The following is a 43,757-nucleotide window of genomic DNA, read 5'->3' on the forward strand; positions in this document are numbered from 1 at the left end:
CGTGATTGATGGCGAGCTGGCCAGCGGTGCAGGGCGTGGTAGCTGTACCCTGCTGCGCGACGAGGTTCACGGCTGGCGCTTGCTGAGTGAGCATCTGGGCCCGTTGGCAGCATGAATTTGCGGTGCAGCGCTACAACAACATCACCAGCTTCAATTCGGGCGCGTGCGCCAGCCGTAGCGTCAGCTGCTGGTAGCTGAGTCGCCCTTGGCGCGCGTGGTTGAACACCCGCTCGCCGCCTTCTCTTCCCAATACATCCTGCTGCCGCCACAGTTCGTCGAAGGCGGCGCTGCTTTCCCGCAGCCCGGCAATCAGCGCGTTCGCCGCCTCGTGTTGCAGCACGCTGGTGTCGGCACGGAACTCGGCCACCATGCGTCGCGCCCGCGTCGGCCAGTCGTCTACCAGCTGCGCGGCCAACGGGTGGCAGAACATGAACTGCAGCAGGTTCTTGTCGCCAGGCTGGTCCAGCCAGCCGGCAAACAGTTCGCCGGCTTCGGCGTTCCACGCCGGTATCTGCCATAGCGCGTCCAGCACGTAAGCGGGCCGGCTGATGTGGGCGGTAGCGGCGGCCAGCATCTGTTCGGCTTCGGGGTTGGCCGCAGCGCTGCTGTGCTGCGGGTTTTTCTGCCCCGCCAGGTTGAACAGGTACTCGGTTTCGGCGCGCGACAGCTGCAGCGTGCTGGCCAGCGCCGCCAGCGTGACAGCCGATACCGACTGCGTGCGGCCTTGCTCTATCCACGTCAGCCAGGTAGGGCTGATGCCGCACAGCGCGGCCACCTCTTCGCGGCGCAGGCCTTTGGCGCGGCGGCGGCTGCCGGCGGGCAGGCCGGCTTGCTCCGGTTGCAGCCGCTCGCGGTGGCTGCGGATGAAGTCGCCCAGCGGGCTGGGCTGGCTGCTGCTGCGCATGGCAAGGTCTCGTGGCTGTTAGTGGTAGTACTAGTATAAATGCTTATCTTGTACTAGGAAAAAGCCTGCGTCATGATGGTGGCTAACGCAGGATTTGCGCCGGGGCAAAGCCGGGTGGCGCCGCAGGGCGCACGCTGGCCGGCAGGCAAATCCCTTGTTTCATCCTTACCTGAAGGCGCGACCATGACCGCACAAACCCTGTACGACAAGCTGTGGCACAGCCACGTGGTGCACGAAGAAGCCGACGGCACCGTTTTGCTCTACATCGACCGCCACCTGGTGCACGAAGTGACCAGTCCGCAGGCGTTTGAAGGCCTGAAGCTGGCCGGTCGCCCGCTGTGGCGCGTGGATTCGGTGGTGTCGACTGCCGACCACAACACCCCCACCAACGATTGGGACAAGGGCATCCAGGACCCGATTTCGCGCCAGCAGGTAGAAACGCTGGACGCCAACATCAAGGCCTTTGGCGCGCTGGCTTACTTCCCGTTCAAGGACAAAGGCCAGGGCATTGTGCACGTGATGGGGCCGGAACAGGGCGCAACCCTGCCGGGTATGACCGTGGTCTGTGGTGATAGCCATACCTCCACCCACGGCGCTTTTGGCGCGCTGGCGCACGGTATCGGCACCTCGGAAGTAGAACACGTGATGGCCACCCAGACGCTGGTGGCGAAGAAATCCAAAAACATGCTGGTGCGTGTGGACGGCAAGCTGCCGGCCGGCATTACCGGTAAAGACGTGGCGCTGGCGATTATCGGCAAGATCGGCACCGCCGGCGGTACCGGCTACGCCATCGAGTTTGGCGGCGAAGCCATTCGCGAGCTGTCGATGGAAGGCCGCATGAGCCTGTGCAATATGGCCATCGAAGCCGGCGCCCGTTCCGGTCTGGTGGCGGTGGACCAGAAAACCATCGATTACGTCAAAGGCCGCCCGTTTGCGCCGAAAGGCGAACAGTGGGACGCCGCTGTGGCGTACTGGAACACGCTGCATTCCGACGATGGCGCGCACTTCGACCAGATCGTCGTGCTGGACGCCGCCGACATCCAGCCGCAAGTAACCTGGGGTACCTCGCCGGAAATGGTGACCGACATCAACGGCCGCGTGCCGGACCCGGCGCAAGAAGCCGATCCGGTGAAGAAGGGTTCCATCGAGCGTGCACTGGCCTATATGGGCCTGCAAGCCGGCACCCCGATGAGCGAGATTCCGGTAGACATCGTGTTCATCGGCTCCTGTACCAACAGCCGTATCGAAGACTTGCGTGACGCTGCTGCCGTGGCGCGTGGCCGCCAGAAAGCGGCCAACGTCAAGCAGGTGCTGGTGGTGCCGGGTTCCGGCCTGGTGAAAGCACAGGCGGAACAAGAAGGCCTGGACAAAGTCTTTATCGAAGCAGGCTTTGAATGGCGCGAACCGGGCTGCTCGATGTGTCTGGCGATGAACGCCGACCGTCTGCAACCGGGTGAGCGTTGTGCCTCCACCTCCAACCGCAACTTTGAAGGTCGTCAGGGCCAGGGTGGCCGTACCCACCTGGTGAGCCCGGCCATGGCCGCGGCGGCTGCCGTCGCCGGCCGTTTTGTCGACTTCCGCGCACTGTAAGCAAAGGCAAACAATCATGACTATCCGACTTCTGGCACTGCTTTCCGTGGTATTGGTCATCACCGGCTGCAACACGGTTTCCGGTATCGGCAAGGACATCAAGAAGGCGGGTAGCGCCATTGAAAGGGCTGCACAATGAAAGCATTCACCACACTCAACGGCCTGGTCTGCCCGCTGGACCGCGCCAACGTCGACACCGACGCCATCATCCCCAAGCAATTCCTGAAATCGATCAAGCGTTCCGGCTTCGGCCCTAACCTGTTCGACGAATGGCGTTACCTGGACCACGGCGAGCCGGGTATGGACAACAGCCAGCGCCCGCTGAACCCGGACTTTGTACTGAACTTCCCGCGCTACGCCGGCGCCCAGGTGCTGCTGGCGCGCGAGAACTTCGGCTGTGGTTCCAGCCGCGAACACGCGCCGTGGGCGCTGGAAGACCAAGGCTTCCGCGTGATCATTGCGCCGAGCTTTGCCGATATTTTCTTCAATAACTGCTTCAAGAACGGCCTGCTGCCCATCGTGCAACCGGCCGAGGTGGTAGACCAGCTGTTCCGCGAATGCGAAGCTGCAGAAGGCTACACGCTGAATGTGGACCTGCCTTCGCAGACCATTACTACGCCGTCGGGCCTGACCTTTGCCTTTGACATCACCGAACACCGCAAGCACTGCCTGCTGGGCGGCCTGGATGAAATCGGCTTGACTTTGCAGCACGCTGACAAGATCAAGGCCTACGAAGCGCAACGCCGCCAATCGCAGCCTTGGCTGTTTGCCTGATACTCCCAAGGTTGGCCGCCTGCGGCCAACCTTCTGCCCCATAGCACAGGATAAAGATCATGAAAATTGCAGTTCTGCCGGGTGACGGCATCGGTCCGGAAATCATTGCCCAAGCCAAACGCGTACTGGACGTATTGCGCAGCGACGGCCTGCCGATCGAAATGGAAGAGGCACCGCTGGGCGGCGCCGGTTACGACGCCTACGGCGTACCGTACCCGGAATTCACCCAGAAGCTGTGCCGCGAGGCCGATGCCGTGCTGCTGGGCGCCGTTGGCGGCCCGCAGTACGACACCCTGGAGCGCCCACTGCGCCCGGAGCGTGGCCTGTTGGCCATCCGTAAAGACCTGAACCTGTTCGCCAACCTGCGTCCGGCCATCCTGTACCCGGAGCTGGCCAATGCCTCCACGCTGAAGCCGGAAGTGGTATCGGGCCTGGACATCATGATCGTGCGCGAGCTGACCGGTGATATCTACTTCGGCCAGCCGCGCGGCATCGCCGTCAACGAACTGGGCGAGCGCGAGGCGTACAACACCATGCGCTACAGCGAAGGCGAAATCCGCCGTATCGCCCACGTGGCGTTCGGTATTGCGATGAAGCGCAACAAGAAGCTGTGTTCGGTTGACAAGGCCAACGTGCTGGAAACCACCGAGTTCTGGAAAGAGATCATGATCGACGTGGCGCGCGAGTACCCGCAGGTGGAGCTGAGCCACATGTACGTGGACAACGCCGCCATGCAGCTGGTCCGCAACCCCAAGCAGTTCGACGTGATGGTGACCGGCAATATCTTTGGCGACATCCTGTCCGACGAAGCCTCCATGCTCACCGGCTCCATCGGCATGCTGCCGTCGGCGTCGCTGGATCAGAACAACAAGGGCCTGTACGAGCCGAGCCACGGTTCCGCGCCGGATATCGCCGGCAAGAATCTAGCCAACCCGCTGGCGACCATCCTGTCGGCGGCCATGATGCTGCGTTATACCTTCGGCCAGGAAGCCGCCGCCCAGCGCGTAGAAAATGCCGTGAAAACCGTGCTGGCCAAGGGCTACCGTACTGCTGACATCTTTGAAGCCGGCTGCGAGAAAGTCAGCTGCAGCGGCATGGGTGATGCCGTGGTTGCCGCCATGTAAATGACCGTTTTAATGCTGTTCAAATAAAAAAACGACACCCCATTGTGCGCGCTGCTGTTGCCCTGCACAATGGGGTCGATCACTAGATAAGCCTGCCTTCAAGCAGGGCGGGCAAACGGTTTCAAACACCCGACGACATTCAGGAGAAATTATCGTGCGAGTAGGTTTTGTAGGCTGGCGCGGCATGGTGGGTTCCGTGCTGATGCAGCGCATGCTGGAAGAGAACGATTTTGCCGTTATCAACGAGCCGGTGTTCTTCACCACCTCCAATGTGGGTGGTGCTGCGCCCAACGTTGGCCGCGAGGTGCCGCCGCTGAAAGACGCGCGCAATATCGACGAACTGAAAGCGATGGACGCCATCGTTACTTGCCAGGGTGGTGATTACACCGCCGAGGTATACGGCAAACTGCGCGCGGCCGGCTGGACCGGTTACTGGATTGACGCGGCTTCCAGTCTGCGCATGGAAGACAACGCCGTGATCGTGCTGGACCCGGTCAACCGCAACGTGATCGACGCGGCGCTGGCCAAGGGCGTAAAAGATTACATCGGCGGCAACTGTACCAACTCCATCATGCTGATGGGCATGGGTGGTTTGTTCCGTGAAGGTCTGGTGGAGTGGGTATCGTCGATGACGTACCAGGCGGCATCCGGTGGCGGTGCCAACCACATGCGCGAGCTGCTGAAGGGTATGGGCGTGGTGCACGCAGCCGTGGCCGACGAGCTGGCTACCCCGTCGTCCGCCATTCTGGACATCGACCGCAAAGTGGCAGCCTCCATCCGCGAAGACGTGCCGACCGAGTTCTTCGGTGCGCCGCTGGCTGGCGGTCTGATCCCGTGGATCGACAAGCAGCTGGATAATGGCCAGTCCAAGGAAGAGTGGAAAGGCCAGGCCGAAGTGAACAAGATTCTGGGTACCGACGCCACCATTCCGGTAGATGGCCTGTGCGTGCGCATCGGCGCCATGCGCTGTCACAGCCTGGCACTGACCGTGAAGCTGAAAAAAGACCTGCCGCTGGAAGAAATCGAAGCCATCATCAAGTCGGGCAACGACTGGGTGAAATGGGTACCGAACGACCGCGAAATCAGCGTAAAAGAGCTGACGCCGGCGGCCATTACCGGTGGCCTGCAAATCGGCGTTGGCCGTGTACGCAAGCTGAATATGGGTGGTGAGTACCTGTCCGCCTTCGTGATTGGCGACCAGCTGCTGTGGGGCGCTGCCGAGCCGCTGCGCCGCATGCTGCGCATCCTGATCGAGCGCTAAGCAAATTTGGCAGGGTTTCCTGCAACGAAAAGCACAGCCTGTCACTACGGTGGCAGGCTTTTTAATTTGTGCACGGCTTTATTTGTCAGGCCAGTGCGCTAAAATGACGTCAATTCTATTATCAAGGCAATCTTATATTGCCTGTGTCCGTTTGTTATCAAGGTATTTACATGTCTGAAACCATTCGTCTTGCTGTTGTCGGTGCTACCAATCTGATCGGGGAGGCCGTGCTGGATTTGCTGGCCGAGCGTCAATTGCCGATCGGCCGTGTATTTGCGCTGGATATTGCCGATAAGGAAGGCGAGACCGTTTCTTTTGGCAATCTGGAACTGGAAGTCGGCGCGGTAGGTGAATTCGATTTTGCCAATGTGTCGCTGGCCATTTTTGTCGGTGGTGCCGACATGACGCGCCAGTATGTGCCGGAAGCGCGCCAGGCCGGTTGCGCCATCATCGATTTCAGCAGTACCTACCGTCTGTCCGATGATGTGCCGCTGTTCGTGCCCGGTGTAAACGAGGCGGTGCTGGACGATTTGGGTGAAGGCCTGCTGGTGGCGGTGCCCAATTGCACCGTCAGCCCGCTGGCGCAAGCATTGGCCGCACTGAAGGCCAGTGGCCTGCAGCGTGTCAGCGTGGCGACGTATCAGTCGGTGTCTGGTTCGGGCCGTGCCGCACTGGAAGAACTGGCCAACCAGACCACTGCCTTGTTCGGTGCCCGTGATGTGGAGCTGGAAGTTTACCCGAAGCGTATTTCTTTCAACGTGCTGCCGCTGGTCGGTGCGGTTGATGAAGACGGTGTCAGCGAAGAAGAGCGTTCCATCGAGCACGAACTGCGCAAGGTGTTGGCACTGCCGGCGCTGGAAGTGGAAGCCAGCTGCGTGCGCGTGCCGGTTTTCTTCGGTCACGGCTGGGCGGTCAGCGTGAAGACCGGAGATGAACTGACCCCGGCCAAGGCGCGCGAGCTGTTCCAGGCCGCCGGCTTGCAGGTGGTGGACGATCCGGCGGGCGACATGCCGTACGTCACGCCGCTGGAATCGTCCGGTAATGAAGCGGTTTGGGTGAGCCGTGTGCGTCGCCAGGGACAGGTGCTGTCGTTCTGGCTGGCTGCCGACAACGCACGCACCGGTGCGGCCTTGCCTTGTGTGGCGGCGACGGTTGCGCTGATGAAGCGGGGCTATTTTGCCTGAGTCGATAAGTGCTAGTAGTATTGCTTACCGATAGAGCTATGTAGTTTGATTGATAACCCCGGGTTGGTCATGTCGAGACACTGAGGTGGTGCCACGACAGGCACGGGCGGCGGCCGGGACAAGAATATTTCACCGAAAGGTAGCGCGTTACGATGCGAGCCAAGAAAAAGATGAGCGCCTTGCTGGTGGCGTTGCTGTTTTCCACTGCGGCCTGGGGTGGCCTGGGCGGGATTGCCGTGCGTTCCAACCTGGGCGAGGTGCTGCGGGCGGATATCGATCTGACCGGTAGCGGCGAGGAAGAGTATGTGCGGGTCGGCCTGGCGCCGATGGATACCTTCCGTGACCTGCAAGTGGATTACAGCCCGGCGCTGACCAGCCTGCGCTTTGCCTTGGCCTATCGCTCTAACGGCAAGCCTTACATCCGGGTGCTGTCGGTACAGCCGGTAAGCGAGCCCTATCTGCGGTTTGTGGTAGAGGCACGTACGGCCAGTGGTCGTTCAATCCGCGAGTACACCATTCTGCTCGACCCGCTGGAGTACCCGAACAAAGCCGAAGCAATCGAGCGTTCGGCCAAAGCCAGTGCGGCGGTAGAACCGCCCCGGCTGAAACCGGCCACGCCGTCTTCGGTTCGTATGCCGCTGCCGGCCCCTGCCGAGCCGGTAACGCCTGACAGTATCGTGGTGAAGCGGGGGCAGACGCTGGCACAGGTTGGCCGCATTGTTCGTCCGGAAGGTGCCACCTTGCGGCAGGCCATGGCCGCTTTGGTGCTGGCCAATCCGGGCGCTTTCATCAATGGCGATCCGTCTACCTTGCGGGCGGGTACCCGCCTGAAGGTGCCTTCGGCCGCTGCCGCCAAGGCGCTGAAGCCCGCTCGAGTGGCACAGATTCTGGATGGCACAGCCCCGCCGTCTGCGCGCCCGGTGTCTCCCCCCCCGGCGCCAAGCGTTGCACCGATGCCGGCAGCGAAGCCTGCCCAGCCGGTATTGAAACTGGAACAGCCAGATCCCGCAGCCAATCTGGCCGCGCAAGATGCCCAATTGAAGGCTGCGCAACAAAAGATCGAAGAGCTGGAGCAGAAGCTGAAAGCGCTGCAAGCAGCGAAGCCGGCGGCCCCGGCAGCGGTGCCAGCCAGCGAACCTGCCGTTGCTGCATCTGAGCCGGTGCCGCTAGCACCAGCGTCGGCGCCGGTGGTGGCTTCTCATCCGGTGGTGACTGCTTCTGCACCGGTGCCCAAACCCTTGGTGGTGGCCAGCGAGCCGGTAGATGAGGGGCAGGGTCTGCTGGATCAGGTTATGGCTTATCTGCCCCTGATCGCAGGCGGGGTATCTGCAGTACTGCTGGGTGCGGCTGCCATTCTGTTCTTGCGCCGTCGTAAACGCGGCACCAAGGCCGCTACCGAAGCAGCGGGTGCCTCCATTCTCGGTGCCAGCACCATCGGTCGTGTGGCCGGAGTAGACGAGGCAGCCGGTAATACCTTCCTGGCGGACTTTACCCGCACCGGCATGAACGGTATGGATTCCGGTGAAGTAGACCCGGTGGCTGAAGCCGAAGTGTATCTGGCTTATGGTCGCGACCAGCAAGCCGAAGAAATCCTCAAGGATGCGTTGGCCAAGGATCCTACGCGCCACGAAGTACGGATGAAGCTGCTGGAAATCTACGCATCGCGCCAGGATAAAGCCGCTTTTGAAGGCCAGGCCCGTGAAATGCACGCTGCTTTTGACGGCAAGGGCACCATGTGGTCGCGTACGGCAGCGCTGGGCCTGTCGATCGACCCGGAGAATCCCTTGTACGCGGGGCAGGGTGAGGCCGCTCGTCCGGCCGCTGCTGCGGCCTCGGTGGCGGCAGCCGTGGCGATTGACCTTGATTCCGAGTTGATGGGGGATGTGGGTGAGCCATCGTCGCAGCCGGCCCCGATCGAGCCGGAAGTGCTGGATATCGGCGATGACGACCCGCTGCGTGCAGCCCTGTTCGGTGAAGAGGCGGCGGTAGCTGCCGAGCCAGACAATAGCCTGGATCTTGATAGCTTGCTGGCAGAGCCAGCCCCGGTGGCAGAGCCGGAGCCGGAGCAAGACGACAAGCACATGCTGGACTTCGACTTCAATCTGGATGCGCCAGCGCCGGCCGCCGCCGTTGAAGCCGCAGCACCGGCTGCTGTGGATGATGGTTTCGATTTTGACTTGTCATCGCTGGAAGAGCCTGCTGCAGCGCCTGCTGCTGAAACCGCGCCATCGCTGGATGGCATGAGTCTGTCTGATGACCCGCTATCTACCAAGCTGGATCTGGCACGGGTATATCTGGATATGGGTGACAAGGAAGGCGCGCGTGAAGTGCTGGAAGAGCTGTTGACCGAGGCGCAAGGGGCGCTGAAATCCGAGGCGGAGTCGTTGCTGGCATCGCTGTAACACTTGATGCAGATCGATTGCAATAGTTGATGTGCTTTCTTATTGCTGTTGCTTGCGCTTACTATGCCTGACTATCCGAAAAAACAGAAAAAAGGATCCGGGGTGACAATGCGGCCATTGGTGGCAAGTCTGGCGTTAGCCTTTGCGGTAGCGGCGCCGGCTGTGCATGCAGGTTTGGGGGGGATACGCCTGTTGGCGGGGCCGGGGGAGCCGTTTTATGCCGAAGTCGCGCTGGATTCGGAGCCTGGTCTGGAAAACCCGTTTGTGGCGCTGGCCTCGCGCGAGCGCTACGCGTCGCTGACACCGTACTCCGACAAAGCGGGTCAGCTGCAGATCCGTACTGTCGAAATTTCGCCGCAACAATACATGGTGCGCATTACCGGCCCGGCACTGGCTGCTGGTGAAGTGCTGAACTTTGCCTTGGAGCTGTCGTGGCCGTCCGGCAAGGCAGTGCGCGAGTATCGCATCAACGGTGGGTCGTCTGCGCCGGCGACCCCGGTCCCTAAGGATGATGCCAGTGCCGTGTTGTCCGAGCGTCATCCGCTGATTGACGAGCCGGGTGGGCTGGCCTTTGGCGAGGCACGTTTGTTGTCGGCCCTGGGTCTGCCACTGCGTGCGGAGATCGAGCTGCTGGGGGATTGGCCGGCCAATCTGGCGGCAGACAGTTTTCACTTGCTGAATACCAACGACGCGGCGCTGAAAGATGCGCAGATTCAGGTCCATCACCGCAAGGGCCGTCACTGGCTGAGCCTGCGCAGCGAGCGCGCGGTGGCGGAAAGCCGATTGCAATTTACGCTGTCTTCTTCGTTGAAGGGTGATGCGCTGCAGCGCGACTTTACCCTTCATGCCGCCAAGCGCGGCAGTTACCTGCCTCGTCCTGCTGCGCAGCCTGTGTTCAAGGGCAGTTATCAAGTGCAGCCGGGGGATACCTTGTCCGGCCTGGCCTACCGTTTTGCCGAGGGCAAGCCGGTGGCCAAGGTGGCTGGCGAAATTTACGCGGCCAACCCGCAGGCCTTTGCGCAAGGTGACCCTAACAAGCTGTTCGCCGGCGCTACATTGAAGGTGCCGGATCTTGCCGGCTCTGCGTCAGTCTCGCCTGCCAAGGCGGAGAGCAAACCCGTTGCGGCGGCTGACGTTGCCAAGCCTGTTGCGAAACCGGAAACCAAGCCGGAAACCAAACCCGCCGTTCAGCATGCCGCTTCCGAAGCGCAGGCGGCGGCGCCGCAAGCAGACGCTTCGGCCGCGCAGGCGGCTGCTGCAGAGCAAGAGAAGCTGGCGCAACTGAAAGCCGCCCAGCAGCGTCTGGCCTGGCTGGAGTCGGAAATCAACCGTTTGTCGGCTCAGGCTGCCAGCCAGCCACGCCTCAGCATTCCCCACCGTCCTGATGTGCCCGCGTCCGAAGCGCAGGACGAAGCTTTCCTGGACGAAAATCTCACCCAGTGGGTGTTGTACGGCGTAGGGGGCTTGTCGGTGGCCAGCTTGCTGGCCTGGTTGCTGGTGCGTCGCCGCGCTGCCAAAGCGAAGGTGCCGGCACCGTCGCAAAGCCGTTCCGGGATGGGGCCGGTCACCATCAGTGCCTCACTGGGGCCGGACGAGCAGCCGCTGGTGCAGCCGATTGTCGACGACATCAATTTGCAGTCCATTGACGTGCTGGCAGAGGCAGATGTGCTGATGGCGTACGGCCGCTTCGATGCCGCCGAGCAGCTGCTGCGCGAAAGCCTCAGCAACGAACCCGAGCGCGAAGATCTGCGCATGAAACTGCTGGACCTGATTGCGCGCAAAGGCAATAAGCAGGAGTTCGAGTCGGTAGCGTTGGACCTGCTGGCCGTATTCGGCCCGGAGAGCGCCCTGTGGAAGCGCGTGCTGCAGCTGGGCGGCAATCTCGATCCGGATAACCCGCTGTACCGGCCCAGCCCCGATCAGCCAGAGCGTTTTGCCATGGCCAGCCCGCCAGCAGTAGACCTGGGCGTGTTCTCGCCGGATGAGGCCGACAAGGTGCCGCTGGCGCAGCAGGTGGATAATGCCGAAGCAGCGCAGGATCTGGCCCGCTTGTACCGCGAAATGGGCGATACCGAAACGGCCGATGCCTTGTTGCGCGAGGCAGGCGTCAAGCAGTGAGTGCGCCGCGTTTTCACCCAGCAGCCAGCCTTGTGGTCTGGCTGTTTTTCATTGTGGCGCTGGCTATGCTGCCGTTGCCTGCCTTGCTGTGCCTAATGTTGGCCGCAGCGGGTTGGCCGCGCTTGCTGTGGCAGGCGGTGCAACGCATGCGCTGGCTGTTGCTGGCCATGGCCTTGCTGGCCGGCTGGTATGTGCCCGGCTTGCCATTGTGGCCGGCGCAAGCCTGGTCACCTAGCTGGCAGGGTTTGCAACTAGGTGCTGCCCAGGCGCTACGCCTGCTGTTGATGGCGCTAAGCCTGCGCCTGCTATGGCGGCATTACGGTAGCGGTGCCATGCTGGCCGCCGTGCTGCACCTGCTGCAGCCCTGGCGCGCTGCCGGCGTGCCGGTGCAGCGTGTTGCCGTGCGTCTGGTGTTGACGCTGCAGTACGCCGAAGCACTGCTGGCGACGCGGCCCAAGCCTTCGCTGGCCTGGCTGCAGCAGCAGTTGCTGGCGCAACAGGGGTCACAAACGCAGCCGGATCAGGTAGAGTTGGGTTTTTACCCTTGGCATAGCCGGGACAGTTGGCTGCTGCTTGTGGCAGCACTGGTTCTGGCCATCATCATGAAAGCAGTTCAATGAGAATCGCGCTCGGCCTGGAATACGACGGGCGCGCCTTTGCCGGCTGGCAGACCCAGCCGCATGGCAATACGGTACAGGACAAGCTCAACGCCGCGCTGAGCCAGATTGCGGGCCATCCGGTTGTGACGTTGGCCGCAGGGCGCACCGACGCCGGCGTGCACGCACTGATGCAGGTGGTGCATTTCGAGACGCAGGCGCAGCGCCAGCTTGGCGCTTGGGTGCGCGGCGTCAACGCCTTGTTGCCGGCGTCGGTGGCGGTGGTGTGGGCGCAAGAAGTCGGCGACGATTTCCATGCCCGTTTCTCGGCATTCTCCCGCTCCTATCGCTACTTTTTGCTGACCCATCCGGTGCGCCCGGCGCTCACCGCAGGGCGCGTGGGCTGGTACCACCAGCCGCTGGACGTGGCTGCCATGCGCGCAGCGGCGCAGGTATTGCTGGGGCAACATGATTTTTCCAGCTTCCGCGCGTCCGAATGCCAGGCCAAGTCGCCGCTGAAGCACCTGCAGCAGCTGGATATCGTGGAAGAACGTGGCTTGATCCGTTTCGATCTGACCGCTGACGCATTTCTGCACCATATGGTGCGCAATATCGTGGGTACCCTGCTGTACGTCGGCAAGGGCAGTCTGGACGTGGCCGGGGTGCAGGCACTGTTGGCCGCACGCGACCGCAGCAAGGCGCCGCCCACCTTCATGCCGGACGGCCTGTACCTGACCGGGGTGGGCTACCCGGCGCAGTTTGGTCTGCCAAGCGAGGCGCAGCCCGAGCGGCTGACGCTGTGGAGCTGACATGACGACACGAATCAAGGTATGCGGCTTTACCCGCCCCGACGACGCCGCTGCGGCGGCGGCGCTGGGGGTGGACGCCATCGGGCTGGTGTTTTATGCCCCCAGCCCGCGTTGCGTGACCATCGCCCAGGCGCAAGCCATCATCGCCGCGTTGCCGCCGTTCGTGACGGTGGTGGCGCTGTTCGTCAACCCGAGCGAGCAAGAAGTACAGCAAGTGCTGGCTGCCTGCGCCATCGACGTGCTGCAGTTTCATGGCGAAGAGTCGCCGGCGTTCTGCCGCAGTTTCCAGCGCCCGTACCTGAAAGCGGTGCGGGTACGTCCCGGCATGGACTTGTGCGCCTACGCGGCCAACTACCACGATGCCCGCGGCTTGCTGACCGATGCGTTTGTGGAAGGCGCGCACGGTGGTACCGGCGCGGTGTTCGACTGGACGCTGATTCCGCCGGTGCTGCCTTTGCCGCTGATACTGTCCGGGGGGCTGGATGCGGCCAACGTGGTCGACGCTGTGGCGCGGGTACGCCCGCCGGCGGTGGATGTATCCAGCGGCGTGGAAGCCGGCAAGGGCATCAAAGACCCGGCGCGGGTGGCGAGCTTTGTCGCTGCCGTGCGTCAGGGTGAGATTTCGATAGTGCAGGGCGCGGACCCTGCGCTTTAAAACAAAACCATCAGGAGCATGCCATGAGCAGTTATGACTTCCCCGATGCACGCGGCCGGTTTGGCGCGTATGGCGGTGTCTACGTAGCAGAAACATTGATGGCAGCATTGGACGAGCTGAATGCCGAGTACGCCCGCGCCAAGGCTGACCCGGCGTTCTGGCAAGAGTATCACCATGAGCTGAAGCACTTCGTGGGCCGCCCCAGCCCCATCTATCACGCCAAGCGCTGGTCGGAGCAACTGGGCGGTGCGCAGATCTACTTCAAGCGCGAAGACCTCAACCACACCGGTGCCCACAAGGTAAATAACACCATTGGCCAGGCGCTGCTGGCCCGCCGCATGGGCAAGAAACGCGTGATCGCCGAAACCGGTGCCGGTCAGCACGGCGTGGCATCGGCCACCGTGGCCGCCCGCTACGGTATGGAATGTGTGGTGTACATGGGCGCCGAAGACGTGAAGCGCCAGGCGCCGAACGTATTCCGTATGAAGCTGCTGGGTGCCACCGTGGTGCCGGTTGAAAGCGGTTCCAAAACCCTGAAAGACGCGCTGAACGAGGCAATGCGCGACTGGGTGACCAATATCGACAGCACTTTCTACATTCTGGGTACCGCCGCCGGCCCGCATCCGTACCCAATGTTGGTACGTGACTTCCAGCGCATCATCGGCATCGAGGCCAAAGAGCAGATGCAAGAGATGGTTGGCCGCCAGCCGGACATGGTGGTGGCGTGCGTAGGGGGTGGCTCCAACGCGATTGGTATTTTCCACCCCTACGTCGACGTGGACGGCGTGCGCCTGGTGGGCGTGGAAGCAGGGGGCGACGGTGTGGAAACCGGTCGCCACGCCGCGCCGCTGTCGGCCGGCAAGCCGGGCGTGCTGCACGGCTTCCGCAGCTACCTGATGCAGGATGAAGATGGCCAGATCATCGAGACCCATTCGGTGTCGGCCGGTCTGGACTATCCGGGTGTGGGCCCGGAGCACAGCCTGCTGAAAGACATCGGCCGCGCCGAATACGTTGCCATCAACGACGACGAAGCGCTGCGCGCCTTTGAAGACTGCTGTCACCTGGAAGGCATCATTCCGGCGCTGGAATCCAGCCACGCGCTGGCGCACGCGGCCAAGGTGGCACCCACCATGGGCAAGGACCAGATCATCCTGGTCAACCTGTCCGGCCGTGGCGACAAGGACATCAATACCGTTGCCGGCCTGATGGGCATCACGCTGTGATCGCGGCGCCGGTACTGGAAGCAGCCTATCTGCAAGTGAAGGCCGGGGCGGAAGCCGCGTTCGAGCAGGCGTTTGCCGCCGCTTCGCCGCTGATTGCCGCCATCGACGGTTATGCCGGCCATACCTTGCAGCGCTGCCTGGAAGTACCGGGGCGTTACCTGTTGCTGGTGCAGTGGCAAACGCTGGAAGCCCATACCGTGGGTTTCCGGCAGTCGCCGCAGTATCAGCAATGGCGCGCATTGCTGCACCATTTCTATGATCCGTTCCCGGTGGTGGAACACTTCACCACCGTGCTGAACTACCCATGCAAGGACCACACCGCATGAGCCGCGTAGCAGAAACCTTTGCCCGCCTGCAGGCTGCAGGCGAGAAAGCCCTGATTCCCTTCATTACCGCTGGCGACCCGAACCCGGCGCTGACGGTTGACCTGATGCACGGTCTGGTTGATGGTGGTGCCGACATCATCGAACTGGGCATTCCGTTTTCCGACCCGATGGCCGACGGCCCGGTGATTCAGCGTGCCAGCGAGCGCGCCCTGGCGCACAAGGTTGGCCTGCGCCACGTGCTGGCGATGGTGAAAACCTTCCGCCAACAGAACCAGCACACCCCGGTGGTGCTGATGGGTTACCTGAACCCGGTACACGTACTGGGCTACCAGGCCTTTGCCCAGGCCGCGGCTGAGGCCGGCGTCGACGGCGTGCTGACGGTAGATTGCCCGCCGGAAGAGGCGGAAGAGCTGACCGCCGCCCTGACCGCCGCCGGGCTGGACCCGGTATTCCTGGTGGCACCCACCACGCCGATCGATCGGGTACGTGAAATTGCCCGTCTGGCACGGGGTTACGTCTACTATGTGTCATTAAAAGGGGTGACCGGCGCAGGAAATCTGGACATTGACGACGTAGCGCGTAAAATTGCCGCCCTTAGAGAACACATTACTGTGCCGATCGGCGTCGGTTTCGGTATCCGCGACGCGGAAACCGCCCGCGCCATCTCCGTGGCAGCCGATGCCGTGGTGGTGGGTAGCCGTCTGGTGCAGGAAATCGAGGCGGCTACACCCGAAACTGCCAAAGAGCAGTTGACCCGTCTGGTGGCTACATTGAAAGCCGCTATCCGTTAGAACAACGCTGGACGACCCGTGCCAGCCAGCCTGCGGCCAACCTTGGGTGGCCGCAGCTTTTAGATTCAAGGAGTCAGCATGAGCTGGTTGAACAAACTCCTGCCGCCGAAAATCAAGCGCGATACGCGTGCGAGCAAATCGTCGGCGGTGCCGGAGGGGCTGTGGAGCAAGTGCCCGGCCTGCGAGGCGGTGCTGTACCACACCGACCTCCAAAGCAACCTGCAGGTCTGCCCGAAGTGTGATCATCATCACCCGATCAATGCGCGTGAACGTCTGGACATGTTGCTGGACGCCGAAGGCCGTCGTGAGATCGGTGCAGAAGTGAAGCCGGTAGACATCCTGAAATTCAAGGACAGCAAACGCTATCCGGATCGTCTGGACGCCGCGCAGTCCTCCACCGGCGAAGACGACGCCCTGGTGGTGATGCAAGGCAGCATCAATAACCAGCCTGCCGTAGTGGCCGCTTTCGAGTTCCGCTTTATCGGCGGTTCGATGGGCTCGGTGGTGGGCGAACGCTTCGTGCGCGGGGTGCAGGCGGCCGTTGAGGCGCGAGCACCGTTCATCTGTGTGGCGGCGTCTGGTGGCGCCCGCATGCAGGAAGGCCTGAACTCGCTGATGCAGATGGCCAAGACCTCGGCTGCGCTGCAGTTGTTGTCTGATCACCAGCTGCCGTTCATCTCTATACTCACCGACCCCACCATGGGCGGCGTGTCCGCTTCGTTCGCCTTCCTGGGCGACGTGGTGATCGGCGAGCCTGGTGCGCTGATCGGTTTTGCCGGCCCGCGCGTGATCGAGCAGACCGTACGCGAAACGCTGCCGGAGGGTTTCCAGCGCTCCGAGTTCCTGATGGAAAAAGGCGCCATCGACATGATTGTTGATCGTCGCGAGCTGAAGGAGCGGGTCGCAACCTTGCTGGCCATGCTGCAAAAGCTACCTGGCGCGGCAGCCTGAACTGGCTGATGTGGCACCATCCGACCCCTTTTGCCTAGCAGAAGGGGTTTTGTTTTTGGCGCCGGTGCCTTGCGATGCGCCGGTTTCGCCTTATGCTGGGTAATGGGCGCCACAGCCTGCGGTATGGGCAAATTTTATATAAATTTAATTTATAGAAAAACCAAGTGTATATTGGGTATTTGCTTGCATATTCATATCGAATGAGAACGGGGTGGCAATTTCATGGATAATGCATGCTTATGGCGTGTCCGCTTGTGCAGCGCTGTGCTGGCGAGCAGTGCACTGCTATCGCTGCCGGCATTCTCGGGCGACGTCAACCTGTTGGTGCAGGATGAGCAGGGGGCGCCGGTGCCCGACGCAGCTGTCTATTGGCTGCCGCAAACCGGCAAGGCGCCGCGAGGTGCCCCCGTTGGCAGCATTGCCCAGCAAGGCAAGGCCTTCATCCCCTATGTCAGCGTGTTGCAAGTGGGGACCGCCGTGTCCTTCCCCAATCGTGATACGGTTCGTCACCATGTGTACAGTTTCTCGCCAGCCAAAGTCTTTGACCTCAAACTGTACTCCGGTACGCCGGCGCAGCCGGTGGTGTTCGACAAGCCGGGGCTGGTGGTGTTGGGCTGCAATATCCACGACTGGATGCTGGCCTATGTGCTGATAGTGGATACGCCATGGTTTGATGTCAGTAATGAAAGTGGTGCCGCCCAGGTGAAAGGCCTACCCTCTGGTGACTACCGGCTGGTGGTGTGGCATCCGCGTATGAAAGAAGAAAGCATGCAGCAAATCAAGGTCGGCAGCGCGCCGGTGTCACAGCGTATCCGTATCCAGTTGAGCAAGCCCGACTTGCGCAAGCAGGGGGGTTAAGGTGCGTTTGCCGCAAACCCTACGCTTTCGCGTCACTATCCTGTTTACCAGTCTGCTGGCCGTGGTGCTGGCGGTGTCGTTTTTCATGGTCAGTGTGGCCAACCTCGACATTTTTGAAGAGCAGGCCGAGCAGGAGCTGGAAACCGGGCAGCGTGTTTTCAACCGGCTGCTGGAGCAGAACAGCAAGCTGCTGATCCAGGCTACGCAGGTGCTGGTGGGCGACTTTGCCTTCCGTGAAGCGTTGGCCACGGCCGATGGGCCTACCATGCTGTCGGCGTTGCAGAATCACGCCAACCGGCTGGGGGCAGAGTTGGTGTTACTCAGTGACCTGCAGGGGGCGGTGCCGGCCGATAACCTGGGGGTGGCGCGTGACGGGGTGTACCCGTTCCCCGATCTGATGGAGGCGGCTCGCAAAGACGGTGTCGCCAGTGCGATCAAGGTGGTGAAAGGCCAAGCTTACGAGCTGGTGGTGGTGCCGGTCAAGGCGCCGGTGGTGATTGGCTGGATTACGCTTGGGGTAAAGCTAACCGAAAAGGTGGCGCGAGATCTCAAGGAAATGTCAGATCTGGAAGTCACCTTCATGACCAAAGACCGTGCCGGTCGTTGGCGTAGTTTTGCCTCTACCTTGCCGCCTGAGCAGTTGAAGGACCTGCTGGCGCAGTCGCGGCATGAGAAGCGTCTGGAGCTGGCAGGCGCGCCGCACCAAACCCGTATGTTGTCGATTGCCAGCGGCAGTGGCCGGGACGACAAGGTGTATGCCGTGCTGCAGCGGCCATTGCAGGAAATTCTGGCGCCATTTTATGCCTTGCAGAACGCCTTGCTGGGTTTGGCGTTGGCTAGTTTGCTGCTTTGCGTGCTGGCTGGCTTCAAGGTGGCGGGTGTGGTCACCAAACCCTTGCAACGGCTGGTGTCGGTGGCCAAGAAGATTCGCGATGGCAGTTACGCCGAAATCGTCGAGCGGCCCGATACCAGCGAGTTGGCCGAGTTGGCCGATAGCCTGGATCATATGCAGGCCGCCATTGGCGAGCGCGAGCAGGAAATCCTGGCACTGGCTTATCGCGACACGCTGACCGGCCTGCTAAACCGCGCCGGTTTCCTCAGCGAGCTCGGGCGGCGCCTGGAGCAGTCGCAGCAAAGCCAGACCGTGATGCTGCTGGATCTGGATCGTTTCCAGCAACTCAACGATACCTTGGGTCACGCAGCGGGCGACCGTGTCATCATGCGCATCGGTTTCTGGCTGCATGCTGAAATCAGCCGTTTTGGTGGCGTGCTGGCACGGCTGGGGGGCGACGAGTTTGCTTTTGTGATAGACGGTACCGATTACCAGGAAGTGCTGCAGGCGGTGTTGCAGGGCTTCGAGCGCCAACTGGCGGTTGACGAGAAGAAGCTGGACGTGCGTGCCAGCATCGGCATTGCCTGCTACCCCGAACACGCCACCACGGCGCAGGATCTGTTGCGCGGGGCGGACGAGGCGATGTACGTCTCCAAACGCAAGAAGTGCACGGTATCGGTATACGACGCGGCAAAACGCCAGTTCCGCGAGGAGCACCTGTCGCTATTGGGTGATCTGAAAGAAGCGCTGAACCAAGAACAGCTGATGTTGTATTACCAGCCCAAAGTGGCGCTGGACGGTAGCGGCCACTGCGAGGCCGAGGCGCTGGTCCGCTGGGAACATCCGGTGCGCGGTTTTGTGCCGCCATTCGAGTTCATCCCGTTTGCCGAGCAAACCGGCTACATCCGCGAGATTACCCACTGGGTGATTGCCCGCGGTTGCATCGATGCGGCCGATCTGCTGGCGCAAGGCATGCCGGTACGCATCTCGGTCAACTTGTCCACGCGCGATCTGCTGGACCCGGCGCTGCCCGAGTTTGTCGATAACTGTCTCAAGATGGCTGGCTTGCCCAAGCAATACCTGTGTCTGGAGATTACCGAGAGCGGGGTGATGGAAGACCCCGACAAGGCGCTGGAAACGCTGCATGCCTTGCGTAATATGGGGATGGCGCTGGCGATTGACGACTATGGTACCGGCTACTCGTCGTTGGCTTACGTCAAGCAGTTGCCGGTATCCGAACTCAAGATCGACCGCGCCTTCGTCAAGGGCGTGGTCGAAAGCGAATCCGACGCGATGATCGTGCGCTCTACCACCGAGCTGGCGCACTCGCTGGGCTTCAAGGTGGTGGCGGAAGGCGTGGAGACGCTGGCCATCAGCGACAAGCTGCGTGAACTGGGCTGTGATTATGGCCAGGGTTATTACTACGCCAAGCCGCTGCCTTTGGCAGCATTCCAGCAGTGGCTGCGCAATTACCAGCAGGCGCCAGCATGAGGCCTTACTGAGTCGGGGGGTGCCTGAAAAATATGCGGCAGGGCCAAGTGGCTGATGCCGCATATTTTTTTTTGTCTTCTCACAGCTTTTCCACAGCTTTTTCCCGATTTGCTGTGGATATCTGTGTTTCAGGCGCCGCTGTCGAGGCTGGCGGGCGCGATCACGATGCCAGCGCGCAGGCCGATACTGACCTTGGGGTTGGGGAACAGGATGCGCTCCTGGCCGCCACGGGCGATGTAGCGGCTGTCGCCGTCTTCGGCGATCACCATGCCGTCCGGCAAGGCGGTGAAGTTCTCTACGTCATCGGCCAGGTGCAGGACGAACTCGCCGCTGAGCTTGATCAGGTCGTAGCTGGCACGGAACAGCTGCACCCGCTGCGGCTGGAACGGTGGCGTCGCCGGTTTGCGACCGCTGACCAGCAGCCGTAGCGCCTGGTCGATGCCGGTAAAGCGGGCCAGCTCGTTGTGGCCGAACGGGCGCGCCTTGCCCAGCTCCAGTGTGAACGCATCCGCCTGGCAGTGGTGACTGGTGAAGTAGCTGTAGGTGGCCGCCGGCTTGCTGTGCAGCAATACGGTGCCGATGTCCGCCTCTGCCAGCCACATCAGTTGCTCGCGGTTGTGCGCCCGCTCGTGCAGGTAGGGGTAGATGGCAAAGCGCTCGAAGACCGAGCCGCGGATGGCGGTATGCAGATCGTAATGGCGGCGCGGGCCATGTGCGTCGCCGAAGAAGCGTTGTGCGGCCAACTCCAGCTCGGCGGCACGCTGCGCCTCGGCCGCCTGGGGCTGGCTGGCGTGCTGGCCGTTAAACAGCCGGTTCATGTCGTAGTCGATAAAGCGTTTGCCGGCCCGCATTGCCGGAATGTTGCCCAGTACCACCAGCAGTCGGGTGGCTAGCGGTAGTTGGCCGCACAGGATGTCGTTGACGATGCCCGACAGCACTTCGATCGGAGCGGTTTCGTTGCCGTGTACGCCGGCAGACAGCAGTACGCTCTCGGCGTGCGTTGGCAGGGTTTGCGGTTGCAGCTGTAGCAGGCCTGGGCCCAGCCATTCGGCCTGGACGCCATGCTGCTGCCAGTGGGTGACGGTGGGGCTGAGGCCTTGCAGGGTTTGCTGCAGGAAATCGGTGGCTTGGAACGGGTTCATGATGGCTTCCTTGTAGACCAACCCATTCTAAACAAAGACCCGTGCCGCTTTGCGCTGGCGGCACGGGTCGTGAACGTTGATGGCGCAATGCTGAAAGTCAGCCCAGCCAGGCCGGCGCGCGTTTGTCCAGATAGGCGTTGATGCCTTCGTGGCCTTCGTCGCTCATGCGAACGGCCGTCACACGATCGATGCATAGCTGGATGGCGTCCTGGCTGCAGCCCAAGCGGTCTGCATCGTTGACCATGGCTTTGGCCGCAGCCATGGCCTGCGGGCCGTTCTGCAGCAGGTGACGCAGCGACATTTCCAGGCAGCCGTCCAGTTCGTCGGCCTCAACCACCTGATGTACCAGCCCCAGCCGCTTGGCCTTGCCGGCATTAAAGCGCTCGGCGGTGATGAAGTAGCGCCGCGTGGCGCGGGCGCCAATGGCGCGGACCACATAGGGGGTAATGCTGGACGGAATGCTGCCCAGCTTGACCTCCGAAAAGCCGAACAGGCTGTCGGTGCAGGAGATGGCAAGGTCGCAGCAGGCGACCAGGCCCACGCCGATGCCGAACGCCGAGCCATGGATCTTGGCAATGGTGGGCTTGGGCAGCGTGTCCAGCGTGTGCAGCAGGGTGGCCAGCAGGTCGGCTTGTTCCCGCAGCGTGGCTTCGCTGGCGGTGTTCATGCGTGCCAGCCACTGCATGTCGTGGCCGGTGGAGAAGTTCATGCCGCTGCCGGTCAGTACCACGGTACGGATGGCGGGGTCGCGGCCCAGTTCCTGCAGCTCGCGCGTCAGCCGCTGCGTCATGGTGTCGTCGATGGCGTTGTGCAGTTCCGGGCGGTGTAGCGACAGTGTGGCGATATTGCGGTTGTCGACGGAGAGCTGGATGCAATCCTGGGCCATGTCATGCCTCCTTCTGGGCGGGTGAGGGCTCGGCGAATTGGAAGATGTGCTGGCAGAACTGTTGCGCGGCTTCCAGGTGAATGGCATGCCCGGCGCCAGGCAACAAGCTCAGTGTAGCGCCGGGAATGCTTTCCTGCAGCAGCCTTGCTTGATACAGGGGCGTCAAGCGGTCTTCATCGCCGACGATGACATGCGTTGGCACGCGTAGCTCGCCCAGCCAGCTGCGGGCATCGTGCTGCATGACGCCGGCAATGATGCGTTCGATATCCTGCCACGACACCGCAGCTGCAATGCGTTTGAGGTCCGGTAACATGGCGCGACCGGCTTGCAGGAAACGGCTGGAAAACAGCCACGGCAAGCTGATGTCGAAGCGCAGGTCGGCGCCGCCGGCTTGCTCGGCTGCCGACCAACTGGCGGCAATCTCGGCATTGACAGTGTCGGACCACGCCAGTGTGGCAGCCAGCAGCAGGCGCTGCACCCGCTGCGGGTGACGACGGGTAAAGTGCTGCGCCACCATGCCGCCGTAGGACAAACCCACCAGATAGACACTGCCGATCCCCAGCTCGTCCAGCAGTGCGGCTGCGTCATCGGCTTGCTGCGGCAGCGGGTAGACCGCCTGCTCGGTGCGCTCGCTCAGGCCTTGGCCCTGGAAGTCCAGGCGGATGACGCGGAAGCGTTGTTCCAGCAAAGGGGTCATCAGCGTCCAGGCGGCTGTGCTCATGGTAAGGCCGTTGAAGAGCATCAGTGGCTGGCTGCCCTGACCGCTGATTTCGTAAAACACCTGACGTTGGCCGCGCTGCATGTAAGCCATGGTGGACTCCTCCGATGCGGTTGTTTTTTGCATTCTAGGCAATGAATGGCGATGCGATGGGGGCTTGCCGGCCGGGGCATCCTTTATTTGTCACAATAGCTGATTAAAGTGGTGGTGTTTCTGATAGTGGACTACCAGCATGAACGCCTGCTTTGACGATGTGACCCTGGCCCGCCCGTTGCCGGCCCCCAGCCGTTTGCTGCTGGAACGCATCATTCATGAGGGTTTGGTGCAGGTAGTGTTCCAGCCCATCATCTATCTGGCCAGCGGCGAGCTGGTGGGCTACGAGGCACTGGTGCGCGGCCCGTCGGACTCCATCCTGCACTCCCCGGTAGCGTTGTTTGCGCATGCGGCCGAGGCGGGTTTATCTGCGGTGCTTGACCAGGTCTGTATCGCCGCCGTGTTACGGGAATTCGGACGCCAGCAGTTGCCCGGTCAGCTTTTTATCAATGTCATGCCGGATACCTTGCTGTGCGATGACCTGTCGGTAGACAGTTTGCTGGGCATGCTGGCGGTCAGCGGGGTGGCGCCGTCGCGGGTTGTGCTGGAGCTGACCGAAACGCGCCCCAACGCCGGTTACCCGCTACTGCGTAAGGTGGTGGATGCTTTGCGTCGTGGCGGCGTACGCCTGGCACTGGACGACTTGGGCGAGGGGTATTCCAATCTGCGGCTGTGGAGCGAGCTGAGCCCAGAACTGGTCAAGCTCGACAAGTACTTCGTTCAAAATATTCACCAGGATCCGATAAAACTGCAGTTTGTCCGCTCGCTGGTCGATATGGCGCGCGCGGCAGGTTCTACCCTGGTCGCCGAGGGCGTGGAACTGGCCGAGGAGCTGGCCGTGCTGCGCGAGCTGGGCGTGCTGATGGGGCAGGGCTACCTGATGGCACGGCCCAATGCCCAGCCGTCGCGCCGTAGTAGTTACCCGTTGCCGGGCCATGCGCCGGCACGGGTTGGCCGCAAGCTGCCTCAAGCGCGCAGCCTGCTGCAGCAGGTAACCTCCTTGCCGGACACCGCCAGCTGCGAGCAGGCGTACCGGCTGTTTGCCGAGCAGCCAGATCGCTTTGCCATCCCGGTGGTGCGCCACGGGCGGCCAGTGGGCTTGCTGTCGCGCCACCATGTGCTGGAGTCGTTTGCCAAACCGTTTAACCGCGAGTTGCTGGCCAAAAAAGCCTGCATGGTATTGGCCGACGGCGCGCCGCTGGTGGTGCCCGCCGATATGGATGTGCAGACCCTGTCCAACCGGGTGGTGGCTGCCGACCGGCGTTACCTGCTGGATGGTTTCATCATCGAGGAAGATGGCCATTATCTCGGCATGGGAACCGGCCACGACCTGATGCGCGTCATCAGCGAGCAGCAGCTGCTGGCTGCCCGCTACGCCAATCCGCTCACCGGTTTGCCGGGTAATGTGCCGATCAGTGACGAGGTGGCACGCTTGCTGGACGACGGGCGTGAATTTGTGGTGGCTTACGTTGATCTGGACCACTTCAAACCCTTCAACGACCAGTACGGTTATGGTGCAGGCGACGACATGATCCGGCTGCTTGGCACCATTCTGGAAAACGCCGTAGACGCCTCGCGCGACTTCGTTGGCCATGTGGGCGGCGACGATTTCGTACTGTTGTTGCAAAGCTGCAACTGGCAGCAGCGCCTGCAACAAGTGTTGCAGCAGTTTGATCAGAGTGTGCTGGCGCTGTTTACCGAGGGGGATCGCCTGGCCGGGGGCTTCTGTGTGGCGGACCGTCTAGGGCAGGTGTGCTTTTTTCCGCTGACCAGTGTCTCCATCGGGGTATTGCATGTGCGCCCAGGTTTTTTCGCCTCGCATTATGCGGTGGCATCCGCCGCGACCCAGGCAAAAAAAATGGCGAAAAAACAGGATGGTAGCGCGATCTACGTCGAAAACGGCGGCCTTGCCGTCGCGCCGGCGCCACAGCCGGCGATTGTTTGATGTCTTAAACGCCAGCTACGTCTGGTATGTCATGCTGCACTGCTTGACCGTGTCCCGGGCTTTCGGGCGCGGTCTTTTGGCATTTTTGTGTTGCGATGCGTCATAAGTGCCTGATTCTTGCTGTCTTCCTCTGCTTTTGATGGACCTGTTGTCAATTTTATTAAACATCGGCTAATCTGGATTGGCACTGTAGCTGTGGCGCGCCAATCTGGTGCGTCTGTCCGGGGCCGGGCAAGCAGCGAGCGCCGGCTGACGGCATCGCAAACCGGCCGGACGATCGCTGCGCAGACATGGCTGCGGGGTGGCAGCGTTTAACCGGCCTGCATCGGGGCATGTCATCGGTTTGTCCATTGCCCTGCCGGGCATATTGCTTGCTGGGTTGGCCGCAGGGTAGGGTTAGGGCTGGCCGCCATAAGGCAGAAGTGAACATTACAGGGGGGCACGACAACCCCCGCGAGGAAAAATCATGGTGGAAACTGTCAAACAGACTGCTGGGTCCGCGAAGGACACGCCGTATCTGCGCATTGCCAATGTGGTGAAGAAGTTCGGTGACACCACGGCGGTAGATGGGGTGGATCTGGAAATCCGCAAGAACGAAATCTTTGCCCTGCTGGGCAGCTCGGGTTGCGGCAAGTCCACGTTGCTGCGCATGCTGGCCGGTATGGAGCGGCCAACCTCGGGCAAGATCATCCTGGACGGCGAAGACATCACCGCGCTGGCCCCGTACGATCGCCCGATCAACATGATGTTCCAGAGCTATGCGCTGTTCCCGCACATGAGTGTGGCGGATAACATCGCCTTCGGCCTGAAACAGGACAAGCTGCCCAAGGGCGAGATTGACGCCCGTGTGGCCGAAATGCTGGATCTGGTGCAGATGCGCAAGTACGCCACCCGCAAGCCGTACCAGCTGTCCGGCGGCCAGCAACAGCGCGTGGCGCTGGCGCGCAGCCTGGCCAAACGCCCCAAACTGTTGCTGCTGGATGAGCCGCTGGGCGCGCTGGACAAGAAACTGCGTCAGCAAACCCAGCTGGAGCTGGTGAATACGCTGGAGCAGGTGGGCGTAACCTGCATCATGGTGACCCACGACCAGGAGGAGGCCATGACCATGGCCACCCGCATCGGCATCATGAGCGAAGGCCAGTTGCTGCAGATCGGCAGCCCGGCTGAAATCTACGATTACCCGAACTGTCGCTTCACCGCCGAGTTCATCGGCGAGACCAATATGTTCGAAGGCCCGGTGGTGGTGGATGAGCCGGACAGCGTGGAGATCGAGTCGGCCGACCTGGGCGGGCGCATCCATATCGACCACGGCATTACCGGCCCCAAAGGCATGCAGGTATGGGCCAGTATCCGCCCGGAAGACGTCCATCTGAATGTGACTCCGCAGCCTGCAGGCCCCAACGTGGCCCGCGGCCAGGTGCACGACATCGCCTACCTGGGCAGTTTTTCGATTTATCACGTCAAGCTGGGCAGCGGCAAGATCGTGAAATCGATGGTGGCGGCCAACCACTGGCACGAGAACGGTATTACGCCACCCACCTGGGGCGATACTGTCTATGTGGGCTGGCGCCCTGACATGCCGGTTGTGCTGACCCGCTAAGGAGAAGCGTGATGAATCTCGCAAGATTGATGCGCAGACTGAAGCCGGGCAAAGGGGCGGTCATCGCCATCCCGTATTTCTGGTTGTTGCTGTTCTTCCTGGTGCCGTTCTTCATCGTCCTGAAGATCAGCTTTGCCGAGCAGGATCTGGCCATTCCGCCGTTTACCAGCCTGCTGCAGGTGGAAGACGGCGTGTTGCAGAGCCTGACACTGTACTTTGGCAACTTCCATTTCATCTTCACCGATGGCCTGTACGCCGCCACCTACCTGTCTTCATTGAAGGTGGCGTTCTTTACCACGGTCATGTGCCTGCTGATCGGCTACCCCATTGCCTACGCCATCGCGCGTGCCGACCCGGCGCGTCGTAATGTGCTGCTGATGCTGGTGATGCTGCCGTTCTGGACGTCTTTCCTGCTGCGTGTCTACGCCTGGATGGGCTTGCTGAACGAAACCGGCCTGATCAATAACTTCCTGTTGTCCATCGGGCTGATCAGCGAGCCGCTGCACTTGTTCCACAACGATTTCTCGCTGTACCTGGTCATGGTCTACGCCTATTTGCCGTTCATGATCCTGCCGCTGTTCTCGCACCTGGTGAAGATGGACATGCGCTTGCTGGAAGCGGCGGCCGACCTGGGGGCCGGGCCGATCAAGGCGTTCTTTACCATCACCTTGCCACTGTCCAAGAACGGCATCATCGCCGGTTCGATGATGGTGTTCATTCCGGCGGTAGGCGAGTTCGTGATTCCGGAACTGGTGGGCGGGACCGATACGCTGATGATCGGCAAGGTGCTGTGGAACGAGTTCTTCGATAACAACAACTGGCCGATGGCGTCGGCGGTGGCCATCATCATGGTACTGATGCTGATCGTGCCGATCGCGCTGCTGCACCGTTACGAGACGCGCGAGCTGGAGGGTAAAGGCAATGCATAACAAACTGTCGCCATTCCTCAAGGGCGTGCTGGTGGTGGGGTTCCTGTTCCTGTACATCCCCATCGTCAGCCTGATCGTGTACTCGTTCAACGACTCCAAGCTGGTGACGGTATGGGGCGGCTTCTCCACCAAGTGGTATGTCTCGCTGTTCAACAACGAGCAGATCATGTCGGCGGTGAAGCTCTCCATCCAGATCGCACTGGCCAGCGCCACGGCTGCCGTCATCCTGGGGACGATCGCCGGTTTCGTACTGGCGCGCTTCAAGCGCTTTCCCGGCAGTACGCTGTTTGCCGGCATGATGACGGCGCCGATGGTGATGCCCGAAGTCATTACCGGCCTGTCCATGCTGCTGCTGTTCATCTCGCTGCAGCAGTTGATCGGCGTGCCGACCGACCGCGGCTTCTTCACCATCTGGGTGGGCCATACCACGCTATGCATGGCCTACGTGGCGGTGGTGGTGCGTTCGCGCTTGCTGGAGATCGACAAGAGCCTGGAAGACGCAGCCATGGACCTGGGGGCACGCCCGCTGAAGATCTTCTTCGTGATCACTTTGCCGCTGGTGTCGCAGGCTATTGCCTCCGGTTTCCTGCTGTCGGTCACGCTGTCGCTGGATGATCTGGTCACCACCGCCTTCCTGTCCGGCCCGGGGTCCACCACGCTGCCGCAGGTGATCTTCTCCAAAGTGCGTCTGGGGCTGAACCCCGAGATCAACGCGCTGGCCAGTATTACTGTACTGGTAGTGGGGGTGGTGGTGCTGCTTGCCAACTACCTGATGCTGAATGCGCAGCGTAACCGCGACAAGGCGATCGCCGCTGCCATGCGCGATAGCGGCGCCAGCAGCTGATAGTGTTTGTTCCGGTCACGGCGGAGCCTGCGAAGGCTTCGCCGTTTTTCATGCCTGAAGTTCGATGTGATGTGAGGAAATCATGCTGACCTTTGCCCATCAAGCCCATGCGCCGTCGTATTACGCCGCCACGGCGCGGCTTTGGCAGCCGGGCCCCGCACTGCAAGGCGATGCCGACTGCGATGTGTGTGTAATCGGCGGCGGGCTCAGTGGCGTGTCCGCCGCGCTGAACCTGGCCGAGCAGGGCTTGCGCGTCATCTTGCTGGAGGGTGCGCAGATAGGCTTTGGCGCCTCGGGGCGCAATGGTGGCCAGGTGATTGCCGGCTACGCTGCCGAGATGGATACCTTCCGCCAGCAGCTGGGCGAGCAGGGCGCACGCCAGTTGTGGCAGATGTCGGTCGAGGCCATCGACATGATTGAGCAACGCGTAACGCAGCATGGTATTGCCTGTGACTGGACGCGCGGCTTCTGCAATGTGGCGGTGAAGCCTGCGCACCTGGCCGGCTTGCGCGAGTGGCAGCAGGAATTGGCCGATCGCTACCAGTACCCGTACTGCCAGCTGTGGGAGCGTGAACAGTTGGCCGCAGTGCTGGGCTCGGCGCGTTATCAGGGCGGGCTGTATGACCCGCTGTCCGGTCATCTGCACCCGCTTAACTACCTGCTGGGGCTGGCGCAGGCGGCGCGTGACGCCGGGGTGGCCATCTACGAAAACACGCCGGCGCTGGCGTTCCGTAGCGGCGAGGCGCCGCTGGTGCAGTGCGAGGGCGGCAAGGTGCGTTGCCGGCAGCTGGTGCTGGCCGGCAATGCCTATCTGGGCAAGCTGGCACCGGCGCTGAATCGGCGCATCATGCCAGTGGGCACTTACGTGATTGCCACCGAGCCGCTGGGCGAGGCGCGCGCCCGCAGCCTGATCGGCAACGGCATGGCAGTGTGCGATACCAATTTTGTACTCGACTACTACCGGCTGTCGGCCGACCATCGCCTGCTGTTTGGCGGCAAGGTCAGTTACTCCGGCCGCGAGCCACGCCAGCTGGCGCAGGCCATGCGTGCCGACATGCTGCGCGTGTTTCCGCAATTACACGACGTGCGCGTCGATTACGCTTGGGGCGGCTTCTGCGACATCACGCTGAACCGGGCACCAGACTTCGGCCGCCTGGCACCCAATATCTATTACGCCCAGGGTTTCTCTGGCCACGGCGTGGCCATCACCGGCCTGGCCGGCAAAGTGATTGCCGAAGCGATTGCCGGCGACGATAGCAGGCTGGCGCTGTTCGAGCGGCTGCAGCACCGGCCTTTCCCCGGCGGTGCCTTGCTGCGCACCCCGGCGCTGGTGCTGGGCATGGCCTGGTACCGGTTGCGCGACTTCCTGTAGTTGGCCGCGACGTGGCTGGCCCTTGTGCCAGCTGTGCCCGGCGGGTGTTCAAAATCATGGACGTTGGCAGGCATGCGGCCAACCTTTTGGCTGGCGCTGGATAGAGACAAAACAGTCATATGAACGCGCTATGCTGCCTTGCAGCAAGTGGCGGCTTGGGCTGGGGTGTTAATTAAAATGGACGGGCAAAAATACTGCTTGTCAAGCAGCGTGATGTTGCTAAAATCCGCGCTCGTTTTTGCGGCGCCTGCCGCACTCTGCGCGCTCCGACATCCCAGGCCCACATGAAGCTTTCCAGCCCGAAAGCCGCGCACTAAGGAGCAGTTTCCATTTATTGCATAACTAGGGAAATCCTTTCATGGCTTGGACTGTGGCGGATAGCCGTAGCCTGTATGGCATACGGCACTGGGGCGCTGGCTATTTCAATGTCGGCGAAAATGGCTGCGTAAAAGTACGCCCGAACGTACATCAGCAACGCGAAATCGACCTGTTCGAACTGGCGCACACGCTGGGCGAGCGCGGTCTGGACATGCCGCTGCTGGTGCGTTTCCCCGATATCCTGCAAGACCGTGTCACCCGCCTGTGCCACGCTTTCAATAACGCGATTGCCAGCCAGAACTACGGCAACCGCTACACCGCCATCTACCCGATCAAGGTGAACCAGCAAGAAGCGGTGGTGAAGAGCATCATCGCCACCCAGGACGTATCCATCGGCCTGGAAGCCGGCTCCAAGCCGGAGCTGATGGCCGTACTGGCGCTGGCGCCCAAGGGCTGCACCATCGTTTGCAATGGCTACAAAGACCGCGATTTCATCCGCCTGGCGCTGATGGGCCAGCGGCTGGGGCACGAAGTGTTCGTGGTGATCGAGAAAGAATCCGAAGTCGACCTGCTGATCCAGGAAAGCGCCAAGCTGGGCGTGAAGGCCAACCTGGGCCTGCGCGTGCGCCTGTCTTCGCTGGCCTCCAGCAAGTGGGCCGATACCGGTGGCGAGAAGGGCAAGTTCGGCCTGTCCGCCGCGCAGCTGATTTCTGCGGTAGACAAGCTGGTAGCAGCCGGCCACGGCGACAACGTACGCTTGATGCACTTCCACATGGGGTCGCAGATCGCCAACATCGCCGACTACCGCGCCGGTTTCCGCGAAGCCATCCGCTACTTTGGCGAACTGCGCGCGCTGGGCCTGCCGGTGGACCACGTGGACGTGGGCGGTGGCCTGGGCGTCGATTACGACGGCACCCACTCGCGTAACGCCAGCTCCATCAACTACGACATGGACGAGTACGCCAGCGTGATCGTGTCCATGCTGTCGGAGTTCTGCGACGAGAATGCCATTCCGCACCCGCGCATCCTGTCCGAATCCGGCCGCGCCATGACCGCGCACCACGCCGTGCTGCTGGTCAACGTGACCGACGTGGAGCGCCTGCCGGACACCATGCCTGCCATCGACGACCTGCCGGCCTTGTCGCGCCCGGTGCGCAAGCTGGTGGAGCTGATGAACCTGACCGATGCGGAGATGGTGACCGAAACCTACTACCGCGCCAGTCATCTGGTGTCCGAAGCGTCCGACATGTATGCCGAAGGCCGCCTGACGCTGAAAGAAAAAGCCGTGGCCGAGCAAGTGCACGCCGCGCTGTGCCGTCGTCTGCAAGCGCAGCTGACCGCCAGCCAGCGCAGCCAGCGCCAGGTGTACGACGAGCTGACCGACAAGCTGGCCGACAAGTACTTCTGCAACTTCTCGGTGTTCCAGAGCCTGCCGGATACCTGGGCCATCGACCAAGTGCTGCCGATCATGCCGATTCACCGCCTGGACGAGCAGCCGACCCGCCGTGCCGTACTGCAGGATCTGACCTGCGACTCCGACGGCAAGGTGAAGCAGTACGTCGACCAGCAGAGCATCGAAAACAGCATGCCGGTGCACGAAGTGAAGGCCGGTGACGAGTACCTGATCGCCGTCTTCATGGTAGGCGCGTATCAGGAGATTCTGGGCGACATGCACAACCTGTTCGGCGATACCGATTCGGTGAACGTCTACGTGCGTGATGGCGGCAAAGTCAGCTTCGAAGGCGTGGAAGAGCACGACACCATCGAAGACATGCTGCGCTATGTGCACCTGTCGCCGGAGGAAATCCTGAACCGCTACGAAGCCAAGGCGCGCGTGGCCGGCCTGACGCAAGAAGAGCGCTCCAGCTACTTCGCCGAGTTCTGCCGCGGCCTGAAGCAGTCCTCCTACCTCAGCGTGTAACACGCACAGGGTTGGCCGCATGCGGCCAACGCCGGTATCGTCACCCCCTGCGGTTTTGCCGTCGGGGGTGATTTCTTTCCTGCAAGCGCCACAAACAAAAAGCCACGCTGCGTGCAGCGTGGCTGGTCGGGGAGGGGAGTGCCGGCTCAAGCCTGCTTGAACAAGCGCACGCTTTCCCCCAGTTCGGCCATCAGGGTATCCAGCCGTTCGGTGGCCTGGGCAATGGTTTCCACTTCGCCACTCAGCGTACGGGTGGCCTCGCCTACGGCCGTGATATTGCTGGTGAAAGCGGCAAAGCCCTGATTTTGCGACTCTTCGGCCTGCGATACCTCGCGTAACAATTGGTTGAGGCGGTGCGTATCCTGAATGATGCCGGCCAGGCGCTGCTGGGCGTCAACGGTGTTTTCGCGGCCACTACGCATTTGTGCATTACCGTCGCGGATGGCGTCGATTGCCTGGTTGGTGCCATCGACGATCAGACGGATCTTCGATTCGATGTCCAGCGTGGCTTGTTGCGTACGCTCGGCCAGCTTGCGGACCTCGTCGGCCACGACGGCGAAGCCGCGGCCCATCTCGCCGGCGCGCGCTGCTTCGATGGCAGCGTTCAGCGCCAGCAGGTTGGTCTGGTCGGCGATGTCACGAATCAACTGTACGATGCCGCTGACTTCGGCGCTGCGTTGTCCCAGGTCTTCCATACGCTCGGCGGCGCGGGCGATCACTTCACCAGCCTGGTTCAGCTGGCTGACGGCTTTGTCCATCGCCAGACCACCACCGTTGGCCGCCTCGCCGGCGTGGCTTGCCATGCTGGTGGCGCTTTGTGACTGGCTGGCATTGTGCGAGGTAACGGCCGCCATCTCCTGCGCTGCGCCGACCATTTGCTCGGCGCGCTTGCGCTGCTCGCTCATGGTGCGGGCTATCATGTGGGTACTGCCAGTGATTTCACGGCTTTCGGTGCTGGCGGCGTGTAGCGAGCGGGTAACCTGCTCCATCATCTGCTTCATGGCAGCGGTGGCACGTTCGGCTTCCTCGCGGGCGGTTTCCAGCTTTTCAAAGGTGCGCGTCTTGGCGCGGTCATAAGCCAGCGCCAGTGTCAGTACCACCAGAGACAGACCGATCAGCGATTTGGCTTGCAGCTTGGGCAGCTCTTCGTGCGGGATGGGGGTGGGCGGGATGTCGCCGGCGGCGGACAGGGCCAGCATCAGCCCGATCATGGCAAAGGTAAACAGTGTCCACACAATGCCAGCATTGCGGCCGCCGACAAAAATGGCGGCAAATGGAATGCAGGCAAACCACATCACGCTGGTAGACATGATGCCGCCGTTAACGTACGCCATCCAGCTGACCATCGCGAACATGGTGAGGATGATGTACTGCGCCACGGTACGCAGCGCGCCGGTGAGTTTAAGCAGCAGCGGCCCCAGTAGCATCAGGACGCCGCCCAGCACGATGCCGTGGGCCATCGCGTCGTGGTGCAGCTTGTAGTAGGAAATGGCAAACAGCGGCGAGATCAGGCCGGCCAGCAAGCCGACGCTGACTACGGTGCGGGCACGGATCAGGTTGTCCGGTATCTGTCGTACCGGTTCGGGTATGAACCACTCGGTTATGGTGTGTAGCGACATGTTGCATCCTCGTTGTGTCGTGTTGGGCTGCGCCAACTTTAAAAAGTATAGTTATTTTTCAATGCTTTTCTGATGATGCTAAAACAGTTGTTTTAATTGAACAAGCGCCAGCTTGGTCGATGGTTTTCTATCGACAGTGTTTATGCTGTCGGGAATGAAAAAAGCCCGCAGCGGCGAAGCCGTGCGGGCTGGATGTCGATGGTTTAGCCTCAGTGCTGGTGCAGCTGTTCGGCCTGGATGGCGGTCAGGGCGATGGTGTAAACGATGTCGTCGACCAAAGCGCCACGCGATAAATCGTTTACCGGCTTGCGCAGGCCCTGCAGCATCGGCCCCACAGACACCACGTTGGCGGAACGTTGCACCGCCTTGTAGGTGGTGTTGCCGGTGTTCAGGTCCGGGAACACGAACACATTGGCGCGGCCGGCTACCGGGCTGTCCGGCGCTTTCTGGCGGCCAACCGATTCCACGCTGGCGGCGTCGTACTGCATCGGGCCGTCGATCAGCAGGCCGGGGCGTTTTTCACGGGCAATGCGCGTGGCTTCGCGCACTTTTTCCACGTCGTCGCCACTGCCGGAGCTGCCGGTGGAGTAGGAGATCATCGCCACGCGCGGCGGAATGCCGAACGCCGCCGCCGAATCGGCAGACTGGATGGCAATGTCGGCCAGCTCTTCGGCGCTCGGGTCCGGGTTGACGGCGCAGTCACCATATACCAGTACCTGGTCCGGCATCAGCATGAAAAACACGCTGGACACCAGTTTGGCGTCCGGTGCGGTCTTGATCAGCTGCAGGGCGGGGCGGATGGTGTTGGCGGTGGTGTGCACGGCGCCGGAGACCAGGCCGTCTACTTCGTCCAGCGCCAGCATCATGGTGCCCAGTACCACGTTGTCTTCCAGTTGCTGTTCGGCCATCGGCGCGTTCAGCCCCTTGTTCTTGCGCAGCTCGACCATCGGCGGCACGTAACGGGCGCGCACTTCGTTCGGGTCAACGATTTCCACGCTGTCGGGCAGCACCACGCCCTGGGCTTCGGCTACCTGCAGGATCTCGGCGCGTTCGCCGATCAGCACGCAATGGGCAATGCCTTTCTCGTGGCAGATGGCGGCAGCCTTGACCGTGCGCGGCTCGTTGCCTTCCGGCAGCACGATGCGCTTGGCGGCGTGACGCGCTTTTTCCATCAGCTGGAAGCGGAAGGCCGGCGGCGACAGGCGTTTTTCGCTGGTCTGGCCAATGCGCTGGCGCAGCTGGCCGGTTTGTACGCGCTCGGCCACGAAAGCCACCACGCGCTCCATGCGTTCCAGGTCATCTGCCGGTACCTGACGGTTCATGGCAGCGATCAGCGTGGTGGTGTCCAGCGTATTGGTTTCGATGGACAGTACCGGCAGGCCACTGGTAAATGCCTTGTGGCACAGCTGCTGGATGCGCTCGTCCGGCTCGGCGTCGCACGTGAGCAGCAGGCCGGCCAACGGTACGCCGTTCAGTGTGGCCATGGCGGTAGCCAGGATGATGTCTTCGCGGTCGCCCGGGGTAATCACCAGTGCACCCGGTTTCAGCAGGTGCACGATGTGCGGCACGCTGCGCGCCATCACCGAAATGCTGCGTACGCGGCGGCGCGTCAGCTGGCCGGCGTGCAGCAGCTTGGCTTTCAGGTAGTTGGCCACGTCCAGCGTGCGCGGCGCCATCAGGTCCGGCTCCAGCGGAATGCCGCCCAGGCACGGAATGCGGCGCTTCTGGATCAGCTGGCTGGATTCGGCGATCTCGCCGGCCAGGCGCTTGACGTCCTGTTCGGTGTCGATGCGGTTCAGGATATAACCGGCCACGGCATTGCTGCGGCTGCCAAAGGCCTGGATGGCGATCTCCAGTTTCTCTGCCAGTTCGTGGCTAGGCTGGGTGTTGGCCGCACCCACCAGAATCACGTCAGACTGCAGGGTGCTGGCCAGCTTGCTATTGATGTAGGTGGTGAATACGTGTTGCTGGTCTTGTACCAGGCCTTCCACGATCACCACGTCCACGCCTTGTGCCGCCTGCTGGTACAGGCTGACCACTTCTTCCATCAGCTGGTCGAGCTGGCCCTGGCTCAGCAGGTGCTCGGCACGCTCCATCGGCAGCGGTTCCGGCACGTTGAGGTGGCACAGCTCGCGCGCAAAGTGGCTGGAGCGTTCCGGCTCGTTCGGGTCCAGGCCCTGGGCGATCGGCTTGACGAAGCCGACCTTCAGGCCATCCTGCTCCAGCGCACGCACCAGGCCCAGCGACACCGAGGTCAGACCGGCATCAAAACCGGTCGGGGCAATCAGAAAAGTGTGCATGGTGGCTCCTTAGTTGCCCTGAGTCAGTGCAGCGGTATCCAGTGCGATCATCAGCTCTTCGTTGGTGTTGACCACGACGGCGGCTTTGCTGTCGGCGCGGCTGATGCGGCCTGCTTTGCCACGGAAAGCGGCTTCGTTAGCGGCGTCATCCAGCTGGAAGCCCAAGAAAGCCAGCTTGTTCAGCACGTTGGCGCGCACGAACGGCGAGTTTTCGCCAATGCCGCCGGTAAACAGCAGTACGTCGATACGGCCCAGTGCCACCACCATCGCGGCGATCTGTTTGGCCAGGCGGTAGCAGAACACTTCCATAGCAATAATGGCGCCAGGGTGACCGTTGGCCGCGGCCTCTTCCAGTTCGCGGCAGTCGCTGGACAGCTCGGACAGGCCCAGCAGGCCGGATTGCTTGTTCAGCAGCGCGGTTACGCCGTCTACGTCAGTGTTCAGCGCGCTGGCCAGGTAGCCGAACAGGCCGGGGTCGATATCGCCGGAGCGGGTGCCCATTACCAGGCCTTCCAGCGGGGTCAGCCCCATGCTGGTGTCGACAGACTGGCCGTTCAGGATGGCGGCAACCGAGGCGCCATTGCCCAGGTGGGCGCTGACGATGGCGCTGTTGTCCAGGCTGATGCCGGCCATCTGCGCGGCCTCTGCGGCCACAAAGCGGTGGCTGGTGCCGTGGAAGCCGTAACGGCGCACGCCGTGCTCGCGGTACAGCGCCATCGGTACGGCGTACAGATAGGCGTGTTGCGGCATGGTCTGGTGGAAGGCGGTGTCGAATACGGCCACTTGGGGCAGGCCCGGGAAGCAGGTTTGGGCGGTGCGGATGCCCAGCAGGTTGGCCGGGTTGTGCAGCGGCGCCAGGCGGGCGCAGTCTTCGATGGCCGCAATCACCTGGTCGTCAATCAGGGTGGAGGCGTGGAAGTTCTCGCCGCCGTGTACCACGCGGTGACCGATGGCAGTGACGGTGCCGGTCAGGGCGCGCTCGTCCAGGTAGGCCAGAATGGCCTTCATGGCGCCGGCGTGGTCGCCTTGCGCCAGCGACAGCTCTACCTTCTGGCCATCCTGCTTGAAGGTGATGCAGGCGTCGGCCAGGCCCAGTTTTTCTGCCAGACCGGTGAGGGTGGTGGCCTGGTTCTGGGTGTTGATCAGGGCGAATTTCAGCGAGGAGCTGCCGCAGTTGATGACGAGAGTGTGGGTAATCATGTGTTATCCGTTAGCAGTAAGACATCTTGGATGAGTCTGTGCTGGTGTTGCGTATTCTTTTTATAGCGTGCGCTTTCAGGGTTGCCGGCTTTCAGCCGTCACGCGCAAGGGGCGCATTATCCCCGTTTGTGATGCATTGCACCATAGGGGATGTGCCTGATGGGGTGCAAGTCAAGATTGTGGCGGGATTGTCTGACAAGATGATGAAAAATAAAGGCTTTTGTCATGAAAATTTTCATTAAGCCGGTATTGGCATTTTTCGGCTGCGTTTCTGTTGACTTGGAACAAAAGCCCCGGCAAAAAAGTGCTTGCCCCGGGGGGGGATTTAGCCCACAATCCCGCCCCTGAACGTTTCGGGGTGGTGTGCAAAGCCCCTGTTCTGCAAGTGTTTTTTAATAGCTCTCCGTAAACTCGTTAAGAGCGAGATTCGGCTGGTCTTATATCTTCTTCCACGGAGGTGTGGGAATAATGTCTGATCTGGCTTCGTCCCAGCTGCTTAAGGCTTCTGCAGCGCAGTTGCCCGTTTTTACCTACTTTGACCCGGCTTTTTACGAGCTGGAGCAAAAAATCCTGTTTGCCGATGCCCCGCAGTACTACGGCCACGAACTGATGGTGCCCAACGAGGGCGACTATCACACGCTGGACTGGATGGGCCACGGCAAGATGCTCAAGCATGTCAATGGCGACATCAAGCTCATCTCCAACGTATGCCGTCACCGCCAGGCGCTGATCTACCAAGGGCGTGGCAACGGTAACCATATCGTGTGCAACCTGCACGGCTGGACTTACGACGCGGAAGGCAAGCTGGTGGGTGCCCCGCATTTCCCGGAAACGCCGTGTCTGAACCTGAACCAGACCGAGCTCACCCGCTGGAACGGCCTGCTGTTCGACGCCAAGCGCCAGGTGCAGCGCGACCTCGAAAAACTGGGTGTTGCCAATCACATGACGTTTGAAGGCTTTGCCTATCACAAGTCGTTTACCACCGAGTACAACTTCAACTGGAAAACCTTTATCGAGGTGTACTCCGAGGATTATCACGTCGACCCGTTCCACCCGGGCTTGGGTAACTTCGTCAATTGCGCCGACCTGAAGTGGGAGTGGGGTGATCATTACCACGTGCAGACGGTGGGGGTGAAGAACCAGCTGGCCCGCTCCGGCAGCAAGGTGTACGGCAAGTGGCACGAAGAGGTGCTGAAGCGCTACGCCGACCAGCAGCCGGAATTCGGTGCCATCTGGCTGACGTACTACCCCAACATCATGGTGGAGTGGTACCCGCACGTGCTGGTGGTGAGCGTGGTGATCCCGCGCGGCCCGGAGAAGTGCACGGTGATTACCGAGTTCTACTACCCGGAAGACATCATCTGGTTCGAGCCCGACTTCATCGAGGCCGAGCAGGCCGCCTACTTCGAAACCGCGGTCGAGGACGACGAGATCTGCCAGCGCATGCACGAGGGCCGCAAGGCACTGTGGTTGCGCGGCGAGAGCGAGGTTGGCCCGTACCAGTCGCCTACCGAAGACGGCATGCAGCACTTCCACGAGTACTACCGCCGCCTGATGGGGGCAAATCTGGCTGGCTAAGACGCCGGCTTGTACGGCACAATGCGAAGGCGCGGATATCCGCGCCTTTTTTCTTGCCCATACGCCCTATGCAAGTTCGACGTCATTCCCGGTTGTTGGCTGTCCTGCTGTGCTTCCCCTTGTTTGTCCATGCTGCCCCTTATCGCCACGCCGGCCTTGGGGTGGCATTAGCGTTGCCCGATGGCTGGAAGGTACGCGCCGCCCCGGAGGGGGGTGTGCGGGTGCTGCCGCCGAAAATGGAAGACCGCGAACGCAGCGGCGTGGCCGTGCGCGTGTGGCGCGAACGCTTGCGCGGCGGCAGCACGGCGCTGGAGCGGCTGGCCAGCCGTTACCGCAAGGCCCAGGGGCCACGAGAGGCGGCTATCAGTACCCGGCTTGACCGCAAGGCAGGGCGGCTGGTGTTGGAGTACCGCGAAGGCGAGTACGTGCAGAACGGCTTGTGGATACTGCGCCAACATCTGCGGGTCATCCAGCAGGATGGCAAGCAGGCGGTGATGGCGGAGTGCGTGGCCAATGCGTCCGAATACCATCGCTATCGCCGTGCTTTTGCCGATTTGTGCCTGGGCATGAACGTTCGTCCGTCGCCGTCGAAGGGTTGACTATGGGTGCCTGGTTCTCGCGCCTGGGCTCGGCCTGGATGGTGGTGGCAGCAGCCAGCTTTGCCTGCATGAGCTGGCTGGCAGCACTGTGCAGCCAGCATATGGGAGCGGTAGAGATTTTGTTCTACCGCACCTTTGTCGGCTTGCTGATCTTGCTGCCGCCAGTGCTGCTGGGCCGGGAGCGGGTGCGTACCGTGCATTGGTCCGGCCACCTCAAGCGCAGCCTGGCTGGCTATCTGTCGATGGCCATGCTGTTCTACGCGCTGGCGCATTTGCCGCTGGCCACGGCGGTCACGCTCAATTACACCTCCTCGCTGTCGTTTGCTGTGTGCTGCGTGTTGCTGCGCGGTGACCGCCTGTCGCGGCCGGTCAAGCTGGCGCTGCTGCTGGGTTTTGCCGGCATTGTGCTGATCCTGCGGCCAACCTTCGACCAGGGGCAGTGGCTGCCCGGGCTGGTGGGCTTGCTGTCAGGTATTGGTGCCGGGTTGGCGCTGTACCACGTACGCGAGTTGGGCGAGCGGGGCGAGCGCCCCGGTGTGACGGTGTTCTGGCTGTATTTCCTGTCCACTGTCTGCGGTCTGGTCTGGGTGTTGCTGCATGGCGGTTTTACCCCGGTGGCCTTGCCGGAACTGGCCGTACTGGTGGCGATGGGTTTGCTGGGCTTGCTGGGGCAGTTGGCGATGACGCGGGCTTATAAAGAAGGCCGCAAATTCGTGGTGTCCAGCCTGGCGTACCTGACGGTGGTGTTTTCTGCCTTGCTGGGGGTGGTGGTGGGCGGTCAGTTGCTGGCTGCGCCTGCCGTGCTGGGTATGGCGATGATTATTGCGTGCGGCATGTTGGCCGCGAAGGGTTCGTAGTGGGCGGTGCGTGGTGGATGGTGCTGGCGGCAGCCAGCTTTGGCTTGATGGGGGTGTTCGTCAAACTGGCTTCGGCCACGCTGGGCACCGTGGAGTTGGTGTTCTGGCGTACCGCCTTTGCGGTGCTGGTGCTGGGGGCGGCGGCCCTGCTGCGGCGCCAGCGTTTTGCCACGCCCTTGCTGGGGCAGCACATCAAGCGCGGGCTGCTGGGTTATGTGTCGCTGCTGTGCTACTTCTACGCCATCAGCCATCTGCCGTTGGCCACGGCGGTGACGCTCAACTACACCTCGCCGCTGTTTCTGGCGCTGTTGTCGGTGCTGCTGCTACGCGAACGTTTGCCGCGTAGTGCCTGGCTGGCCATCGCACTGGGCTTTGCTGGCGTGGCCTTGCTGCTGAAGCCGACGCTGGCCGGCCTGGGCGTGCTGTCTGGCGTAACCGGCTTGTTGTCCGGTTTGCTGGCCGGCTGGTCCTACCTGCATGTACGCGAGCTGGGGCAAGCCGGCGAGCCGGAATGGCGCACCGTCTTCTTCTTTGCCTTCATTTCCACGCTGGGTGGCCTGCTGCTGATGCTGTTCCAGACCTGGCACCCGCTCACCGCGGCCAACCTGCCGTGGGTGCTGGGGTTGGGCGTCAGCGCCATGGTGGCGCAACTGGCGATGACGCGCGCTTACAAGGTTGGCCGCAAAATGCTGGTGGCCAACCTGTCTTACCTGACGGTGGCGTTCTCGGCGCTGTTCGGTGCGCTGCTATGGCAGCATTGGTTGGGCTGGCAAGAGCTGGCTGCCACAGGTTTGATCATTCTCAGCGGTATTCTGGCCGGTCGGCGCTAGAATGAAAGCGTAAACCAACAGGCATGGAGCCGCGCCCGCATGGGCTGGCGCAAGGGGGCAAGATGCCGCATAGCAAGGAGCAACAGCATGATTTCCATTCGCGAGCAGGATTACGGGCTGGACGTCGCCCTGTTTAACGAGTTCACCCTGGCGGATTTCAAGCTACTGGAAGCCGCGCTGCTGAAGCGTGCTGCAGAGCAGGGGCGCCCCGATGTGCTGCTGGATCTGTCCGGCATGAAAGATTTCACCCTCGACATGGCGCTGGAAGAAGTCCGCTTCATGCGCGCCCACGAAAACGACTTTGGCCGCTTTGCCATCGTGGCCGACGACGTATGGGTAAGCCTGGCCACCCACCTGTCCGGCTTGCTGACGCACGCCCGTGCTCAGCATTTCGAGACGGTAGAAGAAGCGCAAGCCTGGTTGCTGGCGCCGCAGCCGCTGTAAAGCTTGTCTGTCTGCACCGAAGGCAGCGTCATGCTGCCTTTTTTCATATTGCCATGGCCGGCAATCTTGATTTTCCCGCCTATGCCGTTACAGTAGCGGCTTCCGTTTTACCGACAACAACAAAAGCCCATGCTGAAAAGTATTGCCAGCCGCCTGGCGGCCGAACTCGCTGTGCGCGAAGCGCAGGTCACTGCCACCATCGACCTGATTGACGAAGGCGCTACCGTGCCTTTCATCGCCCGTTACCGCAAGGAAGTCACCGGCGGTCTGGACGACACCCAGCTGCGCCTGTTGGCCGAGCGTCTGGTTTACCTGCGCGAGTTGGACGACCGCCGCACTGCCATCCTCAAAAGCATTGCCGAGCAGGGCAAACTGACGCCGCAGCTGGAAGCCGCGCTGTACGCCAGCGACAACAAGACCCAGCTGGAAGACTTGTACCTGCCGTACAAACCCAAGCGCCGTACCAAGGCACAGATTGCGCGCGAAGCCGGGCTGGAGCCGCTGGCCGACAGCCTGCTGGCCGACCCGACGCAACTGCTGGAGCAGACTGCGGCGGCCTATGTCGACGCCGCCAAGGGGGTAGAAGACAGCAAGGCCGCGCTGGACGGTGCGCGCGCCATCCTGATCGAGCGCTTTGCCGAAGACGCCGAGCTGCTGGGCCAGCTGCGCGAGAAGCTGTGGAGCGAAGGCGAGCTGGCCGGCAGTGTGGTGCCGGGCAAAGAGCAGGAAGGCGCCAAGTTTGCTGATTACTTCAATCATCGCGAAGCCATCAAGACCACCCCGTCGCACCGTGCACTGGCGCTGCTGCGCGGCCGTAACGAAGGCATCCTCACGCTGGCGCTGAAGTATCAGCCGGACGACACGCCGATCACGCAGCGTTCCGACTACGAAGGCCTGATCGCCGCCCGCTTTGGCATTCGCGACGCCGGCCGCCCGGCCGACAAGTGGCTGCTGGACGGCGTACGCCTGTGCTGGCGCGCCAAGATTTTCCTGTCGCTGGAGCTGGAGCTGGTGTCGCGCATGAAAGACGCCGCCGACGCCGACTCCATCAAGGTGTTTGCGGCCAACCTGAAAGACCTGCTGCTGGCCGCCCCGGCCGGCGCGCGTGCCACCATCGGCCTGGACCCCGGCCTGCGCACCGGCGTCAAGGTGGCGGTGGTGGACAATACCGGCAAGCTGCTGGATACCACTACCATCTATCCGCACGAGCCGCGTCGCGACTGGGACCGTTCCATTGCTACGTTGGCCGCGTTGGCGCATCGCCATAAAGTAGAGCTGATCGCCATCGGTAACGGTACCGCCAGCCGCGAAACCGACAAGCTGGCGCAAGAGCTGATCAAGGCCTACCCGCAACTGGGCCTGACCAAGATCGTGGTCAGCGAGGCGGGTGCCTCGGTGTACTCGGCTTCCGAGCAGGCGGCCAAAGAATTCCCCGACCTCGACGTCAGCCTGCGCGGCGCCGTTTCCATCGCCCGCCGCCTGCAAGACCCGTTGGCCGAGCTGGTGAAGATCGACCCGAAATCCATCGGTGTCGGTCAGTACCAGCACGACGTGAACCAGAGCCAGCTGGCGCGTAGCCTGGACGCTGTGGTGGAGGATTGCGTGAACGCGGTAGGGGTGGACGTCAATATGGCGTCGGTGCCGTTGCTGACCCGCATCTCTGGCCTCAACAGCACGCTGGCGGCCAACATTGTCGCGCATCGCGATACCTACGGTGCCTTCCGTACGCGCCGTGATCTGCTGAAAGTCAGCCGTCTTGGAGAAAAAACCTTCGAGCAGGCCGCCGGCTTCCTGCGCATCAGCAACGGTGACAATCCGCTGGACGCGTCGTCGGTGCACCCGGAAGCCTACCCGGTGGTGGAAAAGATCGTGGCCAAGACCGGTCGTGCGGTGAAGCAGATCGTGGGCGACGCCACCTTCATCAAAGGCCTGCGCCCGGCCGACTTTACCGACGAGCGTTTCGGCTTGCCGACGGTGATGGACATCCTGAAAGAACTGGACAAGCCCGGCCGCGATCCGCGTCCGGAATTTAAAACCGCCACTTTCCAGGATGGTGTGGAGGATATCAAGGACCTGCAGCCGGGCATGATCCTGGAAGGCGTGGTGACCAACGTGGCCAACTTTGGCGCCTTTGTCGATATCGGTGTGCATCAGGACGGGCTGGTACATATCTCGGCACTGTCCAATAAATTCATCGATGACCCGCGCAAAGTGGTTAAGGCGGGCGATGTGGTGAAGGTCAAGGTGCTAGAGGTGGACGTGCCGCGCAAACGCATTGCCCTCACCATGCGTCTGGACGATGAGCCGGGCGCGGCGCGCAGCAGCGCAGCGCCGGCCAGGGGAAATGAGCAGCGCCGCGCGCCGGGGCGCCAGTCTGCGCCGGCCGACCTCGGCGGTGGCGCCATGGCGGCGGCCTTTGCCAAGCTGCGTAAAAACTAGTTTTAGCCGCAGAAGCCCGGCGCCAGTCGGGCTTTTTCATGTGGTGCTCAAAAGGTTGGCCGCTTGCGGCCAACCTTTTTGTTTTTCGCCACCTTTGCAAATCAGCCACTTAAGCAATTACTTGCACTTTTTTGCAGGCAAGGTGTTGACGGCCCAGGTCGGGGTGGGTATAGTTCGCCTCCTCAGCTGACGACGCAAACGAAACGAAGTCAGCACCGCTCTTTAAACAAACCA

The 43,757-nt window shown here is 62.0% G+C and carries 37 protein-coding genes (1 of these 37 cut by a window edge); 30 read left to right on the forward strand and 7 right to left on the reverse strand.

The window, feature by feature from the left end; genetic code table 11:
* Window positions 1–115, forward strand: the end of a protein-coding gene (locus FLQ03_RS07845) for a nuclear transport factor 2 family protein (protein WP_144371428.1). It extends 263 nt beyond the left edge of the window; the window shows 115 of its 378 coding nt (coding positions 264–378); its start codon lies off the left edge, out of view; the stop codon is at window positions 113–115.
* Between the two features lie 15 nt (window positions 116–130).
* On the opposite strand, the gene FLQ03_RS07850 is transcribed toward FLQ03_RS07845, so the two are convergent.
* Entirely contained in the window at window positions 131–904 is a 774-nt protein-coding gene (locus tag FLQ03_RS07850) for a helix-turn-helix transcriptional regulator (protein WP_144371429.1), read from the reverse strand.
* Between the two features lie 183 nt (window positions 905–1,087).
* On the opposite strand from FLQ03_RS07850, the gene leuC reads away from it, so the two are divergent.
* The 17 genes from leuC to FLQ03_RS07935 all read left to right on the forward strand — a co-directional run bounded on the left by leuC (window position 1,088) and on the right by FLQ03_RS07935 (window position 19,889).
* The gene (gene leuC, locus FLQ03_RS07855; protein ID WP_144371430.1) at window positions 1,088–2,494 is read left to right on the forward strand and encodes a 3-isopropylmalate dehydratase large subunit; all 1,407 of its coding nucleotides are present in this window, start codon (window positions 1,088–1,090) and stop codon (window positions 2,492–2,494) included.
* 16 nt (window positions 2,495–2,510) lie between these two features.
* A complete protein-coding gene (locus FLQ03_RS07860) occupies window positions 2,511–2,633 on the forward strand; it encodes an entericidin A/B family lipoprotein (RefSeq protein ID WP_144371431.1) in 123 nt (40 codons plus the stop codon).
* Entirely contained in the window at window positions 2,630–3,268 is a 639-nt protein-coding gene (gene leuD / locus FLQ03_RS07865) for a 3-isopropylmalate dehydratase small subunit (protein WP_144371432.1), read from the forward strand. Before FLQ03_RS07860 ends, leuD begins: the two co-directional genes overlap by 4 nt.
* A gap of 59 nt (window positions 3,269–3,327) precedes the next feature.
* Entirely contained in the window at window positions 3,328–4,392 is a 1,065-nt protein-coding gene (gene leuB, locus FLQ03_RS07870; protein WP_144371433.1) for a 3-isopropylmalate dehydrogenase, read from the forward strand.
* Between the two features lie 154 nt (window positions 4,393–4,546).
* Complete coding sequence (gene asd, locus FLQ03_RS07875; protein WP_206210890.1) at window positions 4,547–5,653, forward strand: aspartate-semialdehyde dehydrogenase; 1,107 nt, start codon at window positions 4,547–4,549, stop codon at window positions 5,651–5,653.
* 170 nt (window positions 5,654–5,823) lie between these two features.
* The gene (locus FLQ03_RS07880) at window positions 5,824–6,837 is read left to right on the forward strand and encodes an aspartate-semialdehyde dehydrogenase (protein WP_144371435.1); all 1,014 of its coding nucleotides are present in this window, start codon (window positions 5,824–5,826) and stop codon (window positions 6,835–6,837) included.
* 170 nt (window positions 6,838–7,007) lie between these two features.
* Window positions 7,008–9,239: a motility hub landmark protein FimV gene (locus tag FLQ03_RS07885; protein ID WP_240802225.1), complete on the forward strand. Its 2,232-nt coding sequence runs from the start codon at window positions 7,008–7,010 to the stop codon at window positions 9,237–9,239.
* A gap of 108 nt (window positions 9,240–9,347) precedes the next feature.
* Complete coding sequence (locus FLQ03_RS07890; RefSeq protein ID WP_476756203.1) at window positions 9,348–11,357, forward strand: type IV pilus assembly protein FimV; 2,010 nt, start codon at window positions 9,348–9,350, stop codon at window positions 11,355–11,357.
* A gap of 65 nt (window positions 11,358–11,422) precedes the next feature.
* Window positions 11,423–11,977, forward strand: a complete 555-nt coding sequence (locus FLQ03_RS07895) for a hypothetical protein (RefSeq protein ID WP_144371438.1) — start codon at window positions 11,423–11,425, stop codon at window positions 11,975–11,977.
* Window positions 11,974–12,762, forward strand: coding sequence for a tRNA pseudouridine(38-40) synthase TruA (gene truA, locus FLQ03_RS07900; protein WP_144371439.1), 789 nt, complete (start codon window positions 11,974–11,976; stop codon window positions 12,760–12,762). Before FLQ03_RS07895 ends, truA begins: the two co-directional genes overlap by 4 nt.
* A 1-nt stretch (window position 12,763) precedes the next feature.
* Entirely contained in the window at window positions 12,764–13,417 is a 654-nt protein-coding gene (locus FLQ03_RS07905) for a phosphoribosylanthranilate isomerase (protein WP_144371440.1), read from the forward strand.
* Between the two features lie 23 nt (window positions 13,418–13,440).
* Window positions 13,441–14,640 (forward strand): tryptophan synthase subunit beta, encoded by a 1,200-nt coding sequence (gene trpB, locus FLQ03_RS07910; protein WP_144371441.1) that lies wholly within the window; start codon window positions 13,441–13,443, stop codon window positions 14,638–14,640.
* A complete protein-coding gene (locus FLQ03_RS07915; RefSeq protein WP_144371442.1) occupies window positions 14,637–14,966 on the forward strand; it encodes an antibiotic biosynthesis monooxygenase family protein in 330 nt (109 codons plus the stop codon). The genes trpB and FLQ03_RS07915 overlap by 4 nt, the downstream gene beginning before the upstream one ends.
* A complete protein-coding gene (gene trpA / locus FLQ03_RS07920; RefSeq protein WP_144371443.1) occupies window positions 14,963–15,757 on the forward strand; it encodes a tryptophan synthase subunit alpha in 795 nt (264 codons plus the stop codon). The genes FLQ03_RS07915 and trpA overlap by 4 nt, the downstream gene beginning before the upstream one ends.
* A gap of 78 nt (window positions 15,758–15,835) precedes the next feature.
* Entirely contained in the window at window positions 15,836–16,708 is an 873-nt protein-coding gene (accD, locus tag FLQ03_RS07925; protein WP_144371444.1) for an acetyl-CoA carboxylase, carboxyltransferase subunit beta, read from the forward strand.
* Window positions 16,709–16,930: 222 nt separating this feature from the next.
* The gene (locus tag FLQ03_RS07930; RefSeq protein WP_144371445.1) at window positions 16,931–17,566 is read left to right on the forward strand and encodes a methylamine utilization protein; all 636 of its coding nucleotides are present in this window, start codon (window positions 16,931–16,933) and stop codon (window positions 17,564–17,566) included.
* Between the two features lies 1 nt (window position 17,567).
* Window positions 17,568–19,889: a putative bifunctional diguanylate cyclase/phosphodiesterase gene (locus FLQ03_RS07935; protein WP_144371446.1), complete on the forward strand. Its 2,322-nt coding sequence runs from the start codon at window positions 17,568–17,570 to the stop codon at window positions 19,887–19,889.
* Between the two features lie 128 nt (window positions 19,890–20,017).
* Here the strand turns inward: FLQ03_RS07935 and astE are convergent, their stop codons facing one another.
* The 3 genes from astE to FLQ03_RS07950 all read right to left on the reverse strand — a co-directional run bounded on the left by astE (window position 20,018) and on the right by FLQ03_RS07950 (window position 22,728).
* Complete coding sequence (gene astE / locus FLQ03_RS07940) at window positions 20,018–21,031, reverse strand: succinylglutamate desuccinylase (protein ID WP_144371447.1); 1,014 nt, start codon at window positions 21,029–21,031, stop codon at window positions 20,018–20,020.
* A gap of 97 nt (window positions 21,032–21,128) precedes the next feature.
* The gene (locus tag FLQ03_RS07945; protein ID WP_144371448.1) at window positions 21,129–21,917 is read right to left on the reverse strand and encodes an enoyl-CoA hydratase-related protein; all 789 of its coding nucleotides are present in this window, start codon (window positions 21,915–21,917) and stop codon (window positions 21,129–21,131) included.
* Window position 21,918: 1 nt separating this feature from the next.
* Complete coding sequence (locus FLQ03_RS07950; RefSeq protein WP_144371449.1) at window positions 21,919–22,728, reverse strand: alpha/beta fold hydrolase; 810 nt, start codon at window positions 22,726–22,728, stop codon at window positions 21,919–21,921.
* 139 nt (window positions 22,729–22,867) lie between these two features.
* Between FLQ03_RS07950 and FLQ03_RS07955 the strand changes: the two genes are divergently transcribed.
* From FLQ03_RS07955 to speA, 6 genes are all read left to right on the forward strand, one after another.
* Window positions 22,868–24,673: a GGDEF domain-containing protein gene (locus FLQ03_RS07955; RefSeq protein WP_144371450.1), complete on the forward strand. Its 1,806-nt coding sequence runs from the start codon at window positions 22,868–22,870 to the stop codon at window positions 24,671–24,673.
* Between the two features lie 466 nt (window positions 24,674–25,139).
* The gene (locus FLQ03_RS07960) at window positions 25,140–26,273 is read left to right on the forward strand and encodes an ABC transporter ATP-binding protein (protein WP_144371451.1); all 1,134 of its coding nucleotides are present in this window, start codon (window positions 25,140–25,142) and stop codon (window positions 26,271–26,273) included.
* 11 nt (window positions 26,274–26,284) lie between these two features.
* Window positions 26,285–27,202 carry an ABC transporter permease subunit gene (locus FLQ03_RS07965; RefSeq protein WP_144371452.1) on the forward strand — a complete coding sequence of 306 codons (918 nt, stop codon included), beginning with the start codon at window positions 26,285–26,287 and terminating at the stop codon, window positions 27,200–27,202.
* Window positions 27,195–28,046: an ABC transporter permease subunit gene (locus FLQ03_RS07970; RefSeq protein WP_144371453.1), complete on the forward strand. Its 852-nt coding sequence runs from the start codon at window positions 27,195–27,197 to the stop codon at window positions 28,044–28,046. Before FLQ03_RS07965 ends, FLQ03_RS07970 begins: the two co-directional genes overlap by 8 nt.
* 82 nt (window positions 28,047–28,128) lie before the next feature.
* Complete coding sequence (locus FLQ03_RS07975) at window positions 28,129–29,418, forward strand: NAD(P)/FAD-dependent oxidoreductase (protein WP_144371454.1); 1,290 nt, start codon at window positions 28,129–28,131, stop codon at window positions 29,416–29,418.
* 358 nt (window positions 29,419–29,776) lie between these two features.
* Entirely contained in the window at window positions 29,777–31,657 is a 1,881-nt protein-coding gene (gene speA / locus FLQ03_RS07980; protein WP_144371455.1) for an arginine decarboxylase, read from the forward strand.
* A gap of 146 nt (window positions 31,658–31,803) precedes the next feature.
* Here the strand turns inward: speA and FLQ03_RS07985 are convergent, their stop codons facing one another.
* The 3 genes from FLQ03_RS07985 to FLQ03_RS07995 form a co-directional block, all read right to left on the reverse strand.
* On the reverse strand, window positions 31,804–33,276 hold the full coding sequence (locus tag FLQ03_RS07985) for a methyl-accepting chemotaxis protein (protein WP_144371456.1): 1,473 nt from the start codon (window positions 33,274–33,276) through the stop codon (window positions 31,804–31,806).
* A 209-nt stretch (window positions 33,277–33,485) separates the two neighbouring features.
* Window positions 33,486–35,576 (reverse strand): phosphate acetyltransferase, encoded by a 2,091-nt coding sequence (gene pta / locus FLQ03_RS07990; protein ID WP_144371457.1) that lies wholly within the window; start codon window positions 35,574–35,576, stop codon window positions 33,486–33,488.
* 9 nt (window positions 35,577–35,585) lie between these two features.
* Window positions 35,586–36,776 carry an acetate kinase gene (locus tag FLQ03_RS07995; protein ID WP_144371458.1) on the reverse strand — a complete coding sequence of 397 codons (1,191 nt, stop codon included), beginning with the start codon at window positions 36,774–36,776 and terminating at the stop codon, window positions 35,586–35,588.
* 468 nt (window positions 36,777–37,244) lie between these two features.
* Between FLQ03_RS07995 and FLQ03_RS08000 the strand changes: the two genes are divergently transcribed.
* The 6 genes from FLQ03_RS08000 to FLQ03_RS08025 all read left to right on the forward strand — a co-directional run bounded on the left by FLQ03_RS08000 (window position 37,245) and on the right by FLQ03_RS08025 (window position 43,523).
* Window positions 37,245–38,354, forward strand: a complete 1,110-nt coding sequence (locus tag FLQ03_RS08000) for an aromatic ring-hydroxylating oxygenase subunit alpha (protein ID WP_144371459.1) — start codon at window positions 37,245–37,247, stop codon at window positions 38,352–38,354.
* Window positions 38,355–38,473: 119 nt separating this feature from the next.
* Window positions 38,474–38,953: a hypothetical protein gene (locus tag FLQ03_RS08005; protein WP_147674747.1), complete on the forward strand. Its 480-nt coding sequence runs from the start codon at window positions 38,474–38,476 to the stop codon at window positions 38,951–38,953.
* Between the two features lie 2 nt (window positions 38,954–38,955).
* Complete coding sequence (locus FLQ03_RS08010) at window positions 38,956–39,810, forward strand: DMT family transporter (RefSeq protein WP_144371461.1); 855 nt, start codon at window positions 38,956–38,958, stop codon at window positions 39,808–39,810.
* Window positions 39,780–40,640, forward strand: coding sequence for a DMT family transporter (locus FLQ03_RS08015; protein ID WP_240802226.1), 861 nt, complete (start codon window positions 39,780–39,782; stop codon window positions 40,638–40,640). The genes FLQ03_RS08010 and FLQ03_RS08015 overlap by 31 nt, the downstream gene beginning before the upstream one ends.
* Before the next feature lie 87 nt (window positions 40,641–40,727).
* Entirely contained in the window at window positions 40,728–41,084 is a 357-nt protein-coding gene (locus FLQ03_RS08020) for a SpoIIAA family protein (RefSeq protein ID WP_144371462.1), read from the forward strand.
* A gap of 129 nt (window positions 41,085–41,213) precedes the next feature.
* Window positions 41,214–43,523, forward strand: a complete 2,310-nt coding sequence (locus FLQ03_RS08025) for a Tex family protein (RefSeq protein WP_144371463.1) — start codon at window positions 41,214–41,216, stop codon at window positions 43,521–43,523.
* Window positions 43,524–43,757: the final 234 nt, after the last annotated feature.

The organism is Vogesella urethralis, from assembly GCF_007644045.2.
Lineage (GTDB): Bacteria > Pseudomonadota > Gammaproteobacteria > Burkholderiales > Chromobacteriaceae > Vogesella > Vogesella urethralis.

Bases quoted from the DNA above. Each gene is read 5' to 3' on its own strand.
- speA (WP_144371455.1), top strand. From the start codon at position 29,777: ATGGCTTGGACTGTGGCGGATAGCCGTAGCCTGTATGGCATACGGCAC.
- trpB (WP_144371441.1), top strand. From the start codon at position 13,441: ATGAGCAGTTATGACTTCCCCGATGCACGCGGCCGGTTTGGCGCGTAT.
- FLQ03_RS07945 (WP_144371448.1), bottom strand. From the start codon at position 21,917: ATGGCCCAGGATTGCATCCAGCTCTCCGTCGACAACCGCAATATCGCC.
- pta (WP_144371457.1), bottom strand. From the start codon at position 35,576: ATGCACACTTTTCTGATTGCCCCGACCGGTTTTGATGCCGGTCTGACC.
- FLQ03_RS07860 (WP_144371431.1), top strand. From the start codon at position 2,511: ATGACTATCCGACTTCTGGCACTGCTTTCCGTGGTATTGGTCATCACC.
- FLQ03_RS07885 (WP_240802225.1), top strand. From the start codon at position 7,008: ATGAGCGCCTTGCTGGTGGCGTTGCTGTTTTCCACTGCGGCCTGGGGT.
- FLQ03_RS07955 (WP_144371450.1), top strand. From the start codon at position 22,868: ATGAACGCCTGCTTTGACGATGTGACCCTGGCCCGCCCGTTGCCGGCC.
- FLQ03_RS08025 (WP_144371463.1), top strand. From the start codon at position 41,214: ATGCTGAAAAGTATTGCCAGCCGCCTGGCGGCCGAACTCGCTGTGCGC.
- FLQ03_RS07950 (WP_144371449.1), bottom strand. From the start codon at position 22,728: ATGGCTTACATGCAGCGCGGCCAACGTCAGGTGTTTTACGAAATCAGC.
- FLQ03_RS07850 (WP_144371429.1), bottom strand. From the start codon at position 904: ATGCGCAGCAGCAGCCAGCCCAGCCCGCTGGGCGACTTCATCCGCAGC.
- FLQ03_RS07895 (WP_144371438.1), top strand. From the start codon at position 11,423: ATGCTGCCGTTGCCTGCCTTGCTGTGCCTAATGTTGGCCGCAGCGGGT.
- FLQ03_RS07960 (WP_144371451.1), top strand. From the start codon at position 25,140: ATGGTGGAAACTGTCAAACAGACTGCTGGGTCCGCGAAGGACACGCCG.
- FLQ03_RS08010 (WP_144371461.1), top strand. From the start codon at position 38,956: ATGGGTGCCTGGTTCTCGCGCCTGGGCTCGGCCTGGATGGTGGTGGCA.
- FLQ03_RS08000 (WP_144371459.1), top strand. From the start codon at position 37,245: ATGTCTGATCTGGCTTCGTCCCAGCTGCTTAAGGCTTCTGCAGCGCAG.
- FLQ03_RS08020 (WP_144371462.1), top strand. From the start codon at position 40,728: ATGATTTCCATTCGCGAGCAGGATTACGGGCTGGACGTCGCCCTGTTT.
- leuD (WP_144371432.1), top strand. From the start codon at position 2,630: ATGAAAGCATTCACCACACTCAACGGCCTGGTCTGCCCGCTGGACCGC.
- leuB (WP_144371433.1), top strand. From the start codon at position 3,328: ATGAAAATTGCAGTTCTGCCGGGTGACGGCATCGGTCCGGAAATCATT.
- FLQ03_RS07930 (WP_144371445.1), top strand. From the start codon at position 16,931: ATGGATAATGCATGCTTATGGCGTGTCCGCTTGTGCAGCGCTGTGCTG.
- trpA (WP_144371443.1), top strand. From the start codon at position 14,963: ATGAGCCGCGTAGCAGAAACCTTTGCCCGCCTGCAGGCTGCAGGCGAG.
- FLQ03_RS07995 (WP_144371458.1), bottom strand. From the start codon at position 36,776: ATGATTACCCACACTCTCGTCATCAACTGCGGCAGCTCCTCGCTGAAA.
- FLQ03_RS07970 (WP_144371453.1), top strand. From the start codon at position 27,195: ATGCATAACAAACTGTCGCCATTCCTCAAGGGCGTGCTGGTGGTGGGG.
- FLQ03_RS07890 (WP_476756203.1), top strand. From the start codon at position 9,348: ATGCGGCCATTGGTGGCAAGTCTGGCGTTAGCCTTTGCGGTAGCGGCG.
- FLQ03_RS07905 (WP_144371440.1), top strand. From the start codon at position 12,764: ATGACGACACGAATCAAGGTATGCGGCTTTACCCGCCCCGACGACGCC.
- FLQ03_RS07880 (WP_144371435.1), top strand. From the start codon at position 5,824: ATGTCTGAAACCATTCGTCTTGCTGTTGTCGGTGCTACCAATCTGATC.
- FLQ03_RS07985 (WP_144371456.1), bottom strand. From the start codon at position 33,276: ATGTCGCTACACACCATAACCGAGTGGTTCATACCCGAACCGGTACGA.
- leuC (WP_144371430.1), top strand. From the start codon at position 1,088: ATGACCGCACAAACCCTGTACGACAAGCTGTGGCACAGCCACGTGGTG.
- FLQ03_RS07975 (WP_144371454.1), top strand. From the start codon at position 28,129: ATGCTGACCTTTGCCCATCAAGCCCATGCGCCGTCGTATTACGCCGCC.
- truA (WP_144371439.1), top strand. From the start codon at position 11,974: ATGAGAATCGCGCTCGGCCTGGAATACGACGGGCGCGCCTTTGCCGGC.
- FLQ03_RS07965 (WP_144371452.1), top strand. From the start codon at position 26,285: ATGAATCTCGCAAGATTGATGCGCAGACTGAAGCCGGGCAAAGGGGCG.
- astE (WP_144371447.1), bottom strand. From the start codon at position 21,031: ATGAACCCGTTCCAAGCCACCGATTTCCTGCAGCAAACCCTGCAAGGC.
- accD (WP_144371444.1), top strand. From the start codon at position 15,836: ATGAGCTGGTTGAACAAACTCCTGCCGCCGAAAATCAAGCGCGATACG.